Raw genomic sequence first — 57671 nt, 5'->3', positions numbered from 1 at the left:
ACTTTTTCTGTTTCCATATCCTTCTTAGCCTCAGTCCAAGACATTGGAATAAATACACTGGCTCTAATTTTCACGATATTAGTCATAAGAAACACCTCTATAATTTTATTTTAGATGCTGAATGCTTATTAAATAAAACAGACCATAATTTCAATCCTAAAACCAATAGATTTCTCTTTTACTTTTCTATTTCCTTCTAAAAAATAGCGCTATATTTATGTTTAGACTGTCGTTTTAAAGCTATATTCCATCTCTCCAGCTAGTGCTGCTGGGGTATCATCCGTTTTTCTGAAATCATGTGTGTATATCAATTCAAACGAACCAAAATCTACTTGTTTATAAAATTCATAGCAAGGGAAACCATCATGTACACCTTCAATATTCACAGTGCCACTTTCATTAGCTCGTATAGTCAAAAAATAATCAGCTGCAGGTGCTGCTGCGTTTAAAGGATTACTTGCACTTGCTCTCATTTCAAATGAAACTTCATCTTCACTCCATACAATATTTGTACATACAATGTTTTCTGTACTTGTTTCTCCCTTTTGATACTCAATTGAGCCATCTGAATTTGTAATCTTCACGGTGACGATACAAGCATCTGCATATGTGAAAATTTCTCTTTTATAAAAATCAATATTCACTTCTTGTTCTAACCTTGAACGCTTTGTGTTCACAGCTTGTGGTGTAAACTCACGTGCATCTCCAGCATATTCAAACACTCTTCCTGTTGCAGGGTCCTTAATAGGTTCCAGCGATGCATACGGTGCAAATACACTCCCTCTAATTTTCACGATATTAACCATGTGAAACCTCCATTGATTCTATATTATATAAATCATTATTTGTTCTACCGACATAATATAGTCAATTTGATTGACTATATTATGTATAGTACAATAGGCATTACATATAGTCAACTTAATTGACTACAAGCGCGGAGGTTATATACATGGATCAAACATTTAACGAGTTAGATCTTACATCGCTTTTATCATTATCATTTAGCACATTAATCACTGAGCTACATGACAAATTAAGTGAATTAGGATTTGAAGATATTAGGCCAGCACATGGTTTTATGTTCAAACGCATCCTTCCTAATGGGGCAACTGGTATAGAGCTAGCTGAGTATTTGGGGATTTCCAAACAAGCTGTAAGTAAAATGGTGGATTCTCTTGAGAGTAATGGCTACGTTACACGCAAAACACATCCTACTGATAAAAGAGGTAAAATCATCGTTTTAACCGAACGTGGTTTGTCAGTAATGAAAGTAAAAGAAGAAATAGTAGCTGAAATAGAACAGCGATGGATTGAAAACATAGGTATAGAACGAATGCAAATACTGAAAGAGGATTTAACAACATTCGTTACTAAAGAAAATACAGAGAAATTATCATCAAATATACGACCTGTCTGGTAAACAAAAAACGAATCCATTTTGATTCATCTTCTTCAAAATGGATTCGTTTTCTACAGATGTATTAAAAATCATTAATTTCTTTAAATTTTATTCTACTAAATATATTTTTTACGCGTTATATAATTCCATAACTCTCTTCACAACCAACTCCGCAGTATTCTCCTCCGGTGGTATCAATAAATTCGTAACCGGTCCATACACAACAGGGCTTAATTCCACTTCATACCCACCATATAAGAATTCTTCCTTCGTTGGTAAATAACCAATATATCCATTCGTATATCCACCAAAGAAAGCTAATTCATTTTGAAGATTCTCTTTCACTTCTAATGCCGTTTCCGAAAAAGGTTCCATCGGTAAACCTGAAAACATACCATCATTAACTTGAAATAACTGCACTTCTAAATCAATACTTAACCGCCGAATACCTTGCTCATATTTCTCTAAAACGATAGTAAGCCATTCATCCGTATTCACGCCCCACTGCTTCTCGGCTAATCGAGCCATGCTTCGTATCTCATCAAATTCAGGAATATCCTTCAACTTCATTTGCATCATACTCGAAACTGTCCTTAAATTTACAATTGAGCTATATGTAACTGTTGGCAACATCATTAATACATGTCCACTAAGTAAATAGGCCATTTGTTTTAACGCTTCACTTGAACCGCGGTACTTCGCATTCACATTTCCAGCGGCACCTTGAACGATAATAACAGGGCAGTTCACTATCTGCTCTAAAATCTCTCTCGTCATTCCAGGATAATCCGCTGATAATTCATCACTATCACCTTTTAAAATATTAGGATGCGCAGTACAAAATACTAAAATCCCAGATAACTCCTTCGTTTCAGCATCTCTTATTGCTAACATACCAATTCGCTTATCTACAACACCATCTATATTTGTTCACATCTTCGCTCTTCCATCACATGTTCTCTCTCTTCGATTTACCCCAATATCACCTGTCGTAACACCCCAGCCAACTTCACATAGCTTCAAGTTGTTATTCGCAGTAATAGCACCATGCACTACATTATTTACTAAAATCGTTTTATACGACTGCACTAGCGGATTATCACCGACTGTCTCTGGACCGGAATGCGTATGAGTATAAACAACCGTTATTCGCTCAAATGGCACATGAAGCCTACTTGCTACTCGCTCACGAATCATATTCGTATCTTCTACTAGCATCCCAATATTATCAATACTTATAAACACAGTCTTCATTTCATCTTTTTCAAATACAAAAACTGTCCCGTAAATACGTTCTTCAACATTATTTATGCCTGTCTCTCTATGATATCCGACAAAATCAATACCTACAGGCGGCGTAATATCAACCTTACATATCCCTACTTTGCTCATTTAAATCACTCCATTTCTCTATGTAACTCCCTTTTTTCAAGAATAGCATATTTTTCCTATTTTAAATAAAAAAGAACGGACACAGTATCCTATGTCCGTTCTTCCCCTCACACATACTTCCGATGCACCATCTTCCCATCATAAGAAAACACAACGCCCTTACTCTCCACAATCGACTCCATATGCACCGTTCTTCCCCATAGCTGATGAAGATATGGTAATACTTTTTCTAAGTATTTTAAATCGAGCTCGATTCCTTCGTAACTATGTTTAATGTATAATTCTCCGTTCTTTAAGTAGTCTCCATCTTCTACTACTAAGTACGGGAACCCACCATTTGTCCGCATATTTACGAGTTGATCACGCACATTCTCCCATTCTTTATCTATTACTTTATATTCTTTTCCTTGGCGCTGGAATAAGTACATATCTTCTCGCATAACAAGATCTTTATTTAAGTAGTTTCTTAGGAACGATACGTCCCATTCAATTTCGCGTACTTCAAACATTTTGTCACGGCCAGATCCTGGTTTTACGCCTCGTCGTTTCATTTCTTCAGTCGGATTATTGTACCGTTCTTCAATATCTTCAAAGATTTTAATACCGAGGTAGTATGGATTAATACTTGTTTTTGATGGCTGTACAACACCTGCATTTAATTTCGCAAATTCAATTGCTTCATCAGAGGTTAAGTCCATTTCACGAAGTATGCGTTGATGCCAGTAGGATGCCCAGCCTTCGTTCATGATTTTCGTTTCAAGCTGTGGCCAAAAATATAACATTTCTTCGCGCATCATCGTTAATATATCACGCTGCCAATCTTCTAACTCACGGCTATATTCTTCAATAAAGAGCAGTAAATCTTTCTCTGGTTGTGGTGGAATTTTCTTCTTTTTACGCACATTAGAACGTTCCTGCTTTTTATTGCGATTATCTAAATTCCATAAATCATCGTATTGCGACACCTTTTTCTTTTCTACTTCTTCATCTTCTAAATCATCAATACTCCATGCGAGCTTCGGACGCATAAGCGACGGATCAATATGCTCTTGAATGGCAAGTACGGCATCTAAAAATGTTTCTACCTCTGCCTTTCCGTACTTATGCTCATACGCTTTCACACGGTCCGCTGTTGCCGCCATACTCTCCACCATGTCTCGCTTCGTATTTGAAAAACGAATATTATTTTTGAAGAAATCACAGTGTGCTAAAACGTGCGCTACAATTAATTTGTTTTGAATTAAAGAGTTCGTATCTAATAAAAAGGCGTAACATGGATCAGAGTTAATAACGAGTTCGTATATTTTACTAAGTCCTAAATCGTATTGTAATTTCATTCTGAAAAATTGTTTTCCAAAACTCCAATGTGAAAACCTTGTCGGCATCCCATATGCACCAAATGTATAAATAATTTCCGCTGGACATATTTCATAACGCATCGGATAAAAATCAAGCCCAAATCCAGTCGCAATTTCCGTAATTTCCGCAATCGCATATTGCAGTGCTTTATCATCACTTGCTCTCATTATTTTCCCTCCTTACACTTTCCCTTAAGAAAGTGTATGATGAAAAACAAGCTTTCATGAGGATTGATTGCATAATAAAAAGACACCCCCGCAAAAACGAGAATGTCTCATCTATTAACCTTCGATAATCTCCATCTTCTCCGTAATCGGAGTACGAGCTTTTCCTTCTGGTGCTTTATCGAAATAGCCGATATGAAGAATTCCAACGATACGTTGGCCTCTTGTTAAACCGATTCCTTCTATAAATAATGGATTGTAGTTTAATCCGCCTGATTTCCAAACGCAACCTAATCCACGTTCCCAAGCAAGAAGTTGGAAGTTTTGCATAAATGCACATGTTGCAGCGTAATCTTCATCACGTTGAATTTGACGTGGATCTTCATTTATATATACAACGATTTGTGCAGGCGTGCTTAAGAAACGATCTGATAAAATTTTACCGCGTTTCGCTCTTTCTTCTTCCGTGAAAGAGTTTAATACCGCATCTACTAATTTCTTGCGGCCTTCTCCGATGTATAGTTTACAATTCCATGGTTCACGGTGCTTATGATTTGGTGCCCATGTTGCGTCGTTTAATAGTTCAATTAATAAATCTTTTTCTACTGCTTTGTCTGTAAATGTACGAACAGAGCGTCTTTCTTTAATCACATTAGCGATGGAAGTATATGTAGTCATATTTATCTCTCCCTTATTTTTATCTATATGTATAAGTTTATCATTAGTATTGATATTGATTTTCAATTTCGATTATACCTTAGTTTTTTACTATTAATCAATGTTTTATGTTGGAAAACTTCTAAAAACGTCATTCCATGCTGTGAATAAAAAAACTTAACTTGTTCACAAGTATTTCACATTTTATGGAAATGATATGTGTACAGTTTTCTACATTATCCATCTAGGAGGAGTTTACATGTACAAAAAAATCGCTGTTTGTATGACTATGGCAGCATTATTATGCGGGATATCCACCTTCCCTATATCCGCTGCCACGCCAAAAGAAGTAACACTGCATCACCATAACCCAATTTCAGAAGAAGAAATGCAATCGCTAGAAAAACTCGGCTATAACAAACATGAAATTTGGAAAGCTGCTCATATTGCAAGAATTAGTAATAAAGAAATAAAAGATGTTTTAGCTTACTATAAGCAAAATAAATCTTGGGAGAAAACAGCCGAGCATTTCGGTATAGATCCAAGTAAGCTGAAAAAGCATCATATGAATAAAGAAACAAAGCAAGAACTGCTACAACAGTTAGCAACTATGCAAAAATCCACACCGGATCAGCTAAAGCAAAAAATGAAAGAATATAACATCAAATTGCGTCATCTTACTGTGTTAACAATCATCTCTCAAAAAAGCAATACTCCTCTTGATGATGTATTAAAGATGAAAAAAGATGGAATGGACATTAAACAAATTGCCGAAAAATTAAATGTAAAAAGAGAAGATATACGAGCGGAAATGATGAAATTAGTGAAGTCTATTAAAGAACAAAAAACAAATTAAAATGCTAAAAAGGAAGAGGCATTCACCACTCTTCCTTTTCTTTATGAACTTTCAATTTTTAAGTATAAATTCCCGTCTTTCCCAAAAACTAACACAAGTAAATGATGTAAGTTAGGGGTGAGAAAATGTTCGGTTTATCATCTAAAAAATCAAAAAAGACTAATACAAAAACACTTTGTTCTATTCCAGAATTTATACAAACCATGAAAGAATCAAGCGACTTTGTTTCTCATAACGTACTTGAAAATGAAACATTGTGCTTGTTTTATTATAAATCTGTCGTGGAAGCACTTATTATTAAACAATTCATTTTAACTCCTCTAAAAAAGGAATCGGAACAAATCCAAAACATCTCTGATTTATGTAATATCGTCTCTATTGAAGACATTATTACCTCCCCTTCTATTGATGATATTCGTGAGAAATTATTAGGTGGATATATTTTAATACGCTTAAAAAACAATTCGAATCCTGATCAATATGCTTTAATTCGTGCCGAAAGTACTGTTTTAGGAACACGATTATATAACGATACAGAAAATGAGTATAGCGTAATCGGGCCTAAAATCGGTTTCGTTGAAAACCTTGATACAAATATCCACTTATTACGCCGAAATATCGTAACGGAGCAACTCATTTTTAAAGAAGTTACCGTCGGATCTATGTCAAAAACGAAAGTAGCAGTTGCTTATATAGAAGGAATTACAAATGAACAATTTATCAACACCGCAATACAACGGCTAGAAGACATTGACTTTGATGTCCCGTTTGATTCAACTATGATTGAGCAATTTATTAGTGATAATAGCAATTCACCTTTTCCAGTTCTATTACCTACAGAACGATTAGATCGAGCTGTATTTGCATTAATTAACGGGGAAGTTTTAATTTTAACAGATGGCTCTCCATATGCTTTATCAGGACCAACAACGTTACTGGATTTTTTCATTTCACCAGAAGATTATTATTTACCGTGGATGATTGGATCGTTCTTTCGTATTATTCGTTTTTTCGGAGCTATATTTTCTCTTTTTTCCTCCGCTATTTATACAGCGGCTTTAACATATCATTATCAAATGATTCCAGCTGATTTACTAGGTCCTATTATTTTCTCGAGAGCTAACGTACCTTTCCCTCCCATTCTAGAAGCACTCTTTTTAGAAATTACAATTGAATTGCTTCGTGAAGCTGGAGCGCGTTTACCGACAAAAGTCGGACAAACGATTGGTATTGTTGGGGGGATTGTAATTGGCCAAGCATCCGTGGAGGCAGCTTTGACTAGTACAATTTTATTAATTGCAGTTGCTTTATCCGCTCTTGCATCTTTCACAACACCGACCGTAAAGATGTCTTCTACTATCCGGTTATTACGCTTTCCACTTATTCTTTTAGCCGGTGCATTCGGAGGATTAGGTCTTATTGTCGGATTTGTATTTATTTTAGCTCATTTAATTAAATTAAAATCACTTGGATCACCTTATTTATTACCTTTATATCCATTTCGTGGTTTAGGTACAGCAGAAGGTTTTCTTCGATTACCATTTAGTCAAACAGCTCAAAGACCTTCTTTTCTTAGACCAAAATCAAAATGGCGCTATAATCCAAACAAAGCGAAGCAAAAACGTGATGGTGAGAATGAATGAAAAAATGTTTATTGCACCTTATTATCATTATCTTCTTCATTTTACAAACTGGCTGTACACAAACCTATATAGTGGATACGCAGCGTATTATTCATATCGCTGGATTTGACATCACAAAAAAGAAAAGATTCCAAGGAACTATTCTATTCCCAGAGTACACACATGGTGTAAAGTCTAAACCAGAAACGCAATCAACATCTGCCCGTTCACTTGAGACAATCGCTTCACGATTAAATGCAAAATCTCCTCACAATGTCGTTGTAGGTCAAATGCGTGTCGTCCTATTTGGAAAAGCTCTAGGAGAACACGGAATGGGAGAGATTATTACTAACTTACAACGTGACCCAAATATCGGGCGTGATGTACAACTAGCAATTGTAGATGGATCAGCTGAAGAGCTTTTAAATTACGGAAAAAAAAATGGGTCTTTATATATTGCTGACTTACTCGAACAAAATATAAGAAATGAAAACATTCCACAAACCGAATTAAACACTTTTTTATATAATTATTACTCTTCCGTATGTGATGCCTATGTTCCTTATATTAAAATGGACGATAATCATTCTGTCGCTGTCAAAGGGCTTGCCTTTTTAAAAGGCGATAAAGTCGTCATGTATACGGATAAAAGACATTCTGTTTTAGCAAAATTACTTATTAATCCTACGAAAAATGGACGTTACGAAGCAGCGATAAAAAAGGATAAACATAAAGGTATGGTTGTTATACAAAACTTAGCTGGGGAAAATAAGTATAATATAGATCAAACTGGCGACATACCAAAAGTAAAAATCCATTTAAAATTAAATGGATTAATTAAAAACTCTCCTAATTGGATTGATTTAAGAAAAGAAACAAATATCAACTATATAAAAAAACAAATTGAACGAAATGTTGAAAAAGACTGTGAAGATCTAATAAAACAATTTCAAGAAAAGGAAATTGATCCTTTAGGAATACGAGATGAAATTAGAAGCCATACGAGAAAATGGAATATAACACAAATTCGAAATATGTATAAAAATGTAGCGGTGGATGTAAATTTAGATCTTAATATTGTACAATCTGGAATCGGAGAATAGTGAGATAATATGAAGCGACCTCCTAGATTATCAAGTCAGGGATTTTAACCCATAATAATGAATGAAAACATTATGAATGGGGTTATACCCTATGATAATAGGAGGCCACTATGGAAAATATAATCTATATTGGGATGGATGTCCACAAGGAAAGTTTTAGCTTATGTGCACTACACGGAACAACTGGGGAAATTGTAAGAGAAGCACGATGTGCTTCAAATGTATCTCTCGTAAAAAAATTCGTTGAGAAACTGAAAACAAAATATGGTGAAGATATAAAAATTAAAGCTGGATATGAGGCTGGTTGTTTAGGGTATTCACTTCATAATCTTCTTGAACAAAATGGAATTGATTGTGATATTTTAGCTCCCACAACAATGTACAGTTCATCAAAAAATAAAATGGTTAAAAATGATAAATTCGATGCCAAAATGATTGCTCTTAATTTAGCAAATGGCACCTATAAAGAAGTATATGTTCCAGAAGAAGAGGATGTTGCCGTGAAAGAGTATATCCGCATGTTAGGTGATTTTAAAACATCTTTGAAAAAAATAAAACAACAGATAAAAGCATTCCTTTTAAGGCATGGCTATGTGTATGAAGGGAAATCAAGCTGGACAATCGCTTATATGAAATGGTTAAAGAATCTTGATCTACAAGGATTATTCAAAGAAACGTTAGGCGAATACCTATTACAGTATGATGTTCTAGTCGATAAAATTGAGCGGTTCAGTCTGAGATTAGAAGAATTATCTCATCGTGAAAGGTACGAAGAACCAATCGCAAATTTAAGATGCTTAAAAGGTATAGATACAACATCGGCAATGACTGTTCATGTGGAAATTGCAGACTTCACTCGTTTTCCCACGGCTAAAGCATTTATGGCTTATGTAGGATTGACACCAAGCGAAAGCTCAAGTGGAGAAAAAATCAGTCGACGTTCGATTACAAAACAAGGAAATTCGACCGTTAGGTCTACTCTTGTAGAATGTGCAAATGCGTTGGTAAAAGGAACAATCGGATTAAAATCGAAGCGAGTGAAAGCAAGACAAAAAGGGCAACGAAGCGAAGTGATTGCTTATGCGGATCAGGCTGTAGAAAGGTTACAAAGAAAATATTATCGCATGATATATCAAGGGAAACCTAGAAATGTTGCCGTTACAGCTATCGCAAGAGAACTGGGGTGTTTTATATGGGGATTAGAAACAGGTAAAATTCACCGAAAATAAAGAGGGAAGGATATGAAGTTGATTGATTCATTCATAGTTAGAAACCAAAGGTATCAATTGATGGCATAGATGAGCTTCAGAGATAGTGAATTACAGGTCTGGCTATCTATGACTCACCTCTTCTGGCATGGCTGAAATTCTGATAAACAAGCTATTTATTAGAATTTGAAAAGGTGTGATCCACGCAGTGAGATTATAAGAGCCTAACGACGAACCATTAACCTGAGGTAACCAATCCACGAATAACAGAGTGGTTAACTGTCGATAGATCTTATTTCTGAAGCTTTTGTATGCCATCAAGAAAAATATTATGGGTGAAAAACTATTGACAAAGGTCACTTCATAACAGGTGAAATAAGCAATGAATACAATGAATAAAACAAAGACAGTCTCTCCATATTTTGCATTTATTTTATTGCATTCTCTCCAGATTGGTATAGGAATTCTCGGATATCAACGTGTAATTTTAAAAAACGCTGGTTATGATGCCTGGATTTCTCTTATTATTGCGGGAATTGCAACTCATATTGTGCTGTTTTGTATGTTAAAAATGCTTGAAAAAGACGGAGATTTAATTAGCATTCATACAACAACCTTTGGAAAATGGGTTGGCTCTATATTTTCTGTAATTTTCACTCTTTATTGCTTATTATTTTGCCTTACGGTTCTTCGTACGTATATGGAAGTGATACAAGTTTGGATTTTCCCTACCATTAAGTTATGGAAACTTACGCTTATGTTTTTATTAGTCACTTACTACATTATAAAAGGTGGCTTCCGTTCTGTGACAGGGATATGTTTTTGGGGTATTGTTCTTCCTATTTTCGTTGTATTCTTTTTAATCTATCCAATGAAATATGCTCATTTTCGTAATATTTTACCTATTTTTACACATTCACCTTTTGACATGCTTATATCTGCAAAACAATCCGCATTGGAATTTCTGGGGTTTGAAACAATTCTTATCTTTTATCCCTTTATTGAAAAAGGAAAATCTTTAAAGCGATGGGCCCATGCTGGAATTGCTTTTAGCACCTTAATTTATGTAGTTTTAGCTATCGTATCTTTTATGTATTACAGCGAGGGACAATTAAACCGTACTATTTGGCCTACTTTAACGATGTTAAAAATAATTAAAGTTCCTTTTATCCAGCGCTTTGAATATATTATTATTTTCGTTTGGTTTTTAATTATTTTACCAAACCTCTGCTTAACCATTTGGTCATCATGTCAAACGATGAAGCGTTCCTTTCATATTTCATTTAAATTTACATTACCGTTTTTTATTTTCATCATATTTTCAGCTTCTCTACTTTTCACAAACCGTGAAAGTATCAACACATTAAATACCGTACTATCTCAAGCGGGTTTATATATTGTATACGCTTATATCCCAATTTTATTTTTGTTTCATTCACTAAGATGGTACTTCAAAAATCGTTCAAAAAAAACTTCTCCCTAGGTGTCCCTTAGTCTGATACAATTTGATTAATACATTTGTAAAGGGGACAAGCGAATGAAAAAGTATGTATTTTCTTTACTTGCAGTACTAAGCTTAATTCTTGCTGGATGCGAAAGTACTAGTACAAATGACCAAAAATCTTCTGAATCAAAAAAAGAAGAACATGACCACGCATCGCACACTCAGCAAGCTGACATTCAAGAGAAAACAAAAGGAGTCGACACACTTCCTACCTTCCTAGACAAGCTTGATCCACAAATGAAAGATATCTACACTGTCGCTGGACAAAATGCAGAACTATTAGATTGGATTCCATGCTATTGTGGTTGCGGTGAAAGTGTAGGACATAAAAATAATAAAAACTGCTTTATTCGTGAAATTAAAAAGAATGGTGAAGTTGTTTGGGACTCCCATGCAACGACTTGCGTCAATTGCCTAGAAATCGCAGTTGAATCTGCTTCCATGAAACAAAAAGGAAAATCAACGCTTGAAATTCGTAACTATATCGATAATAAATACAAAGAAGGCTATGGCAAACCAACACCTACGCCAATGCCAAAAGCTTAAAAAACGAGGAAACTCCTCGTTTTTTCTTTTCATTCACTTTTTTTCTTAACAAATTCTTTCAAGTGTATTTCCCCTTACTTATCACACACTATATATAACTCTCGGTAAGGAGGGTACACAGTGCAAACATATAACGACTATGATAAAGCTCTCTATTACACGTATTGCTGTAATTGGGATAAATTACTCGTTCTCATGGTTCAAACGAACGATCAATTATTTTCTAAACGTATTGAGCATTTTTTACACGCTTATCAATACAGTAAAGAACTTCCAGAAGTTGATAAACAATTGCAGCTCCTATTTCAATATATTGACCACGCATCCCAAAAGTCGCATGTAGAAGAAGTAGAACAAATTCAAATGTAAAATATAGCGCTATTCTCTTCCGGAGAATGGCGCTTTTTTAAAATGTTTATATCAATAAAAGTTTCTCCTTATAAAACTTTTATTGATAAACATATTTTTTCTTTCTTTTCCATACTACTTCATACTATAATTTAGTATGTAACTATTATAAGAGAGGTATAAAATATGGGACGAGAAAAAAAGCAAGAATATGCTTTACTTACCGCATGGGGAGCTTCTTTTATCGCTACACTAGGAAGTCTGTACTTTTCCGAAATCATGAAATTTGAGCCTTGTGTTCTTTGTTGGTATCAACGTATTTTTATGTATCCATTCGTTTTATGGCTTGGTATCGCTGTAGCAAAGAAAGATTATCGCATTGCAAGTTATTCTTTACCAATCGCAACTATTGGTGCTTGTATTTCTTTATATCACTATGCAATTCAAAAAGTCGCAGCATTTTCAGCTGCTGGGGCAGCTTGTGGACGTGTACCATGTACGGGAGAATACATAAACTGGTTCGGTTTTGTGACAATCCCGTTTTTAGCACTTATCGGCTTTATTACAATCGCTGTTTGTAGCTTTATTGTCATCAAAAACAAATAAGGAGATGAAAGAATGAAAAAAATGCTTATATTTGGTGGTATTATTATCGCCTTGTTTGCGGCAATTTTCGCTGTAACACAAATGGAAGAAAAAAACGCTTCAACTAGCCAAAAAATTGATAATGCTACTGGTAGTCAAACAGATGGTCCTGACTACTACACAAATAAAATTTCTCTTTCAGATCTTCAAAAGAACTTAAAAGAGAAAAAAGAAGAAACAGTATACTTTTATCAAACATCTTGCGTTCATTGCCAAAAATTATCTCCTGTCGTAGTGCCAATGGCTAAAGACTTGAACGTTGATATGAAAGTTATGGATATTGAAAAATTAGATGCTCCTTGGGATGAATATAAAATTCAAGGTACACCAACAATCATTCATTTTAAAGATGGCAAAGAAGTGAGCCGTATTAGCGGTGAACAGCCGAAAGACAAATTAAAAGAATGGCTTGAACAAACGAAAAAGTAATTAGAAAAGGAAACTCCTTCTACACATGAAATGGGCGTAAAATCCCACACTAATGTATAAGGAGGGGGTTTTATGCCAGAAGTAAGATGTTCTGTTTCCAACTGTTCTTTTTGGGGACAAGGTAACTTTTGTCAAGCAAGTGCGATCATCGTTCAGCCTGATGCAGATGAAACTGGTCAAACTGAAAATGATTCATATACAGCTGCTGTTTTAACAAACGAGACGCTAGAAAGTTCTGTAGCAACGAGTGTAGAGACTTGTTGTCATACATTTAAGCCTAGATATTAACAATTATTCCACCTCATATACGTGAGGTGGTTTTTTCTTTCCCTCTTCTTGTTTACGTCATCTCTAATTCTCCCTATAATAAAGTTAACATTTTTATGAATACGAAGGTGAAATACTATGGCTAAAACAATTGCAGATATCGCCAAATTGGCTGGAGTTGCAAAAAGCACAGTCTCTCGTTACTTAAACGGCGGATATGTAAGTGATAAAACAAAACTTAAAATCGAAGGTATTATTCAAGAAACAAATTTCTCTCCCAATACATTTGCTCAAAGTTTAAAAGCAAAAACAACAAATTTAATTGGTGTCATCATCCCCCGATTAGACTCCTTCGCTACAATGAAAACACTTATCGGGATCGATAAAACATTACAGGAAAATAACTATCAAATGCTTGTAGCAAATGCAAATCAAACAACCGGAACTGAAATACAAGCAATTGAAAACTTTATAAAACAAAAGGTAGCTGGCATTATTTTATTAACAAAAACATTGACGAATGAACATCAAAAAATTATGGCTAATTCAAACATCCCTATTTTATTCGTCGGGCAAGAATATAAAGATCAATATTGCCTCGTTCACGATGATTATGATGCAGCTTATGAGTTAGGGGCATACGTTTTATCGCAAGGCCATCGACATATTGCCTATTTAGGGATAGAAAAAGATGATATTTCTGTTGGAATAAATCGAAAAAATGGTTTTCAAAAAGCAATTGAAAATTTAGAACCGACTTGCAACGTTTCATATTACGAAACAACTTTCCGCATAGAAGATGCCATGAAACAAGTACAACATATTTTAGATAATAATCGCCCAACTCTTATCGTATGTGCTACAGATAACATCGCTCTTGGCGCAATGAAAGTCATTCACTCCCACTCTCTTTCTGTACCAGGTGATATTTCTGTAACAGGATTCGGTGGATATGATATTTCAGAAATGGTACACCCTAGTTTAACGACAATTGCGTTTGACTATGAGTATGCTGGAAAGCTTGCTGCCACTTCTCTTTCACAGCTTGTTGAAAACAAAACTATACCAAAAATATTACACTCCCGTTATACATTAAAAATCCAAGAAAGCGTTGACAAAATATAAAGGCACTCTATAATAAAATTAAAACCGGTTCCACATTTTAAAAACAGGATTTTCAACATCATTTCCCTGTTTTTTATTTTAACTTATTACGGAACCGGTTCCATAAAAGAGAATTTATAGTAAGGGGGAATTTTTATGGATATGAAACAAATTGCAACTCAAGTAATACAGAATATTGGTGGAAAGGAAAACATTGTTCGTGCCACACATTGCGCGACTCGCCTTCGTCTTATATTAAAGGATGATACGAAAATAAACGCTGCAGAAATCGAAAACATCGATGGAGTAAAAGGTGCTTTTGCAACGACCGAGCAATATCAAATTATTTTTGGAACTGGCATAGTAAACAAAGTATATGATGAATTCTCAAAACTAATTGGAATAGCCGAACTAGATTCTACAACATCAAACGATATACCTAAGAAAAAAATGAATCCTATCGCCCGCCTAGCAAAGACACTATCTAATATTTTTGTTCCAATTATTCCAGCTATCGTTGCAAGCGGTTTACTTATGGGTCTACTCGGAATGTTGAAAGCGTTTAAATTAGTTCCTGGAGATCACTCACTTATCCAATTACTTGATATGTTCTCAAGTGCAGCTTTCATCATTTTACCCATTTTAATTGGAGTTAGTGCCGCTAAAGAATTTGGTGGAAACATTTTCTTAGGTGCAGTTGTTGGTGGTATATTAACTCACCCAAGCTTAACAAATCCTTGGACTCTTTCAAATGCAAAACCCACAGTTTTACATTTCCTTGGTATGGATATTGATATGATTGGCTATCAAGGTACTGTTTTACCTATTTTATTATGTGTATATGTTATGAGTACAATTGAAAAAGAACTTCGAAAACGTGTTCCGAACTCTTTAGATTTATTAGTTACACCATTCTTAACAATTATTATAACTGGCTTTTTATCACTTATTATTATCGGACCAATTGGATATAAAATCGGTGACGGCATTACGTACCTTTTAAATACAATTTATCAATTTGCAGGACCAGTAGCTGGACTTATATTCGGTGGGTTGTATTCAACAATTGTTCTTACTGGCTTACATCATAGCTTCCACGCTATTGAAGCGGGCTTACTCGCAAATAAAGATATCGGTGTCAATTTCTTACTCCCTATTTGGTCAATGGCGAACGTTGCACAGGGCGGTGCTACTTTAGCTGTCTATTTCAAAACAAAAAACAAAAAAACGAAAGAAATTGCAATTCCAGCAGCAGCTTCAGCATTTTTAGGAATTACAGAACCAGCTATTTTTGGTGTCAATTTAAAACTTGGTAAACCATTTATTGCAGCAGCTATTGGCGGCGCAATTGGAGGCGCTTACGTTGTTTGGATGCAAGTAGCGGCTAATGCATACGGTTTAACAGGTATTCCGATGCTTACAATTGTTGCACCTCTTGGCATGATGAACATGATTCACTATATAATTGGTTTCGCTATTGCAGTTATCACTGCTTTTGTTGCCACATTCATTTTATATAAAGAAAGTAAATAATAACGGGGTGAAAACCTATGTCAAAATATAAAACAATACTGCAATCTAATAAAGACGAATTACATTCTTTATATGAAATTGCAAACCAAGATTCATGGAAACCAATTTATCATATCCACCCACCATTTGGATTAATGAATGATCCTAACGGTGTATCATACTACAATGATGAATATCACGTTTTTTATCAGTGGTATCCATTTGGTCCCATTCATGGAATGAAGCATTGGGGGCATGTGAGGTCAAAAGACCTTATTAACTGGGAGCGTATGCCTGTAGCCATCATCCCTACTGAAAGCTATGAATCACACGGTGCATATTCTGGTAGTGCTATCGTAAAAGATGGCCTTCTTCATCTACTTTATACAGGGAATATAAAAAAGCCTGATGATTCCCGTGATGCAAAACAATGTATGGCAACAATGGATTCACAATATACGATGACGAAATATAGTAATAATCCTGTTATTGATATAATTCCTGACGGATATACAAAACATGTACGTGATCCAAAAGTCTGGAAACATAATGATATGTACTATATGTTACTCGGTGCCCAACGTGAAAATAAAACAGGAACTCTATTACTATACAAATCACAAGACCTATACAATTGGCATTTCCAAGGCGAAATTACAACAAACTTAAAAGAATTCGGATTTATGTGGGAATGCCCCGATTACTTCCAATTATCAGGGAAAGATGTACTTCTCTTTTCACCGCAAGGAATTGAAAAAGACGGAGAAAACTTTCACAATGTATACAATGTCGTTTATGCTATAGGCCATTTCGATATTAAAAATTTATATTTCCATGTTGATTCCTATTACGAAGCTGATAAAGGGTTCGATTTTTATGCCCCTCAAACTTTAGAAGACTCTACTAGTCGTCGCCTATTGTTTGCTTGGGCAGGATCAAGTGAAATCACATATCCTTCTGATGATTATATGTGGGCTCATTGCCTAACACTTCCACGTGAATTAACATTAGAAGATAACATCTTAAAACAAAAACCAGTTTCAGAATTAACAAAACTACGAACAACAAAAAAAGACATTTCAGGAGATATAACAGCTGGATTAAATGTATTATCAACGCTTGATGATGAAGACTCCTATGAATTAATTGTTACACTTAAAACAGAAGATGCAAAACGTTTTGGTCTTTCTCTCTTCCACAATGAGGAGGAATGTTTCCCCATTACATTTAATCGGGAACAAGGTACTATTTCTATAGACAGGGGCAACTTCTACCATCAATTTGGCGGAGAATATGGATTTGAACGCTGTAAAAAAATCGATATTCAAGATACGATAGAACTACAAATATTTGTAGATAAAAGCATCGTGGAAATTTTCTTATACGATGGTTCAACAGTCTTTACGTCCCGAGTTTTTCCTCGAAAAGACATGAAACATCATATCGCAATCTTTTCAGATGCAAAACTAAACTTTACCATCACACAATATAAGCTGAAAAGAGGGATTGTATGAGAAATGTCTTTTGTATAGGTGAACTATTAATTGATTTTGTGTGCCGAAATACTAATGTTTCTTTAGTAAACGGTTCAGATTTCGAAAAAAAAGCTGGTGGAGCACCCGCTAACGTTGCTGCTGCGATTACAAAATTAGGTGGACACGCTACATTTATGGGGCAAGTAGGAAACGACCCATTTGGTGAGTTTCTTGAACAAACTTTACAGCGTGCGCAAGTCGATACATCCATGCTCATAAAAGATAAACAAACAACACTTGCATTCGTATCCATCGATCAAGATGGCGAACGTGATTTTACTTTTATGCGTGGTGCAGATGGTGAATATCAATTCAATAGCATTGATTTATCAAAAATACAAACGAATGATTTAATACATTTCGGTTCAGCGACAGCTTTACTATCAAGCCCATTAAAAGAAACGTATTTTCAGTTGTTACAATATGCGAAAGATAAAGGCCATTTCATTTCTTTTGATCCAAATTATCGAAGTGCACTCATTACAAATACAGAACAATTCTCTCAAGATTGTCTAACCTTTATAAAACATGCACACTTCGTAAAAGTAAGTCAAGAGGAAGCTACTATGCTCTCTAAAGAGAGTGATTTACAACAAGCTGCACTCAAATTATTAAATTATGGCGCAAAAGTAGTAGCTATTACACTTGGAAAAGACGGTACCCTTCTTGCGACAAATGAAGGTCAAACTATTGTCTCTTCTATTTCCATTCAACAAGTCGATACAACTGGTGCTGGTGACGCTTTCGTTGGAGCAATGTTATATCAGATTACCCAAAGTGAACATACACTTTCGTATCATTTCAAAGACTTAACAGCATTTATCTCCTTTGCAAATAAAGTAGGCGCTATCACATGTACAAATTACGGTGCAATTGCCTCTCTTCCATCATTAACAGATATAAAAGCATACGATTAATCGTATGCTTTTTTTACATTCCTCTCCAAAAATCATGCATAATAAAAAAGTACAAAATAACGAGAACGGCCGTCCCGCATAGGGTAATGCGCCGATATATACTCTTCTCTCCTTCCCTCGCTTTCACAAACGCCCAAATAAATCCGAAGAATAATATTAAATCAACATATGGAACATAAAAAGAAAAGACGAGAAACGCATATAAATACACGATAAATAAACAGGTCGTTACTAAGAAAACTTTAAACGCAAATTCACTTTTCATAATATAACCGCCCCCTATCTGTACTGTATTATATTCAGCAAAATACAATAGTTGCAGTTAAACTCCAAGTATAAATAAGCTACCGTCTATAATACGGTAGCCATTACGGAACATTGTATTTCCGTTTATATATATTACTTAAAATCGAAGAAGGAATTTGCTCGTAACGAACTTTCTCTCCTGTTTCATCTATAATATACGAATTGTTTCCTATATAATATATTCCATCTTTTCGTTTTGAGTACACTGGATATCTTTCATTTGGCAATACCGTTTTCACTTTCGTTAACTGTCCATTTGGTTCTTGCCAATATATATCCGCGCGGTCTACTAACGTAAGTACTCCAATTTGTTCTTTTTCTATTTTTCGACCATTCCAGCTCACAACGCGATAACCAAGTTTATTCGCTTCATATTCGGGGCTCGTATGAAAACGAGAAATGATTACTTTTGTTTGTAATTGTACTCGGTCATATAACCATTGTATATCCCTGTCATGCATACGAATACAGCCATTTGATTCCCTACTTCCAATCGTCCATTCCCGGTTCGTCCCGTGAATTGCATATTCATTCTTATCTAGTCCAAGCCACCTCGTACCAAGAGGGTTATTCGGTGCACCCCCAGGTATTTTTTTTCGATGGTATTCTTTATTTTTAAATTTAGTTATAATACAAAAATTACCTTCAGGCGTAGGTGTACGATCTCTTCCAGTCGTTACTGGAAATGTTTTTGTGTAATTTCCATTTTCAAAAAAAGACAACTGGTTCGTCGTAAGATTTACTAATATTAAATGATCTGTATTAGCAAAAGCACTAACCGGTAGGATGAAAAATAATAGTATGATGAAACATAACTTTTTCAGCTATATCCCCCCTAGCGCTCCCTATAATAAGTGGAATTAACATTACTTTGCTCTTATAAATGAAAACTATCCATTTACAATAACGCCCCCATTTACATGTATCATTTGCCCAGTAACATAGGATGAATCACCAGATGCCAAGTATACGTATGCCGGCGCTAATTCATATGGTTGACCAGGCCGTTGCATCGGGACATTGCTCCCAAACTGAGAGACTTTCTTCTCATCAAAGCTCGATGGAATAAGCGGTGTCCAAATCGGGCCTGGTGCAACACCATTTACCCGAATCCCTTTTTGCACTAACGATTGAGAAAGTGATCTTGTAAAAGCTACGATTGCTCCTTTCGTTGCGGAATAATCAATTAACGTTTCATTTCCTTCATATGCAACGATAGATGCCGTATTTATAATGACATCCCCTTTCTTCAAATGAGAAAGGGCTGCTTTCGTAACGTGAAAATAAGAAAAAATATTAATACGAAATGTTTTTTCTAGCTGTTCTGCTGTAATATACTCTAGCCCTTGCTGCGGATATTGCTGTGCAACGTTATTCACTAAAATATTTAAACTACCTAACTGCCGGGCGGTTTCTTCCACAATATCTTTACAATGCTGTTCATTACTCAAATCCCCCGGCAACAATACACACTTTACACCTTCTTTTTCAACACGTTGTTTCGTCTCATTTGCATCTTCTTCCTCATCTAAATAAGCAATCGCAACATTTGCTCCCTCTTTTGCAAAAGCGATGGAAACTGCTCGTCCAATTCCGCTATCTCCTCCCGTAATTAACACATTCTTCCCTTTTAACTTTTCACTTCCTTTATAGTTTGCATCTTCAAACTGCGGAAGGGGGCTCATTAATGATTCAATACCTGGCTGCTTATTTTGATGTTGCGCAGGCATTGTTATAAAGTTTTTTTGCTGTGGCATAGCTGCTTTCAACTCCTTTTCCTTAGCATGTGCACAATAAAAAGCTGAAATTCACACATCGTTTTACGATTAATATTCGAATTTAAGACACAAAATATGAATTGTTATAAACTTTTTATGCAAAACTATTGCAAAATAGATAAAAAACGAATATTATATATAACTGTTGTGAAAATTATTCGTAAACAGAAAGGATGTTTATATGTTTAACCTTTCAAAACATAAAACTTCTATTAAAACTGAAATTATGGCAGGTATTATTACCTTCTTAACAATGGCATATATCATTGTCGTAAACCCTGTTATCCTTGGAGATGCAGGTGTTCCATTTGAACAAGCATTTACAGCAACAATTATCGCTGCTGTTGTCGGAACATTATTTATGGCAATCTTTACAAACTTACCAATCGCAATCGCGCCAGGTATGGGATTAAATGCTTACTTCTCTTACTCTGTTGTAAAAGCGCATGAAGGCATGACTTTCGCAATTGCATTCTCTGCTGTATTCGTAGCAGGTATGATTTTAATTTTGCTATCATTTACATCTTTCCGTACAAAATTAATGGAAGCAATTCCTGAAAACTTAAAACATGCAATTACTGCTGGTATCGGGCTATTTATCGCCTTTATCGGTTTACGTTTAACAGGTATCGTTACAAAAAATGATGCAAACTTAGTTGGACTTGGTGATCTTCACTCTGCTCCAGTACTACTAGCATTAGCTGGACTTGGAATTACAATTGTCCTTATGTCTTTAAATGTAAATGGCGCACTATTTATCGGGATGCTATTAACTGGTATTATCGCTTTCTTCACGGGACAATTATCATTCTCAAACGGTGTTACATCAATGCCTGGTTTACCAGAAGGAATTATCGTTTCAAATCCAATTACTGCTGTATCTGACGTAATTAACTACGGATTATACGGCGTTGTATTCTCATTCTTCCTTGTTACACTATTCGATACAACAGGTACATTACTTGGCGTTGCACAACAAGGTGGATTTATGAAAGACGGAAAGCTTCCAAAAGCAGGACGAGCTCTTCTATCTGACTCATTCTCAGCAACTATTGGTTCTATGTTCGGAACGACACCATCAACAGCTTACATTGAATCATCTGCTGGTGTTGCAGCTGGTGGTCGTACTGGTTTAACAACTGTTACAGTAGCGGTTCTATTCGCACTAGCAGCATTCTTCGGCCCATTAGTAAGTGCTGTTTCTGGTGTATCAGCTATTACTGCACCATCATTAATTATCGTTGGTAGTCTTATGATGGGTTCAGTTCGCCACATCGATTGGGACGCATTTGATGAAGCATTCCCAGCATTCTTAGTAATCTTAAGCATGCCACTTACATCAAGTATCGCAACAGGTATCGCACTTGGATTTATTTCATACCCACTTATGAAAGTGGCAAAAGGTAAATTCCGTGCTGTTCACCCACTTGTATATGTATTTGGAATTTTGTTTGCTTATCAATTGATATTCTTACCACATTAAAATCCCTCTTCCTGAGGGATTTTTTTATAAATACTGTTTGACAATACCATTCGTTTGTGGAATAATTCAAAATAGTTAAATATCGGATGTCTTATCAAGAGCAGGTGGAGGGATGAGCCCTACGAAGCCCGGCAACCGACCCATTTATGGGCACGGTGCTAATTCTTACAACACATTGTGTTGAAAGATAAGAGTAATATGATAAGGCGTCTTTTCTATATGAAAAGGCGTTTTTTATTTTCACTCCCTCCTCTCTCTTTTTAGTTTAGGAGGGATTTTTTTATGAAAAAATTATGTTCCATCGTACTTATTTTTCTCTTATTTACATTAGCAGCTTGTACAAATGAACAAGATACTATCTCTTCACAAAAGCAACAAACTGTGAGAAAGGCGACTACAACGGTAGAAAATCAATTACAAACAGAAATTCCAAGCCAAATGAAGAAGCCATTAAAAATCGCATTAATTATGCAAATGTCCATCGGAACTTTTTCCTCTCAATATATTGAGGGTGTCAAAAAACAAGTTGAGCTATTTGGCGGCAGTGTACAAGTCTACAATTCTGATAACGATTTAGCAAAAATGGCTGCAAATTTAGATACTGCTATTAATTCAAAAGTGGATGGTATTTTAATTGATCATGGCCGTTCTGAAGCACTAAAACCTGGAGTAGAAAAAGCGTTACAAGCGAACATTCCCGTAGTTGCGTTCGATAACGATCTACGCTTGCCAGGTGTGACAATTATTGATCAAGATGACTATAGTCTTGCATGGAAATCATTAAAAACGTTAGCGGAAGATTTGAATGGACAAGGAAATATCGCAGTTGTATGGGTCGGCGGATTTGCTCCAATGGAACGTCGCAATGTTATCATTGATGCTTTTTATAAACGGTATCCAAATATAAAAGAAGTCGCAAGATTCGGTACTGCTAGTAATAACACGCCACTCGATACACAAACACAAGTAGAAGCTTTACTAAAGAAATATCCGAAAAAAGGCGATTTACAAGCTATTTTCGCTTCGTGGGATGAGTTTGCTAAAGGGACTGTTAAAGCACTTGAACAAGCTGGTCGTACAGATATAAAAGTATATGGCATTGACTTAAGTAATGAGGATTTACAACTCATGCAAAAAGAAAACTCACCTTGGACTGCTACAGCTGCAACTGATCCAGCTGAAGTAGGTAAGGTTCAAGTACGATTTTTATACAAAAAAATTGCTGGTGAACAAACGCCAGATATTTATTCACTAGAACCTTATTTAGTAAAGAAAAATAGTTTACCAAAAGAAAATATAACAATGGATCAGTTATCAAAATATATAAACGGTTGGGGAGACTCAAAAGATGCATATTCCCCTTGGATGAAAAAATTAGAGAAGGAGAAAAAATGATGACGTTCTCTCTTCAAAACATTACACATTCTTATCATGTCGCTACACCTGTTCTAGAAGATGTTTCTATTCATATTCAAAAAGGAAAAGTACACGCTTTACTAGGCATGAACGGTGCAGGAAAAAGTACTTTACTAAAAATAGCAACTGGTGAAATTCAACCAGTTGTTGGCGATATAAAAATTGATACTCAGTCTGTTTCCTTTACTTCACCGCGCGATGCAAAAAAGCATGGCATTTCTTTCGTAACACAAGAAGTAGATCACGGACTTATTCCCGGATTATCTGTATTAGAAAATGTACTAATCGATCATTTAGCAATGCAAAATAAAGTACTATTTTCAAAGTCCAAATTAGTCGCACTTGCTAAACAACATTTGCAAACTGTACAGGTAAATTTAAATGTTTCGGAAGATGTTTCAAACTGTTCATTACATGAAAAACAATTACTTCTTATCGCAAGAGCTTTATCTAACAATACAAATTACCTTTTATTAGATGAACCTACTTCTTCTCTTGGACCAAAAGAAGTTGAAACCTTTGGGAAACTATTAAAAGATTTAACATCAAAAGGAATTGGCATCCTTTTAGTTTCTCATCGTTTATCAGAGATTCGAAATTTCGCGGATGATGTAACTGTATTACATAACGGTCAAGTTGCCCTTTCTGAAACCATTACAACGATTACAGATCAACAAATTGTGGAAGCGATGACTGGAAAACAACTTACACTTCCTATTAATACAGCACCAAAAACCGGGAGCGAGGAACTATTTAAAGTACAAGAGCTTCTATTACACGAAGGTCATTCTCCCCTTTCTCTTACAATACGAAAAGGAGAAACTGTTGTGATATACGGATTAATTGGAAGTGGAAAAACAACACTTGCTGAAACGTTATTTGGTGCTCTTCATACTTATCACGCAGAAATAGCCGGTCAAAAACTAACGATTAAAACACCACGAGATGCGATTAAAGCGAAAATCGCACTTGTACCAGAAGAAAGAAGAAAACAAGGCGTATTTCTTTCGGAAGATATTATAAGTCACACAAATTTACATCAATCAGGTTGGAAACGAAAACAAACCGAATTAAATGATGCTACTACAGCAATTTCTTCTTTCGGTATTTCACCAAATGACCCAAAGGCACTTATTCATTCACTTAGCGGTGGAAACCAACAAAAAGTCTCAATTGCAAAGTGGAGTGGATTCAAACCTAATCTATTTCTTTTAGACGAGCCAACTAAAGGTGTAGACATCGCTGCGAAACAAGACATTTTTCAATTCATTCGCAACATTACAGAAAACGGAAGTTCCGTAATTTATTTCACAGGAGAACAAGATGAAGCGTTGCATATCGCTGATCGCATTCTTATACTGGCAAACGGAGAATTTGTAGGTGAATACTTACCAAGCGAACTATCTCCTGAACAGCTTTTACATTTATCTGAAGGGAGCTATTCCATTGAATCTCGTTCATAAAACGAAAACTAAGAAACTATATTTACCTACTCATCTTTTTTATCAATTTAGTACAATTGCTATTATTATAGGTGTTACAATTTTTTTCTCTATCGTCAATGATTCTTTTTTAACATATAACAATATTAGTGATATTTTACGTTCTATTTCCATCGTAACGTTACTTGCAATCGGCGTTACCTTTACATTGATTGTAGATGGGTTTGATTTATCAGTCGGCTCCACCGCTAGTTTAGCAACAATTGCAGCTGCTTCTTGTCTCGTTTTATATCGACAAGAACTATTAGTTACACTCCTTGTTCCTATTCTTTGCGGATTATTAGTTGGATTATTAAATGCACTACTCGTTATCCGAATTAAACTACCTGATTTACTAGCTACATTAAGTATCATGTATATCGTCAATGGACTACACTTAACATTTTCAAAAGGATCTTCAATTTATGAAGGAATGTCCGGTGCAACAGGACATTTTATTCCATCTTTTTTATTTATCGGTCAAGGTTCCGTCTTAGGAATTCCAGTCCCTGTCATTATCATGCTTACTGTCGTTTTAATTGCACATCTATTTTTAGAAAAAACAACGTACGGTCGTTTCTTTTATATGACTGGTGGGAATCGAGAAGCTGCTAGATTAGCCGGTATTCCTACTGATCGTTACCGTGTATATGCTTATATGATTAGTGGTTTACTAGCTTCTATTGGCGGCATTATTCTATGCAGCCGCGTTGGAACAGGACAAGTTTCAGCTGGTGCTCCATTATTAATGGATGCAGTCGCAGCTGCCTATATCGGTTACGCAATGTTCGGTGCCAAGAAACCAAATATAGTCGGAACATTCCTCGGCTCGGTATTAATTGGAATTATATTGAATGGACTCACAATGATGAACGTCCCTTATTATGCACAAGATATTATTAAAGGCAGCATTTTAATTACAGCTTTAGCCTTTTCATTTATTAAAAAGAAGCGTAAATAAAAAGTAGAGCATCGAATTCGATGCTCTACTTTCCCTTTGCAACAATCACACGAACTACTTTCAAAACAAGAAGTAAAAGACCGTTCACTATCGCTGCAACCCCTAAAGAGACCGATATCATCAGCTCTCCCATTCCATTATTCAATACAAACATAGCAGAAGAAATGAAAGCCAAAATAAACAATACTAACGTTGGTATATATTTAATAACAGGCTTCTTATATGACTTTTGTGAAAGAAGAAACGTAATTACCAACGTCATAATGAAAACAAAATATACTACAAATAAGAAAATCACACGAAAGCCTCCACTATTCCTAAACTATGAAAAAGATAACAGCAATTAATAATTATTAATATTTCTCATTCATCTGTAATTCTTTACTATACTTTTGAATGGAAACTGACGAAACAACCATTACCATTCCTACACTAAATCCAATAAGCTGATCCAGTAGCATCTCATCATGTATGAGCCAGCGAAGTAGAAATACCCCTCCAAAAATAAGCATTGCAGTAAATCCGGTATGCCTAAGTCCTTTATATACATTTTCCATATGTATCACCTCTTCACATAACATTATCCATATTATACCATACAACCATCAAGTAACCGTATCGTCCTCTGACAATATGCAGCTACCTTTTGATCATGTGTAACAACTAGCACTGTTTTTCCTTCTTTATTAATCTCTTGTAAAATACTCATAATTTTTTCCCCATTTTCTTGATCAAGAGCACCAGTCGGTTCATCAGCAAGTATAATTTTTGTATCTTGTGCTAAAGCCCTTGCTATTGCTGTTCTTTGCTGTTCTCCTCCTGATAACTCGTAAGGATATTTGTTAATATGCCTCTCAAGCCCTACCATTTTCAGCATTTCTTTTGATATTTGCATACGTTTCTTATGAGAAATTCTTCTATATACAAGTGGAAGCATTACATTTTCAATAATCGTATAATCATCGAGTAGCGAAAAGTTTTGAAACACAAATCCAACTTCCGTGTTTCTATACTTATGATAGTTTTGCTTTAATGTACTCGTATCCATTCCATCTAAAAAATACTTTCCAGCAGAGGGGCTATCGATTAAGCCAATAATGTTAAGGAGAGTAGACTTCCCCGAACCAGAGGGGCCCATAATGGCTATCATTTCGCCTTTTTCTATTGTAAGATTAATATCTTTTAAAGCACTAAAATTATTCTTTCCAAATCCCTTAGCCACATTTGCGAGCTGAATCATCTATAACACCTCTTCATATATGTATTTTTTATTTTTAGTACATTGAAATAAATGATTGCATATATAACGAGGATCATTACAAGTGATAAAGCACCTATAACAACCAATGATTCTATAGAGACTTTTAACGTTCCAAAGAAAGATACTATACTATTTTCTAGCCCTTTCTGAATTTCAATTACTCCGCTATTCTCCCATTGAAAATACATTATTCCTATACATATCGCTAAAACGAATAGCAACATATACTCAATAATAAATGGAAGACATATTTGAAAAGTGCTTGCACCTAACGCTGATTTAATAGAAATATTTTTACGTTCCATATAAAGTGCTGCCATTGATGTCAATACAATAGATAGAAATGAAAAAAATAAGACTGTACCGCTTAATAATAAGGGGTATGACATATTATCAATACCTTGTTTTTCATTTTCTAACAATTTATTCGGATTTGTAACATAATACGAATAACCCTTACCTTCCGTTACCTTTAATACTTTCTTTTGAAATTCATTTATATTTATCTGCTCCTTTGTTTCTATAATTAACCCATTGTATAAAAGTTCTACACTATAGAACTCTATTTCTTCTGTTCCAATTGGTAAAATCGCCATGTCATCTAATAATGTAATACGATTATCCGATATTTCACCACTTCGAGGATATGTAAATGGTGAATTTTTTTCTAAAAAGCCAATTACTTTTAGCTTCATTTTTCCAGATGGTATAACATCACTAATAGATACCTTTTCTATATAATTAGCTCCTAATATAACAGGTCTAATATCAAATACTGATTTATGAAATTCCGATTCCTCAAAATATCTTCCTTGTGAAATTCGTATATGAAAGTACTTATTAATATCTTTATCAACAATAAGAGTCTTTATCGTTCCATTTTCTTTTTTTAAACTAAGTGAATAGTTATGGAACAAATAATTTGTTTTATTTGTTATTGGTATCGTATTAGATAACCCTTGCATGAAATGTTGATAATCACTTTTTGCTTTTTCTTCGCTAAACAATGTTATATCTTGCGTCGCATAAAGTTCATAAAAATTTTTATGAGTCGATAAATTATTTGCTACCGTCATCATTTTTTGATATCCCGAAAGATTACTAACAAATTCTATTGCTGAAGAAAATGCAATAATTAAAGAAATTACTATAATCAAACTTGGTAACAACCGTTTTTTCACAGACCGTATAGAATCAAATATAAAAAACATGAAGACCTCCTACGTTCTTAAATGTTTTCCGGGATATATATTTATAATGTGCTTGATTGGAATTACAGTAACAAACATTGTAAGAAAAATTATAAAAACAATATTACATACCAATACATATGGTGTTAACGGTTTTAATAAGTATGTCTGAAAATACGTATGAATTGTTCCAGAAAAACCAACAGCATCGCCACTAGAGAAATAAACAAAATTTGAATATATAGTTCGCAGTAAATAGATATATTAGAAGCACCTACTGCTTTTTTTAATGAAATCTCTCTTTCTTTTTTATAAATCCAAAATAAAACCGCAGAAATGCCAGAAACAATTGCAACAAGAATGAATTTATAATAATACTTATTTGCTGGATCTATATGTGTCACATGTAGTTCCTGAAGATCTCGTTCATTCAGTATTTGAACATCTCCCGAAAGCACTTCTTTACTCCTATCCATAAACTTTTTTATTTCGTTATGAATAGATGATGTAGGATTAACAACTGTTAATTGTAATTGTTTACTCGCGATAATACCTTTTTTAGATATAGTAGGTAAGTTTTGAAGTGGAACGTATATACCTGCTACACCGACGTCACTGTCTTTTCTTGATATAGTTCCTATTTTTTTATATGTATCATCAAATTCATATAACTCCTCTACATTCGTTTGATCGCCAACAACCATATTGTTTACATTTTCACGATGAAAATATTGTCCTTCAGAAATATATGGCTTCCAATAATAATCATCTTTTAAGTTCACAGCTATAATCTTTGTTGCCCCTGAACTATTTAATGCTTTTAAATGCTCTACATAAATATCACTTTTAACAAAAATATCTTGTATGAAAGGAATTATCTCTTCCAATTCAGTTGCATTCGCTATCGGAACAGTTAAAATTTGATTCTTCTCTGGAAAACCGATTTGAAAAGCAGATATAAAGTTTCGTTTAGATTCTGTTAAAAGTGCGGCTATTGATATAGAAAGAAAAGAAATAAAAAATGACATAAGGAGAATTAAGAAAAACAGTTTATTGCTTTTTATATTTTTAAAAGCTAGGTACATGTCTGTGCTCCTTTTAAATAAGAAGGAGATGATGAACATCCCCTTCTCCTTATCCAAATATTTATAAAGACAACTGTTTAATGCTTTTTACCACTGTAATCGTAAGTTACCGTTACTATCAAAAGTACCTTTGTGTGTATCTTCTTGATAGTCATTATTCTCATTTGCATAATGCTCCGAGTATAGTCCTTTTGCACCAAAGGCGTTATATGCACCATTACTCACAGTTGCGTTTAATGCTCTTCCAGATTCATGGGACCCTAATTTGTCTGAAGCGCTTTCAATATATGAATTATTTCCATTTGATTTAATAAAAGAAATTGCTACTGAACAACGAGATGCATTTTGATTCGTAGTAGTTTGAGCTCTATAAGATAGTAGGTTACCGCTTTTGTGACCGCTTAGAGTTGGATAGAATGCACTTGTTGAGATTGATGTTGCTAATAATACTAAAGTCGTAATTGAAAAAACTTTTCCTTTCATTAACAATCACCTGTTATGAAGTGACCTTTGTCAATAGTTTTTCACCCATAATATTTTTCTTGATGGCATACAAAAGCTTCAGAAATAAGATCTATCGACAGTTAACCACTCTGTTATTCGTGGATTGGTTACCTCAGGTTAATGGTTCGTCGTTAGGCTCTTATAATCTCACTGCGTGGATCACACCTTTTCAAATTCTAATAAATAGCTTGTTTATCAGAATTTCAGCCATGCCAGAAGAGGTGAGTCATAGATAGCCAGACCTGTAATTCACTATCTCTGAAGCTCATCTATGCCATCAATTGATACCTTTGGTTTCTAACTATGAATGAATCAATCAACTTCATATCCTTCCCTCTTTATTTTCGGTGAATTTTACCTGTTTCTAATCCCCATATAAAACACCCCAGTTCTCTTGCGATAGCTGTAACGGCAACATTTCTAGGTTTCCCTTGATATATCATGCGATAATATTTTCTTTGTAACCTTTCTACAGCCTGATCCGCATAAGCAATCACTTCGCTTCGTTGCCCTTTTTGTCTTGCTTTCACTCGCTTCGATTTTAATCCGATTGTTCCTTTTACCAACGCATTTGCACATTCTACAAGAGTAGACCTAACGGTCGAATTTCCTTGTTTTGTAATCGAACGTCGACTGATTTTTTCTCCACTTGAGCTTTCGCTTGGTGTCAATCCTACATAAGCCATAAATGCTTTAGCCGTGGGAAAACGAGTGAAGTCTGCAATTTCCACATGAACAGTCATTGCCGATGTTGTATCTATACCTTTTAAGCATCTTAAATTTGCGATTGGTTCTTCGTACCTTTCACGATGAGATAATTCTTCTAATCTCAGACTGAACCGCTCAATTTTATCGACTAGAACATCATACTGTAATAGGTATTCGCCTAACGTTTCTTTGAATAATCCTTGTAGATCAAGATTCTTTAACCATTTCATATAAGCGATTGTCCAGCTTGATTTCCCTTCATACACATAGCCATGCCTTAAAAGGAATGCTTTTATCTGTTGTTTTATTTTTTTCAAAGATGTTTTAAAATCACCTAACATGCGGATATACTCTTTCACGGCAACATCCTCTTCTTCTGGAACATATACTTCTTTATAGGTGCCATTTGCTAAATTAAGAGCAATCATTTTGGCATCGAATTTATCATTTTTAACCATTTTATTTTTTGATGAACTGTACATTGTTGTGGGAGCTAAAATATCACAATCAATTCCATTTTGTTCAAGAAGATTATGAAGTGAATACCCTAAACAACCAGCCTCATATCCAGCTTTAATTTTTATATCTTCACCATATTTTGTTTTCAGTTTCTCAACGAATTTTTTTACGAGAGATACATTTGAAGCACATCGTGCTTCTCTTACAATTTCCCCAGTTGTTCCGTGTAGTGCACATAAGCTAAAACTTTCCTTGTGGACATCCATCCCAATATAGATTATATTTTCCATAGTGGCCTCCTATTATCATAGGGTATAACCCCATTCATAATGTTTTCATTCATTATTATGGGTTAAAATCCCTGACTTGATAATCTAGGAGGTCGCTTCATATTATCTCATAAATTTAATATTTTAGTAGCGCTACATCATCATAATATCCTTCAAATAAATTCTCCTCAACAAGAAACCCCGATGTTTTACAAACTCTTTAAACACTTAAACATTCATACATTTTTAAAAAGGAACGTATAAGTAGCAATATAAAAAGGCTGCAGAGAAATTCTTCTCCACAGCCTAATATTTATTTTTGCAAGAACGCCTGCAAATCTGCAAATTGCCTCTTTGCATCTTCATAGCCTTGCTCGTATAAATTTTGTAGTTTTGCTGTATCTTTTTCCATACGATCTACTTGAAGCGGCACTTCTGGGCGAATAACAAATAAATTGCCAGCTTGTTCTTCTTTTTCAATATAGTGAAGTGTTTCATTATACACTTCATAACGATTTAGCATCGTGTTAACAAGGTTCGGATATTTTTTATAAGCTTTCGCTGCAACCCATCCAAACTTTGATTTTTTCTTCGCGTAGCCATGATTTCTCGTTAAAATAACGACTGATTTTTTAAATCCATCCTCTTGCGCTTTACGAACTGGAATTGGATCAGAAATCCCGCCATCTAACAGTTGTTTACCGCGGTAATTTACTACTGGTGCAATGAAAGGCAATGAACTAGACGCTTGTAATAAATTTAGCGCATCATCATTCGTGCCTTCTTTTTCAAAATAAACTGATTGCCCTGTTTCACAATCCGTCGTTCCTACAAGGAAACGTTCCGGGCTATTAAAGTATGTTTCAAAATCAAACGGCACATGCTTTTCTGGGATTTCGTGAAAAATGAAATCCATATCAAATAGCTGACGTTTTCTCCATAAGTTTTTATACGATAAATATTTCGGATGTGATGCATAATCAATATTGACCGTTTTATTTCTATTTCTTTGTCTGGAAAGATACGACGCTGCATGACAAGCACCAGCTGATACACCGATTACATATGGAAAATATAAATCTTGTTCCATAAAGTATTCTAATATCCCGCCCGTGTATACACCACGCATACCGCCGCCTTCTAATACTAACCCCGTATTTTCAAGCATGTTACTCTCTCCTCTATATATATTGACTCTTTAATTATTCACCATGTTAAGTATCTTTTTCTATTATATATGAGTTCTTTCAGAAATTATATTTAAAAGACTTGAGAAAAAGGAGTTTTTTCTTCCAATTATATTTCCAAATGACCGGAGACATCCTTTATAAACCTTTGAATAAAGTCTTGCTCTTCTTTCGTATATCCATCTAAAAGTAACAACCACTTTTCTTCAGCTTGCTTATGCAATTTTTCATGAGCTTTATATATTTCATTCCCACTCTCCGTTAAGCTGAAGAAGATTTCTTTTTGATTATCTAACATTTGCAGCTTCTCAACGAATTGCTTTTGAAACAACTTTGTACAAATTTTAGAGATTGCTCCCTTCGTCATGCCCATTTCTGTCGTAATTGCCGTTACATTCATCAAACCATTTTTTCCGATACATTCGATTACATGTAACTCAGATAAAGACATACTACTTACACCTGTCTCACGAAGAAACTTCTCGTTTTGTCGTTTTAAATGTTCTTCTTTTTTATGCAAAAGTGTACGAATGTCCGACAGTATTTCCATTTGCTTCGTTGTATGCTTCAATCCGTTCGCCTCCTAAGTTTCCAAAGAAACAATTTAACTATATACCATTTTAAAATTATTTTTTCATCTTTACAAGTGAGAAAATCATGTTAAAATAAATTTAGTTTCCAAGGAAACTAAAATACAAGGAGGTTAACAAGATGAAAAAATCTAAACTAACTTTCATTTTATATGTTGTCTGTATTAGTGCCTTACTCGGTTCCTTCGCTCAAAATATTTACACACCTATCTTACCGATGATTCAAAATTCTTTTCACACTTCTCTTTATCTTGTAAATGTAACAGTTTCACTTTTCACATTCGTTCTTGCAATTATGCAGCTCGTATATGGACCTTTAATTGATACAAAAGGGAGAAAATCTGTCCTTATCCCTAGTTTAGTCATTAGTACAATTGGTTCAATCGGATGTGCCTTTTCGGCAAACATTTATTTATTTCTCTTTTTTAGAGCTGTTCAAGCTATAGGAATAGCGGCTATACCTGTAGTTTCAGCAACGATTATCGGCGATTTATTTGAAGGAAAAGAACGCGGAGAAGCGATGAGCCTATACCAAATGTTACTTGCCCTCGCACCTGCAATGGCTCCTCTCATAGGTGGTTATCTTGGCAGTATAAATGGTCACTTATCTGTATTTCTCTTTTTATCTACACTTGGCATTATCTTATTAATTATAAACATTTCACTACTCCCAGAAACAAAGCCAAATATAATTAAACAATCTAAAGCACAAAAGAATTACTCTCTTATCTTAAAAAATAAAACTGGATTTTCTATTACTCTTATTGGCTTCATTCAATTTTGTATTTACTTTTGCTTTCTCGTTTTTTTACCGAGTATTTTAACAAATTCATTTCATTTAACTGTAAATAAAATTGGTCTTATGTTTGTACCAATGTCTCTTTCTATCATGCTAGGAAGTTTTTGCTACAAGTTTTTGCAAAAACGACTCACAACAAAGCAAGCTTTATTTATTACGAGTTTCTTCAATATTATATGTGTCGTTTTATTCTCTTTCACATATAACATCAATATCCCATTCATCATTATCGTTACATCTTTGTACGGTTTTAGTATGGGACTTTCTATGCCAACTCACACTACTTTATTAACAGAAGAATTCGTACAAGAACGCGCAACAGCTATCGGTATGTACAACTTCATCCGCTATCTTGGTATGGGCACAGGGCCACTTATAGGTGGATTTCTTTTATTTAACCAAAATTACTTTTGGATTTTCTTCCTAGGCGCAATTATGTTTTTACTTGTAATCTTATATACAATGAAAATGCTAAGTTTTCATTCTGTACAAAAAGCAAAATAGAGCCCCCAAAAAGGTCGGCTCTATTTATCCTCTTTGATCCGCAACAATATGAATATCAATATACTTTGTTTGTCTCATAATTTCATTTACAATAGAGCCTTTTCGTATTTCTTCCCACCTTGTTCTAGCCGATTGTCCAAGTAAAATTTGCGTCACCTGTAATCTTTTTGCCACTTCAATAATAACATCTGCTGGCTTTCTTCCCTTTGCTTCTTCTAATACAAAACTTGCATCAAATTGATTCGTTAGCAACTTCCACTCTTCAATCGTCTGCTTTTTTCCAGCTGAAATAGAATCTATATTTTCCCTCTCAACGTTTAATACGTACAATTCAGCGTTTAACCGATCAGCCATGCGCCATCCCCGTCTTATTAATTTCTCCGCTGTTGAACTGTATTGTACACAAACGAGAATTTTTTCTTTCACTCCGATTGGTTCTATCACTGTTTGACTAATCTTTTCGTCCATATCGTCAGCGACTTCACGAAGCGATAATTCCCTAAGTGCTCCTAAATTATTAAGCGTAAAGAAATTTTGTAAGCTTTGCTGAATTTTTTCTTCTTTATATATCTTTCCGTCTATTAACCTCTTCCGAAGTACTTCCGGTGTTGCATCAACGAGCTGAATTTCATTTGCTTTTTGTAAAATAAAATCTGGAATTCGTTCTCTTACTTTTACATTCGTAATTTGAGCTACAATATCATGAACACTTTCTAAATGTTGAATATTAAAAGCTGATAATACCGATATACCAGCCTCTAACAATTCCTGCACATCCATATAACGTTTCTTATGTTTAGAACCAGGAACATTACTATGCGCAAGTTCATCCACTACGACTACTTGAGGCGCGCGTTTTTTTATTCCTTCCACATCAAGCTCATAAAATACCTTTCCTTTATACTGTATTTCTTTCAAAGGAACTTTTTCTAAATCAGCAATTGCTTCTTCCGTCTCTTTTCTTCCATGCGTTTCAATTAAACCAATTACAATATCAATTCCATCTTTTTTCATTTCCCTTGCATCAAAGAGCATTTTATAACTTTTTCCTACGCCTGGAGCTGCTCCTACATATAACTTTAACTTTCCGCGATTTTGCTGACGAATATATTCTAAATATTCCTCTGGCGTTCGCCTTTGAAACTTCGGTTCATAATCATCTGCATACAAAATAAACACTACCTTTCATTCGAAACAACGCTACCTCAATCCGTTAGATTGAGGTAGCACTGTTACTATTTCATTAATTCCTGTAATGCCAAATTTAGCTTTAAGACGTTTACGCGGGTCTCTCCAAATAAACCAAGCGCAGCACCTTCTGTTTGATCTTTAATCAATTGATTAAGTTTTTCTTCCGGAATATTCGTTAATTTCGATATGCGATCCACCTGCACAGAAGCTGCCTTCGGACTAATATCAGGATCAAGCCCTGAACCTGAATTTGTCACTAAATCAATCGGTACTTCTGTAACTGGAACGCTCGGATTTTGTTTCTTCCACTCTTCAATACTTTTCTCTACTCGTTTCTCTAAATCTGGATTAGATGGTGCATAGTTATTTGAACCAGATGCTTCAGCCTTATATTCAATACTAGAAACACGCCCTTGAAAATAACGTGGATCCGTGAAGTTTTGCCCGATTAATTTAGAACCAATCACTTCATTTTTATCATTATATATTAGACTTCCATCCGCATTATCCTTCATCACGGCTTGTGCAATACCAGTAACAATAAGCGGGTATACAAGTCCGCACAACACTAGAAATGTAAAAGTAATACGGATAATTGGTGATAGTATACTTTGTTTCTTCTCCATCTTTTTCCCCTCTTCCTTATATGAACAAGCCGACAATTATATCAATTACTTTAATTCCAATGAACGGAACGATAACTCCGCCAAGCCCATAAATAAGTAAGTTTCGGCTAAGCAATGCATTAGAACTCATCGGTTTATATGCAATACCTTTCATCGCTAACGGAATGAGTAATGGAATAATAACAGCGTTAAATATTAATGCTGATAAAATCGCTGACAGTGGTGATGTTAATTTCATAATGTTCAATGCCTCCATTTGCGGAATCGCAAGTGTAAACATTGCTGGAATGATTGCAAAATATTTTGCTATATCATTCGCAATACTAAACGTCGTTAAAGCACCTCGCGTCATTAACAATTGCTTACCGATTCCTACAACCTCAATAATTTTCGTTGGATTCGAGTCTAGATCAATCATGTTTGCCGCTTCTTTCGCTGCTGTCGTACCACTGTTCATCGCTAATCCAACGTCCGCCTGTGCTAATGCTGGAGCATCATTTGTACCATCACCTGTCATCGCTACAAGTTTCCCTTTATCTTGCTCTGCTTTAATGACAGCAATTTTATCTTCCGGTTTACACTCGGCAACGAATTCATCTACTCCAGCTTCTTTTGCAATGGTTGCTGCTGTTAACGGATTATCACCTGTACACATAACCGTTTTAATCCCCATTTGGCGTAACTGTTCAAAACGCTCACGCATACCCGGTTTTACTGTATCCTTTAAATAAATTAAACCGTAAATACGATTATCTACTGCAACTACAAGTGGTGTTCCGCCCTCTTTTGAAATTAAGTCTGCTTTTTGATTTACATCTTTCGGAATTGTTCCGCCTTGTGACTCAACCCATTCAATAACGGCACCTACAGCACCTTTTCTCACTTTTGTTCCGTCTTGTAAATCAACACCACTCATTCTCGTTTCTGCTTTAAACGGAACAAACTCACCTTGTTCTGCAAGTTCTCTATTATATGATATAGATTTTCCCTGCACATACTCGATAACAGATCGACCTTCTGGTGTTTCATCTAAAACAGAACTAATAGCGGCCCACTTTCCAACTTGCTCAATCGTTTCATTTCCTACAGGCAATAATGTATGAGCCATTCGGTTCCCAAAAGTAATTGTACCTGTTTTATCTAAAATAATTGTATTAATATCGCCCGCAGCTTCTACTGCTTTCCCTGACATCGCTAGCACGTTAAATTTTGTCACCCGATCCATCCCCGCAATACCAATCGCTGATAGCAAACCACCAATTGTCGTTGGAATTAAACATACTAACAACGCTACAAGTACAGCAGTATCAATTTGAAAACCTAAATAATTTGTAAAAATCGGCAACGTCACAACGACGATTAAGAAAATAAGAGTTAAGCTCGTTAATACTGTATTTAAAGCAATCTCATTCGGCGTTTTTTGACGAGCAGCTCCTTCTACTAAAGAAATCATTTTATCGATAAATGATTCACCAGGATTACTCGTAATGACAATTGTAATTTCATCACTTACGACCATCGTTCCACCTGTTACGGAACAAAAATCACCGCCTGCTTCTTTTATAACAGGAGCTGATTCACCTGTAATTGCAGATTCATCTACAGATGCTAATCCTTTGATTACTTCGCCATCACTTGGAATCATTTCTCCTTGTTTTACGATAACAACGTCACCTTTTCTAAGATCAGTTGCTGAAACTTGGACAATGTCTCCATTTTCTTTTACTACATTTGCAAACACATCTTTCTTCGACTGCTTTAAAGAATCGGCTTGCGCTTTACCACGACCTTCTGCTAATGCTTCTGCAAAATTCGCAAATAAAACTGTAAATAATAGAATGAGAGAAACTGTTATATTAAACCATCCTGGTATACTACTAAAACTGCTTGGAAGAAAAGATAAAATGAACGTAATGATAAATCCAATTTCCACAACGAACATAATCGGATTCTTTATCATGACTTTCGGATTCAATTTCGCAACGGATTGCTTCATCGCATGTGTTACGATATCACGATCCATCGTTTTCGCTTGTCTAACTTCATCTTCTACAGCATGTATTTGTGACTCATTTAATTGTTTTTCTTTTACTACTACCGGTCTCATCATTTACCCTCCATTACTTCAATGTAAGAAATTCTGCAATTGGACCGAGTACTAACATCGGGAAGAATGTTAATGCACCGACAATTACAATTGTTCCGATGAAGATGCCACCAAATAAACTATTATCTGTACGGAACGTTCCGACTGTTTCTGGCACTACCGTTTTTTCTTTCAATGAAGCTGCCACAGCTAGCATCGTAATTAAACTGAAGTAACGTCCTAAAAACATAACTAAACCAGTCGTAATATTCCAAAACGGTGTATTATCTCCTAATCCTTCAAATCCAGATCCGTTATTCGCAGCTGACGATGTATATTCATATACCACTTGCGTCAAACCGTGGAAACCGGAATGAGAAATAGCATCCGTCCCTAAATTTGTTGAAAGAGCTAATGCCGAAAATCCTAAAATGAGCAATGGATGAAATAAAATCGTGACCGCGATTAATTTCATTTCCTTACCTTCAATCTTTTTACCTAAAAACTCTGGTGTCCGTCCAACCATTAACCCAGATATAAACACCGCGATAATTGCATACATAATAATGTTTACAAAACCTGCTCCAACGCCGCCATACACAGTATTTAACATCATATTTACAAGCGGAACTAAACCGCCAATTGGTGTTAACGTATCATGCATCGTATTAACAGCGCCTGTTTCAGCAGCTGTCGTTACCGTTGCGTATAGTGAAGAAAATACTGTTCCAAATCGTACTTCTTTCCCTTCTGTACTTCCTTGTACATGTTCGATACCCATTCCATTTAATGCCGGGTTCCCGTTTAGTTCAGATGTCGTAATCGTTATAAACCCTAGTAAAAATACCATAAATAGTGACACGAAAAGGATGCGGCCTTGTTTTTTATTTCCGACCATTCGTCCGTACGTAAATGGAAGTGCTGTTGGTAATAACATCATAAGCATCATTTGCAAAATATTACTCATTTGTCCTGGATTTTCGAAAGGATGCGTAGAGTTTGCTCCGAAAAATCCACCGCCGTTATTTCCAAGTTCCTTAATGGAAACGAATGATGCAACAGGTCCACGTAAAATACTTTGCTTTGCACCTTCAATCGTTTGTGCTGTAACCGCCCCATCTAACGTTTGTGGTACGCCAAGTGCGACAAAAACTAGTGCCGCAATAAATGCAATAGGAAGAAACACTCTCGTTAACGCTCTCGTAAAATCAACGAAAAAGTTACCAAGTTCTTTTCCAGCAAGTCCTCTTATAAAAGCCATAACGAGCGCTAATGTCGTTGCTGGTGCCGCAAACATTAAAAATGTAATTCCGATTAATTGTGATAAATAAGATAAACCATTTTCACCGCTATAATGCTGTAAGTTTGTATCAGCCATAAAACTAATTGCTGTATTAAAAGCGAGCGTAGGCTCCATCCCTTCAATATGCGCTGGATTTAGTGGCAGCACACCCTGTAATCTGAAAATGAAGTATACGACAACGATCATAAATCCATTTAATAAAACTAATGATAATGCGTACTGTTTCCACGTTTGATTGTATGCTTTTACACCCGTAATTTTAAAAATAAGTTTTTCAAAAGGCCCGAATACTTTATCTAACGTTTTGCTACCTTGAAAAGCTTTTTCTAAATAAATCCCCGTTGGCTTTGCTACTAAAATAAACAAGAGCATTGTAATAATGACTGCAACCCAAATCATAATGAATGATTCCCCCTAATTAAAACTTCTCTGGATTTAATAATGCATACACTAAATACACTGTAATTGCTGCGACAATAACCGATAAGACAATCATCATGATTGTTTTCCTTCTTTCACAACTTTATCTGACCAACTTGCAAGACTTGCCATCGATGCAACTAATAAAATAAAAATCCCGACCATTACAACATCTAACATAACTATCCCCTCTCTTTTTGTTAAAATTTACCATTTAAATATTAAAAAAGAACACTGAGCTCTACTCAGTGTTCAAAAAATGAACAACAAAAAGTAAACCTCCTCTCTAAACGCTTACGAGGTTAGCTGTCGGATTCGGGCCTAAAGAGTAGCCCTACTTTCAAAACTGAAAGATTCACCCCAAGTGACGATGCACAAAATTGGTTCCCCCGCTCCATTTCTGGAACTCAGCGATTTTAGGTTTTTTTGGAAATTTTATGAATGATTTATGAGAGTAAATATACTCCTCTATATTTCACTTGTAAAGGGGTAAATTACTGAAAATAATAATATTTACATTCATTTAAACGCTTACATTGAAGATTATTACTGTTATTTCATCTATTTTCTTTATTTCTCTTTTCTTTTCTTAAAAATGACCTTTTAAATATGAAATAAAAAGAGCGAATGACATGAAGTGCATAGCTTGTTGCACTCAGCATTCGCTCTTTTTTATTCAACCTTTATTCTCCTCGTAAAAATGCACGTAAATTTCTCCCACGAATATAAACTTGTGTCAATTCTGCATGTAGCTGCTCATACTCGGTAATATCCATCTCTAAATACAAAGCATCTTTTGATGGTAATATAATATATGGCCCTGGAAAAAGGGGATCAATCTGGACCAATTCTTGAACTCGCTCTACCGATACTGCCCAACGATTTGCTATATCTCCAAGTAATAGTACCTTCATCATTTCTTCCCCCGCCCTATTCAAAAAATAAAAAAGAAATATTATCACAATTTGTAAACACGACAAACTTAGCTCCAATGGTTTCATAGAGCCTCGCTGGATATCGTTTATTCCTTGTAACAACAGTAATAGGTGCTTGAAAAGAAAAACGAATGTGTTCTGTGAAGAAACTAACGATTGGAAGCTCATCCCCTAGTAAAATGACCTTCTTAATACACTCACAAATACTAGTAAAATCCTGCTCCTTACTACAACTATAAGTCCAATCAAACCCACAATTCCTAACTTCAGCCGCTACCTCTTCATTTGCTGTAAAAATAACTAACTCATGTTGAAATGCAACTAGATCTCTTAAACTATTTACCTTACTTTCTTCTCCAACACAAATAAGTGTTAGTTCCATGTACCTCATCCTCCTTAGTATAAAAGAAATCAAACATAGATTGATATTCCCCTATACTAATCAGATCGATGAAGTGATGTATCCATCATGGCACCGTCCTCTCTCAAGACGCTTACGAAGTTAGCTGTCGGATTCGGGCTTTGAGAGTAGCCCTACTTTCAAATTTGAAAGATTCACCCCTAGTGACACTGCACAAATTGGTTCCTCCGCTCCATATAATTGGACTCAGCGTTTACAAAAAAATATATTCTGGCTGATATATTACTCCTGTATTTTGAAAAAGTAAACAGAAAAAAAGCCAGTTATAAAACTGGCTTTTCACTTATCTATACACGCGTTCTATTCACTTTATACGCAAAATGATTCGTTGGTCCATGACCACTACCAATATTCAATGGCTCTTCAATTGCTATACTAATAAATCGTTTTGCTTCTTGAACAGCATCTTCAATTGAGTATCCTTTCGCAAGTTCTGCTGTAACCGCTGAAGCAAATGTGCACCCACTTCCGTGCGTTTGCTTTGAAGGAATTCGCTCGCTTCTAAACTCAATAAATTCTTCTCCATCAAAGAGGAAATCAATTACTTCATTACCTTGATATTCTGCATGTCCGCCCTTCATAAGCACATATTTAGCACCTAATTCGTGCAATACTTTTGCAGCTTCCTTACTATCTTCAACATTATGAATCTCCACCCCAGTTAACACTTCTGCTTCTGGAACATTCGGTGTTATAACGGTTGCTACTGGTAATAAATATTCTTTTAATGCATGAACTGCTTCTTGCTGTAATAATGATGCACCGCCTTTTGCGATCATAACGGGATCTAGCACAATATTATTCCAGCCAAATTTTTTAATTTGTTCTGCAACAATTTGAATTATTTCACTACTAAATAACATTCCTAGTTTCACTGCATCTGGTGTTAAATCCGTACCAATTGAATTCAGCTGTTCTGTAATACCTTCTAACGGAACAGGATATACCCCTTGAACGCCAAGCGTGTTTTGAGCAGTAATTGCCGTAATAGCCGTCATTCCGTATACACCAAGCTCTTGGAATGTTTTTAAATCTGCCTGAATTCCAGCACCGCCGCCGCTATCAGACCCTGCAATTGTTAAAGCTTTATTCACTTTCATCCCACTCATCCTTTTCTATCCAAAATAGCGATGATAAATTGTTTTTGCTTCGCTTATATCTTTCGTTCCATGTACGAGCACACGGCCATCTTTAAAGGCTACTAACCTCTTGTCTTCAACAGAAAATGATAGTAAATATGGATTTATATTTAAATCATTTACACGACCTTCCAACAACTCTTTATATTGTTCAAAATTCATTTCATCTTTATGAGGTGGTCTAATTTGAACTGTATTTCGCCCGCATAAAACTGCTGTTTTTGATGTGTTTTCTTTATTTAAATACGGATATAATGCATTCTCTCCGCATGAAGGACAATTATGCTGGCGAAGTTTTTGCACATTCATACATGAATACTCATTCTTCCACATATCAAACGATACAAGCCCATCTCGAAGTGATTCGTAATCTTCTACTAACAGTTTAAGAGCTTCTGTTACTTGATGAGAAACGACAAGAGATACAGCAGGTGATATAATACCCGCTGTATCACATGTTGCCCCGCCAAGCGGAATCGACTGTAATAAACATGATAAACATGGTGTTTTACTAGGAAGGATTGTGTAAGAAAGACCGTAACTACCTACACATGCACCGTAAATCCATGGAATAGAATATTTTTGTGATATATCATTTACAATAAAGCGCGTTTCGAAATTATCAGTCGCATCAATAATTACATCAACATTTATAACAAGTTCTTCTAGCTCTTCAGCTGTTACATCTTGAACGAGAGCTTCTATTGTTACATCACTATTAATCTCTTCTAAACGTTTTTTAGCCGCTATAGCTTTTGGAAGATTATTCTTTACGTCGCTCTCTGCATACAATTGTTGTCTTTGTAAATTACTCCAATCTACATAATCACGGTCAACAATTGTTATCTTGCCAACACCTGCTCTTACAAACATCTCTGCATTTGCACTACCTAATGCACCTGCACCGATAATAAGCACATGCTTTTCTCTTATCTTTTGCTGTCCTTCTTCTCCAATTGGAGAAAATAGTTCTTGGCGTGAATATCGATTATTCAACTACGCTCATTCCTTCTAAAGGACTACTTGCAGTTGCACAACGCTTACGTGCAATGCGACCTGCTTCAAATCCTAAACGGCCTGCTTCAATACTTAATTTCATTGCTTGTGCCATTTTAATAGGATCTTTTGCTCCTGATACAGCTGTATTTAATAACACGCCATCTGCTCCTAATCCCATTGCAAATGCCGCATCAGCTGGGCTACCAATACCGGCATCAACGATAACTGGTACTGTCGCTTGTTCAATAATGAAGCTCAAATTTAATGGATTTACAATACCAAGTCCTGATCCGATTGGAGATGCTCCTGGCATAATCGCATGCACGCCAAGCTCTTGTAATTTACGTGCTAATACAACATCATCAGATGTATACGGAAGTACGATAAATCCTTCTTCCAGTAACATTTGAGATGCCTTTAACGTTTCTACCGGATCAGGTAATAACGTTCTATCATCACCAATAACTTCTACCTTTATCATGTCACAAAGCCCAGAAGCTTTTGCTAATTTTGCAATACGAACAGCCTCTTCAGCGTTTTTTGCTCCTGCTGTATTTGGTAATAACGTATATTTTTTCACATCAAGTTTCTCTAATAAATTAGGTTGCTTTGCATCAAAGATATCCATACGACGTACTGCAAACGTTAAAATTTCAGCTTCAGAAACGTCAATTGCCTTTTGCTGTACGTCAAAATCAGGGAATTTACCTGTTCCTAATAAAAGTCTAGAATGAAATGAAAATGGTCCAATGTTTAACATAATCAACCGCCTCCTACGAAAGTTACAATCTCAATTTGGTCTCCATCAAAAACAGATGTATCTGTATGATCATCTTTTTGTAAAATATCTTTATTACGCTCTACTACAACAATTCTGTTATCTAGCTCTAAATGTGTAAGTAGCTCAGCTACTGTTTTTACACTCGCTGGCACTTCAATTTGGTTACCATTAATTTTTAAATTCAAACTCCCATCCCCTTTCTAAACTCTTCTAGAAAGCAATGAATCTAGCAAATGATTCTCTTGCTTTCCTTCTATTAAATCAGCCATATATTGGCCAGAAATAGGACTTAATAAAATACCGTTTCGATAATGGCCCGTGCAAGCATATAAACCTTTTATTTCTTCATGCTCTCCCATATAAGGAGCTTCATGATTCGATTGTGGTCTTAATCCTGCCCACGTGCTTTCCCATTCTGCTTCTTTTAAAGCTGGCAATATTGTATAAGCACGCTCTAATATAGAAGTTATACTTTCTGGCTGCACAGTTTTATTGAACGTATGTGGCTTCATTGTTGCCCCAATTACGTAACGTCCACCGCGCTTTGGAGTAATGTAAAATCTTTCTTGAAAAATAGGTGCTTTTAAAAGTTGTTTTCTACTTCTTACCGCAACCACTTCTCCTTTAACTGGATATGTACCCCAATCGCGGTGAAAATAACTGAGTAACTTCGTGCTCCATGAACCTCCTGCAATAACGACTTTCTCACATGTGACAATACCTTCACTTGTAATAACTCCAGTCACTTTATTATTTTCAATACGGATATCAAATACTTCTGTCTGTTCATATATATCAGCACCGGAAATCGCTGCAGAATGTGCGAATGCTTTCGTAAGCTCTGGTGCAATAACATGACCGTCTTTCGGATAATATACTGCTCCTATAATAGATTCGGATAGATATGGCTCTTTTTCCCGCACATGGTCTCCCGTTAGAAAATAAGAATCTTCACCTGTTTTCTGCTGCCAATCCATAATGTGAAGAATTCTTTCCTTCTCATCTTCATTTTGAGCAATACGATAAATTCCTTTTTCTTCATATCCAATATCAACACCCGTCTTTTCACGTAAAACTGCTGCAAGTTGTGGAAATATAGCTCGGCTTTCTCTAGCAAGTTCAAATAGCGGATCATACGCATCCCATTCTGCCTGAACACCAAGTAAACCAGCAGCTGCTTTTGAAGCTTCCGATGCAATACTTTGCTTCTCCACAATCGCTACTTTATGTCCTCTTTCTGCTAGAAAATGTGCAACTGAACTACCAATTACACCACCACCAATAATCGCTACATCATACTTCTCACACATGTTTTTCCGCCCACTTTCTTATTGATTCCTTATAAGATTTCGCTTTACTATACGGGTTACTACTACTTACAATTCCAGACATAACTGCTATACCGCTTACACCGTTAGTAAGAACATCCACTGTGTTTTCTGGGGTAATTCCTCCAATTGCTGTAATCGGTATAGATAAACACCTTGCAATGTCTGAAATTTCTTCAAGCCCTCTCGCTGGCACACCTTTTTTACAATCTGTCGGAAATACATGGCCATAAACGAGTGAATCCGCTCCATTTTTAAAAGCTACTATTGCTTCATCTAGCGAATGCACAGAATAACCGACATGCAAATACGAAAACTTTTCTTTCACTGACTTTACATCTGTACTTCGATATCCTAGTTGAACACGAGGAATATTTAATAAAATTGCAATATCAATTCGATCGTTTATGACAATTTTAGAAGCTGGAAAGCCCTCCATTAATAGACTTTCCACACCTTCATATAATTCCTTCGTACTCTTCTCACGCTCACGAATATGCAAATAATCAATCTCACTCTCAATTTGCATCGCTACATTCACTAACTCTTCGAATGGCATATGGCCATTTGAGATTACGTGGAGCTCATTTTTCATATTCATTCGCCTACTTTAAAATATTTTCGAATAATTCATCGGCTGGGACGGTTTCATTCGTCATTCCTTTGTCCTTCAGCCACTTATTTTGTTTCTCCCAAGATTCTTTTGAATCTGATAAGAATGGCTCATCTTTCGTTTCCATCTTCTCTAATAAAATTTTCATACTTTCCTTTTCAACTTCTGGCACAAGTGGGAAGTTTTCTTTTTCTTGATGATTTAATAAAATATTCAATGCTTCATCTGGGTTTTTCTTCATGAAATCATAGCCTTTTTTCGTACCACGTAAGAAAGCTTGCAACGCCTCTTTATCTTTTTTCAACGTTTTATCACCTGTTACAAACACAAGCTCATGATAGTTTGGTACTCCGTAATCAGCTGGATTAAAGTACGCTGGTTCATGGCCTTCATGACGCATAACAGGTACTTCATGGTTAATGTATGCCCCTGTTACCGCATCTACTTTCTTCGTAATTAATGCTGGTACTAAATCAAAGCCAACATCTACTACTTTCACTGTATCAGGATTACCACCAGCTTCTTTTACCATCGTTTTTAAATACATCTCACTTAATGGTGTTCCAGAGTATCCTACTGTTTTTCCTTCTAAATCTTTCGGTGATTGAATGCCCGCTGATTTCAGTGATACAACATGATTTAATGGTGAACGTACGACAGCCCCAATTGATTTCACTGGAATTTGCTCATTCGCTTTCGCCATAACAACATCTGGCTGATAATACAAGCCAACTGTCACCTTCCCTGCTGCTGCCAGCGTTAATGGATCAGTCGGATTAGAAGGGAATTTAATATTTACCTTTACACCTTCTTCTTTAAAGTATCCTTTTTCAATTGCTGCATAGATAAAGCTATGTACCGCATTTGGATACCAATCTAACATGACTGTTATTTCTTTCTCTTTTTTACTTTTGTCTGATGCTGAATTACTCGAACATCCTGCAATTATTGCAATTAATAATGTAAACACAAAGATGCGCTTTAAAAATTTCATGAATGCTTCCTCCAACTAATGAATTTCTTTTCTAATATGGAAATAATTACGACGAAGAAAATAGCTAATAATGATAACAATACAATAGGTGCAAATACGCCAGCTCCATCTAACTGCGTCATCATTCTCTTACTGAAATATCCAAGCCCAGCTTGTGCACCGAGCCATTCTCCAATTGCTGCTCCGATAACACTAAGCGGAACTGCAATTTTTAAAGCTGAGAAAAAATAAGGAAGAGCAGACGGCAACTTTAATTTAAGAAAAATATCTCTTTTTGTTGCTCCATATGTAACTAAGAGCTCCTCCCATTCTTTTTTCGTACTACGCAGTCCATCATACGTATTGACCGCAATTGGGAAAAACGTAATTAAAACTGTGACAACAACCTTACTCCAAATTGTATATCCAAACCATAAAACAAATAGCGGAGCAAGCGCAGTAATCGGAATCGTTTGTGAAGCAACTAATAATGGATAAAATGCTCTCTCCATCCATGTACTCGCATTCATTAACATCGCTAGCCCTACACCTAATACGATAGAGATAACAACACCTATTAAAACGACGTATAACGTTGCAGGTAAATGAACTGTAAATAATATGTCTTTTAGTTTCCATATCTTCATTAAAATCGCAGAAGGTGACGGTAAAATGTACATCTCATCTACAATTCTTGCTCCTATTTCCCACACAGCTAGTAAAATACTAGAAAGTGTAATAGCAGGAACTAATTCTTTCAATCGGTTCATCACACAAGTACCTGCTTTTGTAACATACTAAGAAGCTCATCTTTCAGCGCTAATACTTCCGGTTTATATAAATCTTTTCGTGTTCTGTTATGATCAAGCGGTACAGTCCGCTCAGTCAAAGTCGTTATCGGCTGCTGTTCCACTACTAAAACTCGGTTTGAAAGAAATAACGCTTCTTCAACATCATGAGTAATGAATAAAATTGTTTTTTCCCACTCTTGCCATTGTTCAAACAACCATTCTTGCAAAGAGGTCTTCGTTAAAGCATCCAACGCACTAAATGGTTCATCTAACAGCAATATCTCCCCGCCTGTTAATAAAGTTCGAATAAAAGATACACGTTGTCTCATACCACCAGATAAATCTTTCGGATATTTTTTCTCATACCCTTGCAAACCAAATTTATGTAACAGTTCCTTTGCCTTTACTTCTGCTTCTTTCTTCTGTACACCTTGGCACTCTAGCGGCAGGGCAGCATTCTCAATAATTGTTCTCCACGGCAAAAGCATATCTTTTTGCGGCATATATCCTACAGGATGGTTCTTTGTTTCTGTCAGTTCTATCTGTCCAGTACTTACCTTTTCTAGACCTGTAATAAGGCGAAATAAAGTACTTTTTCCACATCCACTCGGTCCGATAATACTGACAAACTCTTTCTCATGTATAGAAGCATTTAATTCATGGATGATTGGTTTCTCATCGTAATGAAAAGAAACATTATGAAACTGTAGTATGTTCTTGCTCCTCAAATCCCCACATCTCCTTACGATAGGACATATCCCAGAATAAATATTCAAATCGACTGGAATATAAGAAGATCTCCTCTAATCTTTCTAGTTCTTTCTCAGACTTTCCAACTGCCATTTCATTTAATAAATCTATTAACCAAATACAAAGATTACCGTATTCTTCCGAACTATATCCTTGAATCCACTCACCAAAAAACTCATGATCTCTTGCTCCAGGAATATCATTTAAACGCTTTCCAATTTCCCAATAGCTCCACATACATGGAAGAAGCGCTGCTATTAATTCCGCAAGTGTGCCATTTTGAGATACAGACATCATGTAATTTGTATAAGCTAAATTTTTAGCAGATGGTTTCGCAGACTCTATCTCCTCTATAGAAATTCCAAGTCTTTTTGCATATTGTTTATGGATTGTCATTTCGCCATTTAATATTCCATCAATTTGTTCAGCGAACTTTCCCATTACTTGTGGATTCGTTGCTTTTACAACACCAATCGCATATAACTTTGCATAATCTAGCAGATATAAATAATCTTGAATAATATAATACTGGAATTTATCTTTTTCTAACGTGCCATCTCCCATACCCACTACAAACGGATGATTATGACTCATCTCCCAAACCGGTTGCACAGTTTCTAATAATCTATCGCAAAATTTCATTTCTCTATCTCCTTTCAATATATGTATCTAAATAAAAAACCACTTCTATATATAAGAAGTGGTTACAGCAAATAAAGTTATACATTTATTCGATGTTCCACTTCCCTTCGCTAGTATTACCTAGATCAGGTGTTGTAAGGGTTAAGGATTATTCCTCTCTCAGCAAGTCAAGCACCCCTAGTGGTTTCAATATGAAATTTTCAAATAAAAAAGCCCCGTTTCTATACGCAAAGAAACGGGGACTCATTGTTAGTGTCCGAATTGCTTCCCTACGCTAGCATAATCTAGATCAGGTAATAAAAAGGATCAAAGGCTTACGGCCTACTCTCAGCTGGCAACACCAGCTCTCCTAGCAAACTATAAAATTATCACTGTCAGTATAACACCCTAATAAGACATCATCAACTTTTTTAATTTTCTTAATTATCAACATAATATCAAAATTATACAATACATACATTCTATTTTAGAAAATAAAACCCCAATTAATTGTATAAAAAGGAATCATTATCCTCAAAAAATTTATTTTTATATTGATTTCATATTACATTTATGTGAATACCCCCACTATATTATATCTTTATACTATAATAAAATTACAACTATACAACTAGAGGAGGTCTCTATTCCATGAATATGAAAGCTACTGCTTTAACAGCAACTACTGTAGCGATTGCTTCTTTACTTCCTTCTATGGGTGAAACAAATGTACAAAAAGCAAACGCTGAACAATTATCTAATATTAAAACTGGGTATGTCAAAGTCGATCAAGTAGCATTACATACAGAAGATAACGTAAAAAGCACATCAATTGATACAATTCGCTTTAATACAAAAGTGAACATCCTTGAAACAACTAATGGTTGGTATAAAGTATCTGTTCATAATAAAGTAGGTTATGTACAAAAAGATGCTATTTTACTAAAAAACAAACTTCAAACTAATGATCAATACATCGTTAATGCTAATGCATTAAACGTTCGCTCTGAACCTAATTTAGAATCTTCCATTTTAGATGTATTACCAAATGGTAAGTTTATTACCGTTCAAGAAGATCAAGGCGAATGGTATAAAATATCACATAATGGCCAAACAGGTTACGTACAAAAAGCATTCATCTCTAATGGTTCACAACCCTTAGTAAAAGGAATCACCGTTCAAAATAATACAAAATATACTGTTGCAACACCTAATCTAAATGTACGTAGCACCGCTAGTACAAGTAGCGCTCTACTCGGTTCATTACAAAACGGTACACAAGTACAAGTAGTAGAAACTGTAGGTACTTGGTATAAAATTCGTTTTGGCACAGGATACGGATATGTAGCAAAACACTATGTAGTACAAAATCAACCACAAGCTAAAACAGATCAGCCTTCATCAATTCCAGCTGCTTTCAAATTCCCCGCTCAAGGAAGAATTAGCTCAACCTTTGATATACGCTGGGAACAAATGCATTATGGTATAGATATTGCCGCTCCAGGAAACGTCTCTATCCAAGCTGCTGCTGCAGGTAAAGTTGTGAAATCTTATTATTCAGCTAGCTATGGCAATGTTGTTTTCATTGCGCATCAAATCAATGGGAAATTATATACAACTGTTTATGCTCATATGAAGGATCGCACTGTACAAGCTGGTGATCAAGTACAAACTGGACAATTAATAGGTCATATGGGAAACACAGGTCATTCATACGGGCAACATCTTCATTTTGAATTACATAATGGAGAATGGAATTTTGAAAAAACAAATGCAGTAAATCCACTGCCATATTTAGTTAGGTAAATTGTATGCCACGCAATATACCTCTTATAATTGAATACGCAGCCTTTTTAGGTTTAATCTGTTGTTTAATCATTTACAATACAAACATTGTATTTTTATCTATTATTATTGCTTTTGTTGCATTAGAAATTATGATGGAATCATTTCAAGTGCAACTAAAACAAAAAATTGCCCATATTTATAACGCTATATTTCTTTTGAGTGCTCTCATAACAAATATAATTAGTAATGGCTTTTATTTATCTACTGTATTTCCAGTATTCTTTATGGCTGTTTTATTATTTGTAGCTAGATATATTAATGTCCCTTATAACCAAAAACAAAAACAAGAACAAGAAGCTTAGAAAGAGGAGACACTGTGTACCAATCTTTCAAAGATGCTCCAATAAAATACATATTGCATTTGTATAAGAAAGCCAATACTTTTTTTGGTATACAAGGAAGTTATACTGCACAACTTCTCCTATATGGAATGTTGTTTCTTGTCTTAATCACTTTCTCCTTGTTTTACTAACAAAAAAGGATCTCACATAAACTGGAGATCCTTTTTAATTTATATTAATTTTTCATATCGAAAATATTGTTTATCCACAAGCATATTTTTCATAAATAAAGCTCAGATTATATTTTTTCTCTAAGCTCATTCGTTGTTCGTCATCGCACCAATAGAAAAGAATATCATGAATCGTTGCGTAACGCTTATTTTTAAGAAATAGCCTAAAGAATGATGGTAAACAATCATGTAATTGTATAAATATATAATTGCGTAGTGTTTCTTCTTTATATTCAATCCCCTTACAAATATACAGTAATTCTTCACAATAATATGCATGCTGTGGAACTTGTATCATTTCGAAAAATGGCACATAAGATAGTAGCTTTCCAATAAAATGACCATATCGATCCATTACTCCTATCGTCATATGCTCCATCATTTCTTTCATCACATATAAATAATCATCTACATGCGTTGTCTTTAATGGGTCTAAGCGATCGGAAATTTGAGATAATACAGCTCTTTGACATGCTAAAACTGCCTGACTAGGTCCATAATATGATAGAAAATCTGTACACTTACGATATTTCCGTAATAAATCATGTGTATACAAATCATATACAAAAGTATTACAATACATTGCTAAACTCATCATATCACTATTTAATTGCTCTTTTGATAATGATTTCGCTCTCTTGCACATATAAAAGAATGTAAATTCCAATACTTCTTTATGAGATAATAAATGTTTACAATCGGTTATACACTTCTCATTAAATTTAACTCTATCCCAAATTTCAATATCCCTATCTATCAATTCACCTATACGATATTTAATAATTAAATAATTTAAAGCAACTGATTGCGTCAAAAGATCCCATGTTTCATATTCCAATGAAGTATGAACAAACTCAGCTAATCCTTGCGCTATCATAAAATCATTTGCCTCTTCATACCAACCAATCTCTTGGCATAAGCGAAGAATACGCACTAAAGTTGGAATTTCATCTTTATGAAACTGCGGTAATTTCTTTGCTTTATTCATGCCATATACGATAAATGCCGCTAAATTTTCTTCTTTATAAAATTCTTTCTCTTTCCATACTAATATAGTTCGTTCTTTCCCCTCACCTTTTGGGTGACAAGGTACAAGCAAAGAAAATAATTCAGCGAAATTATTTGGTTCTATATATGTATCTGTAACCAAATTCCAATTTGGATCGCCCTGTACAGCCTTCATATAATTCCCCTTCCCTTTTCATCTATGTAGGAAATATTAATTTATTATCGCACCACTAAAAATTAATATTGTTATATTCAAAATCTCTCATAAGACTTATATCTATCAGTATATCATCTTTTCTCTTATTAAAAATTAAGAATAACAAATTTTAAAAAAATGTCGAAATTATTAACCACATACTTATTATATAATGTCTCAGATACATCACGCTAACATATTAGTTTAATCCATATATACTAGAATAATGTATCTGAAATTTATATATAATTTAGCTCTTTATGAGTGACCATTAAACTCTCGGTTAATGAAAGTTTCAATTTACTCTGTACGCTCTGAGATTTCGCTCAAGGCAAATCCAGCTTGATCATCTGCTGATTCCCTTATAGCTAAATCTCCTAGTGCTAACATGCCAATAAGTTGACCACTATCAACTACTGGTAATCGTCTAATTTGATGCTGTGCCATTAGCTCTGTAGCTTTTTCAATAGAATCATTTGGAGAAACTGAGATAATATTTGTTGTCATTACATTTGTAATCTTATTAGATCCAGGATGTTTTTCAGCAATCCCTCGAACGACTAAATCACGATCAGTAACAAGCCCAACAACTTGCTCATTTTCAACAACAGGAATTAATCCAACCGATTCTTCCTTCATTTTTACAGCTGCCTCATATACATTGTCTAGCGGTGTACAATGTACAATATGGGTACTCATTAAGTCTCTCACTCGTGTCATTATGATTTCCTCCTTTTTATACATACCATAGCTTTTCCAAAATTCCTTTATTTATTTCTGGAAAGTAACGTAATAAAAAGGATTAACAAAATAAAAAAGAGCCAGCATAATGCTGACTCTTTTTTGTATGACCCGTACGGGATTCGAACCCGTGTTACCGCCGTGAAAGGGCGGTGTCTTAACCACTTGACCAACGGGCCATGGCTCCGCAGGTAGGACTCGAACCTACGACCGATCGGTTAACAGCCGATAGCTCTACCACTGAGCTACTGCGGAATAATATATGGTGGGCCTAAATGGACTCGAACCATCGACCTCACGCTTATCAGGCGTGCGCTCTAACCAGCTGAGCTATAGGCCCATATACTTTACAGGGGCAGTAGGAATCGAACCCACACTGGAGGTTTTGGAGACCTCAGTTCTACCTTTAAACTATGCCCCTAAATGATGCCGGCTAGAGGACTTGAACCCCCAACCTACTGATTACAAGTCAGTTGCTCTACCAATTGAGCTAAGCCGGCATAAAAATATGGTGGCTCGGGACGGAATCGAACCGCCGACACGAGGATTTTCAGTCCTCTGCTCTACCGACTGAGCTACCGAGCCAACATAAATGGCGGTCCCGACCGGGGTCGAACCGGCGATCTCCTGCGTGACAGGCAGGCATGTTAACCACTACACCACGGGACCATTTGGTTGCGGGGACAGGATTTGAACCTGCGACCCCCTGGTCCCAAACCAGGTGCTCTACCAAGCTGAGCCACTTCCCGTTAATAAAAGCGCGCCCGAGAGGAGTCGAACCCCTAACCTCTTGATCCGTAGTCAAACGCTCTATCCAATTGAGCTACGGGCGCATATGGTGCCGAGGGCGGGGGTCGAACCCGCACGGTGGTCACCCACCGCAGGATTTTAAGTCCTGTGCGTCTGCCTGTTCCGCCACCCCGGCATGTCATATTGAAAATTGGAGCGGAAGACGGGATTCGAACCCGCGACCCCAACCTTGGCAAGGTTGTATTCTACCACTGAACTACTTCCGCAAGACATGTATGAGTTATTTTATTAAAAGTGCGGGTGAAGGGAGTCGAACCCCCACGCCAAAGGCGCTAGATCCTAAGTCTAGTGCGTCTGCCAATTCCGCCACACCCGCATATTTCATTAAAATGGTGAGCCATGAAGGACTCGAACCTTCGACCCTCTGATTAAAAGTCAGATGCTCTACCAACTGAGCTAATGGCTCTTAATGGCTGGGCTAGCTGGATTCGAACCAGCGCATGACGGAGTCAAAGTCCGTTGCCTTACCGCTTGGCTATAGCCCATTAATTAAGAATGGTGGAGGGGGGCAGATTCGAACTGCCGAACCCGAAGGAGCGGATTTACAGTCCGCCGCGTTTAGCCACTTCGCTACCCCTCCGACATATATGGTGGAGGATGACGGGATCGAACCGCCGACCCCCTGCTTGTAAGGCAGGTGCTCTCCCAGCTGAGCTAATCCTCCATTTTGCCTGGCAACGTCCTACTCTCACAGGGACAAGGTCCCAACTACCATCGGCGCTAGAGAGCTTAACTTCCGTGTTCGGTATGGGAACGGGTGTGACCTCTCTGCCATCATTACCAGACTGTATTCATTTAAGACAAGAATCATTTTAACTCATTTGACCTCGAAAGTCAACAAGTTTTTTATATTCTTTCAAAACTAGATAACATTTGCTACATATTATATGGTTAAGTCCTCGATCTATTAGTATTCGTCAGCTCCACATGTCACCATGCTTCCACCTCGAACCTATCAACCTGATCATCTTTCAGGGATCTTACTAGCTTACGCTATGGGAAATCTCATCTTGAGGGGGGCTTCATGCTTAGATGCTTTCAGCACTTATCCCTTCCGCACATAGCTACCCAGCTATGCCCTTGGCAGAACAACTGGTACACCAGCGGTGCGTCCATCCCGGTCCTCTCGTACTAAGGACAGCTCCTCTCAAATTTCCTACGCCCACGACGGATAGGGACCGAACTGTCTCACGACGTTCTGAACCCAGCTCGCGTACCGCTTTAATGGGCGAACAGCCCAACCCTTGGGACCGACTACAGCCCCAGGATGCGATGAGCCGACATCGAGGTGCCAAACCTCCCCGTCGATGTGGACTCTTGGGGGAGATAAGCCTGTTATCCCCGGGGTAGCTTTTATCCGTTGAGCGATGGCCCTTCCATGCGGAACCACCGGATCACTAAGCCCGACTTTCGTCCCTGCTCGACTTGTAGGTCTCGCAGTCAAGCTCCCTTATGCCTTTGCACTCTACGAATGATTTCCAACCATTCTGAGGGAACCTTTGGGCGCCTCCGTTACACTTTAGGAGGCGACCGCCCCAGTCAAACTGCCCACCTGACACTGTCTCCCGGGTCGATAAGACCCGTAGGTTAGAATTTCAATACAGTCAGGGCGGTATCCCACCAGCGCCTCCACCGAAGCTAGCGCTCCGGTTTCAATGGCTCCCGCCTATCCTGTACAAACTGTACCAAAATTCAATATCAGGCTACAGTAAAGCTCCACGGGGTCTTTCCGTCCTGTCGCGGGTAACCTGCATCTTCACAGGTACTATAATTTCACCGAGTCTCTGGTTGAGACAGTGCCCAAATCGTTACACCTTTCGTGCGGGTCGGAACTTACCCGACAAGGAATTTCGCTACCTTAGGACCGTTATAGTTACGGCCGCCGTTTACTGGGGCTTCAGTTCAGAGCTTCGCTTACGCTAACCCCTCTCCTTAACCTTCCAGCACCGGGCAGGTGTCACCCCCTATACTTCGCCTTACGGCTTCGCAGAGAGCTGTGTTTTTGCTAAACAGTCGCTTGGGCCTATTCACTGCGGCTTTCCGTTAAGAAAGCACCCCTTCTCCCGAAGTTACGGGGTCATTTTGCCGAGTTCCTTAACCAGAGTTCTCTCGCACACCTTAGGATTCTCTCCTCGCCTACCTGTGTCGGTTTGCGGTACAGGCACCTTTTATCTCGCTAGAAGCTTTTCTTGGCAGCGGGGAATCAAAGACTTCGCTCCATAAGGAGCTTCCCCATCACAGCTCAGCCTTTACGATAAGCGGATTTGCCTACTTATCAGCCTAACTGCTTGGACGTGCACAACCAATCGCACGCTTCTTCTATCCTTCTGCGTCCCTCCATTGCTCAAACGATAAAGAGGTGGTACAGGAATATCAACCTGTTGTCCATCGCCTACGCCTGTCGGCCTCGGCTTAGGTCCTGACTAACCCTGAGCGGACGAGCCTTCCTCAGGAAACCTTAGGCATTCGGTGGACGGGATTCTCACCCGTCTTTCGCTACTCATACCGGCATTCTCACTTCTAAGCACTCCACCAGTCCTTCCGGTCTGACTTCACTGTCCTTAGAACGCTCCCCTACCACTGATACCATTGGTATCAATCCGCAGCTTCGGTGGTGTATTTAGCCCCGGTACATTTTCGGCGCAGAGTCACTCGACTAGTGAGCTATTACGCACTCTTTAAATGGTGGCTGCTTCTAAGCCAACATCCTAGTTGTCTAAGCAACTCCACATCCTTTTCCACTTAATACACACTTTGGGACCTTAGCTGGCGGTCTGGGCTGTTTCCCTTTTGACTACGGATCTTATCACTCGCAGTCTGACTCCTAAGGATAAGTCATTGGCATTCGGAGTTTGACTGAATTCGGTAATCCGATGAGGACCCCTAGTCCAATCAGTGCTCTACCTCCAAGACTCTTACACTTAAGGCTAGCCCTAAAGCTATTTCGGGGAGAACCAGCTATCTCCAGGTTCGATTGGAATTTCTCCGCTACCCACACCTCATCCCCGCACTTTTCAACGTGCGTGGGT

Annotated in this window: 58 protein-coding genes, 16 tRNA genes, 2 rRNA genes, 2 pseudogenes and 5 riboswitches (2 of these 83 running past the window's edge); of the genes and pseudogenes, 22 read left to right on the top strand and 56 right to left on the bottom strand. The window is 36.3% G+C overall.

What is annotated here, in order from left to right; all coding sequences use genetic code 11:
- Both MHH55_RS25690 and MHH55_RS25685 read right to left on the bottom strand, forming a co-directional pair.
- Nucleotides 1-86 carry the start of a DUF3238 domain-containing protein gene (locus MHH55_RS25690; protein ID WP_000182101.1) on the bottom strand. The gene continues 499 nt to the left of window position 1, outside the view, so the window shows 86 of its 585 coding nt (coding positions 1-86); the start codon lies at nucleotides 84-86; its stop codon lies beyond the left edge, outside the window.
- 135 nt (nucleotides 87-221) lie between these two features.
- Nucleotides 222-806 (bottom strand): DUF3238 domain-containing protein, encoded by a 585-nt coding sequence (locus MHH55_RS25685; protein WP_000247265.1) that lies wholly within the window; start codon nucleotides 804-806, stop codon nucleotides 222-224.
- A gap of 146 nt (nucleotides 807-952) precedes the next feature.
- Between MHH55_RS25685 and MHH55_RS25680 the strand changes: the two genes are divergently transcribed.
- Nucleotides 953-1423 carry a MarR family winged helix-turn-helix transcriptional regulator gene (locus MHH55_RS25680; protein ID WP_000372891.1) on the top strand — a complete coding sequence of 157 codons (471 nt, stop codon included), beginning with the start codon at nucleotides 953-955 and terminating at the stop codon, nucleotides 1421-1423.
- Nucleotides 1424-1531: 108 nt separating this feature from the next.
- Here MHH55_RS25680 and MHH55_RS25675 read toward each other — a convergent pair.
- The 3 genes and pseudogenes from MHH55_RS25675 to MHH55_RS25665 all read right to left on the bottom strand — a co-directional run bounded on the left by MHH55_RS25675 (nucleotide 1532) and on the right by MHH55_RS25665 (nucleotide 4995).
- Nucleotides 1532-2794, bottom strand: a pseudogene (locus MHH55_RS25675) (neutral/alkaline non-lysosomal ceramidase N-terminal domain-containing protein).
- A gap of 107 nt (nucleotides 2795-2901) precedes the next feature.
- Nucleotides 2902-4320, bottom strand: a complete 1419-nt coding sequence (spoVR, locus tag MHH55_RS25670) for a stage V sporulation protein SpoVR (RefSeq protein ID WP_001202693.1) — start codon at nucleotides 4318-4320, stop codon at nucleotides 2902-2904.
- 114 nt (nucleotides 4321-4434) lie between these two features.
- A complete protein-coding gene (locus tag MHH55_RS25665; RefSeq protein WP_000214819.1) occupies nucleotides 4435-4995 on the bottom strand; it encodes a nitroreductase family protein in 561 nt (186 codons plus the stop codon).
- Nucleotides 4996-5233: 238 nt separating this feature from the next.
- Between MHH55_RS25665 and MHH55_RS25660 the strand changes: the two genes are divergently transcribed.
- The 14 genes from MHH55_RS25660 (at nucleotide 5234) to MHH55_RS25595 (ending at nucleotide 18570) form a co-directional block, all read left to right on the top strand.
- The gene (locus MHH55_RS25660) at nucleotides 5234-5830 is read left to right on the top strand and encodes a hypothetical protein (RefSeq protein ID WP_000276966.1); all 597 of its coding nucleotides are present in this window, start codon (nucleotides 5234-5236) and stop codon (nucleotides 5828-5830) included.
- Nucleotides 5831-5955: 125 nt separating this feature from the next.
- A complete protein-coding gene (locus MHH55_RS25655) occupies nucleotides 5956-7473 on the top strand; it encodes a spore germination protein (protein WP_000467483.1) in 1518 nt (505 codons plus the stop codon).
- A complete protein-coding gene (locus tag MHH55_RS25650; RefSeq protein WP_078187587.1) occupies nucleotides 7470-8555 on the top strand; it encodes a Ger(x)C family spore germination protein in 1086 nt (361 codons plus the stop codon). Before MHH55_RS25655 ends, MHH55_RS25650 begins: the two co-directional genes overlap by 4 nt.
- A 110-nt stretch (nucleotides 8556-8665) precedes the next feature.
- Nucleotides 8666-9784, top strand: a complete 1119-nt coding sequence (locus MHH55_RS25645; RefSeq protein ID WP_340880263.1) for an IS110 family transposase — start codon at nucleotides 8666-8668, stop codon at nucleotides 9782-9784.
- Between the two features lie 361 nt (nucleotides 9785-10145).
- Entirely contained in the window at nucleotides 10146-11246 is a 1101-nt protein-coding gene (locus tag MHH55_RS25640) for a GerAB/ArcD/ProY family transporter (RefSeq protein WP_001095038.1), read from the top strand.
- A gap of 54 nt (nucleotides 11247-11300) precedes the next feature.
- Nucleotides 11301-11813: a PCYCGC domain-containing protein gene (locus MHH55_RS25635; RefSeq protein ID WP_078187133.1), complete on the top strand. Its 513-nt coding sequence runs from the start codon at nucleotides 11301-11303 to the stop codon at nucleotides 11811-11813.
- Nucleotides 11814-11933: 120 nt separating this feature from the next.
- Nucleotides 11934-12182 (top strand): YhdB family protein, encoded by a 249-nt coding sequence (locus MHH55_RS25630; RefSeq protein WP_001195459.1) that lies wholly within the window; start codon nucleotides 11934-11936, stop codon nucleotides 12180-12182.
- A gap of 165 nt (nucleotides 12183-12347) precedes the next feature.
- On the top strand, nucleotides 12348-12767 hold the full coding sequence (locus MHH55_RS25625) for a disulfide formation protein C (RefSeq protein ID WP_000532265.1): 420 nt from the start codon (nucleotides 12348-12350) through the stop codon (nucleotides 12765-12767).
- 12 nt (nucleotides 12768-12779) lie between these two features.
- On the top strand, nucleotides 12780-13235 hold the full coding sequence (locus MHH55_RS25620) for a thioredoxin family protein (RefSeq protein WP_000738435.1): 456 nt from the start codon (nucleotides 12780-12782) through the stop codon (nucleotides 13233-13235).
- 72 nt (nucleotides 13236-13307) lie between these two features.
- Nucleotides 13308-13523 carry a DUF1540 domain-containing protein gene (locus tag MHH55_RS25615; RefSeq protein WP_001115482.1) on the top strand — a complete coding sequence of 72 codons (216 nt, stop codon included), beginning with the start codon at nucleotides 13308-13310 and terminating at the stop codon, nucleotides 13521-13523.
- A gap of 117 nt (nucleotides 13524-13640) precedes the next feature.
- The gene (locus tag MHH55_RS25610; protein ID WP_001140402.1) at nucleotides 13641-14627 is read left to right on the top strand and encodes a LacI family DNA-binding transcriptional regulator; all 987 of its coding nucleotides are present in this window, start codon (nucleotides 13641-13643) and stop codon (nucleotides 14625-14627) included.
- Nucleotides 14628-14762: 135 nt separating this feature from the next.
- On the top strand, nucleotides 14763-16139 hold the full coding sequence (locus MHH55_RS25605) for a sucrose-specific PTS transporter subunit IIBC (protein ID WP_000367320.1): 1377 nt from the start codon (nucleotides 14763-14765) through the stop codon (nucleotides 16137-16139).
- Between the two features lie 17 nt (nucleotides 16140-16156).
- A complete protein-coding gene (scrB, locus tag MHH55_RS25600; RefSeq protein WP_000049750.1) occupies nucleotides 16157-17632 on the top strand; it encodes a beta-fructofuranosidase in 1476 nt (491 codons plus the stop codon).
- Complete coding sequence (locus MHH55_RS25595) at nucleotides 17629-18570, top strand: carbohydrate kinase family protein (RefSeq protein ID WP_078187134.1); 942 nt, start codon at nucleotides 17629-17631, stop codon at nucleotides 18568-18570. The genes scrB and MHH55_RS25595 overlap by 4 nt, the downstream gene beginning before the upstream one ends.
- 13 nt (nucleotides 18571-18583) lie before the next feature.
- Here MHH55_RS25595 and MHH55_RS25590 read toward each other — a convergent pair whose 3' ends face one another.
- The 3 genes from MHH55_RS25590 to MHH55_RS25580 form a co-directional block, all read right to left on the bottom strand.
- Nucleotides 18584-18835 carry a hypothetical protein gene (locus MHH55_RS25590; protein ID WP_000834195.1) on the bottom strand — a complete coding sequence of 84 codons (252 nt, stop codon included), beginning with the start codon at nucleotides 18833-18835 and terminating at the stop codon, nucleotides 18584-18586.
- Nucleotides 18836-18938: 103 nt separating this feature from the next.
- Nucleotides 18939-19700, bottom strand: a complete 762-nt coding sequence (locus MHH55_RS25585) for a L,D-transpeptidase (protein WP_025921749.1) — start codon at nucleotides 19698-19700, stop codon at nucleotides 18939-18941.
- Nucleotides 19701-19766: 66 nt separating this feature from the next.
- Complete coding sequence (locus MHH55_RS25580; protein WP_001136261.1) at nucleotides 19767-20633, bottom strand: SDR family oxidoreductase; 867 nt, start codon at nucleotides 20631-20633, stop codon at nucleotides 19767-19769.
- 202 nt (nucleotides 20634-20835) lie between these two features.
- On the opposite strand from MHH55_RS25580, the gene MHH55_RS25575 reads away from it, so the two are divergent.
- The 4 genes from MHH55_RS25575 to MHH55_RS25560 all read left to right on the top strand — a co-directional run bounded on the left by MHH55_RS25575 (nucleotide 20836) and on the right by MHH55_RS25560 (nucleotide 25995).
- Nucleotides 20836-22137 (top strand): NCS2 family permease, encoded by a 1302-nt coding sequence (locus MHH55_RS25575; protein ID WP_000482713.1) that lies wholly within the window; start codon nucleotides 20836-20838, stop codon nucleotides 22135-22137.
- 88 nt (nucleotides 22138-22225) lie between these two features.
- Nucleotides 22226-22331: riboswitch (SAM riboswitch) on the top strand.
- Between the two features lie 88 nt (nucleotides 22332-22419).
- On the top strand, nucleotides 22420-23532 hold the full coding sequence (locus MHH55_RS25570; protein ID WP_000732065.1) for a sugar ABC transporter substrate-binding protein: 1113 nt from the start codon (nucleotides 22420-22422) through the stop codon (nucleotides 23530-23532).
- Nucleotides 23529-25016 carry a sugar ABC transporter ATP-binding protein gene (locus MHH55_RS25565; protein ID WP_002164630.1) on the top strand — a complete coding sequence of 496 codons (1488 nt, stop codon included), beginning with the start codon at nucleotides 23529-23531 and terminating at the stop codon, nucleotides 25014-25016. The genes MHH55_RS25570 and MHH55_RS25565 overlap by 4 nt, the downstream gene beginning before the upstream one ends.
- Nucleotides 25000-25995 carry an ABC transporter permease gene (locus tag MHH55_RS25560; RefSeq protein ID WP_001054980.1) on the top strand — a complete coding sequence of 332 codons (996 nt, stop codon included), beginning with the start codon at nucleotides 25000-25002 and terminating at the stop codon, nucleotides 25993-25995. Before MHH55_RS25565 ends, MHH55_RS25560 begins: the two co-directional genes overlap by 17 nt.
- A gap of 25 nt (nucleotides 25996-26020) precedes the next feature.
- Here the strand turns inward: MHH55_RS25560 and MHH55_RS25555 are convergent, their stop codons facing one another.
- The 9 genes and pseudogenes from MHH55_RS25555 to MHH55_RS25515 form a co-directional block, all read right to left on the bottom strand.
- Entirely contained in the window at nucleotides 26021-26293 is a 273-nt protein-coding gene (locus tag MHH55_RS25555; RefSeq protein ID WP_000576483.1) for a hypothetical protein, read from the bottom strand.
- A 55-nt stretch (nucleotides 26294-26348) separates the two neighbouring features.
- Entirely contained in the window at nucleotides 26349-26576 is a 228-nt protein-coding gene (locus MHH55_RS25550) for a hypothetical protein (RefSeq protein WP_002195168.1), read from the bottom strand.
- Between the two features lie 8 nt (nucleotides 26577-26584).
- Complete coding sequence (locus tag MHH55_RS25545; RefSeq protein ID WP_000615281.1) at nucleotides 26585-27235, bottom strand: ABC transporter ATP-binding protein; 651 nt, start codon at nucleotides 27233-27235, stop codon at nucleotides 26585-26587.
- Complete coding sequence (locus MHH55_RS25540) at nucleotides 27232-28467, bottom strand: FtsX-like permease family protein (RefSeq protein WP_078187135.1); 1236 nt, start codon at nucleotides 28465-28467, stop codon at nucleotides 27232-27234. Before MHH55_RS25540 ends, MHH55_RS25545 begins: the two co-directional genes overlap by 4 nt.
- Before the next feature lie 9 nt (nucleotides 28468-28476).
- Nucleotides 28477-29531, bottom strand: a pseudogene (locus MHH55_RS25535) (ABC transporter permease).
- A gap of 87 nt (nucleotides 29532-29618) precedes the next feature.
- Nucleotides 29619-30014: a hypothetical protein gene (locus tag MHH55_RS25530; protein ID WP_000676983.1), complete on the bottom strand. Its 396-nt coding sequence runs from the start codon at nucleotides 30012-30014 to the stop codon at nucleotides 29619-29621.
- A 359-nt stretch (nucleotides 30015-30373) separates the two neighbouring features.
- A complete protein-coding gene (locus tag MHH55_RS25525) occupies nucleotides 30374-31492 on the bottom strand; it encodes an IS110 family transposase (RefSeq protein WP_340880263.1) in 1119 nt (372 codons plus the stop codon).
- A gap of 292 nt (nucleotides 31493-31784) precedes the next feature.
- Nucleotides 31785-32639 (bottom strand): patatin-like phospholipase family protein, encoded by an 855-nt coding sequence (locus MHH55_RS25520; RefSeq protein ID WP_000892677.1) that lies wholly within the window; start codon nucleotides 32637-32639, stop codon nucleotides 31785-31787.
- A 128-nt stretch (nucleotides 32640-32767) separates the two neighbouring features.
- The gene (locus MHH55_RS25515) at nucleotides 32768-33229 is read right to left on the bottom strand and encodes a MarR family transcriptional regulator (RefSeq protein WP_000683326.1); all 462 of its coding nucleotides are present in this window, start codon (nucleotides 33227-33229) and stop codon (nucleotides 32768-32770) included.
- Nucleotides 33230-33369: 140 nt separating this feature from the next.
- On the opposite strand from MHH55_RS25515, the gene MHH55_RS25510 reads away from it, so the two are divergent.
- Nucleotides 33370-34551, top strand: a complete 1182-nt coding sequence (locus tag MHH55_RS25510) for an MFS transporter (RefSeq protein ID WP_000748727.1) — start codon at nucleotides 33370-33372, stop codon at nucleotides 34549-34551.
- A 24-nt stretch (nucleotides 34552-34575) separates the two neighbouring features.
- On the opposite strand, the gene kdpDN is transcribed toward MHH55_RS25510, so the two are convergent.
- The 19 genes from kdpDN to tenA all read right to left on the bottom strand — a co-directional run bounded on the left by kdpDN (nucleotide 34576) and on the right by tenA (nucleotide 49549).
- Nucleotides 34576-35730, bottom strand: coding sequence for a KdpD-like non-kinase potassium sensor (kdpDN, locus tag MHH55_RS25505; protein WP_003269552.1), 1155 nt, complete (start codon nucleotides 35728-35730; stop codon nucleotides 34576-34578).
- Between the two features lie 56 nt (nucleotides 35731-35786).
- Entirely contained in the window at nucleotides 35787-36368 is a 582-nt protein-coding gene (kdpC, locus tag MHH55_RS25500) for a K(+)-transporting ATPase subunit C (protein ID WP_078187016.1), read from the bottom strand.
- 16 nt (nucleotides 36369-36384) lie between these two features.
- Nucleotides 36385-38475 carry a potassium-transporting ATPase subunit KdpB gene (gene kdpB, locus MHH55_RS25495; protein WP_139362470.1) on the bottom strand — a complete coding sequence of 697 codons (2091 nt, stop codon included), beginning with the start codon at nucleotides 38473-38475 and terminating at the stop codon, nucleotides 36385-36387.
- 13 nt (nucleotides 38476-38488) lie between these two features.
- A complete protein-coding gene (gene kdpA, locus MHH55_RS25490; protein WP_000638330.1) occupies nucleotides 38489-40156 on the bottom strand; it encodes a potassium-transporting ATPase subunit KdpA in 1668 nt (555 codons plus the stop codon).
- Between the two features lie 19 nt (nucleotides 40157-40175).
- The gene (gene kdpF, locus MHH55_RS25485; protein WP_223153441.1) at nucleotides 40176-40253 is read right to left on the bottom strand and encodes a K(+)-transporting ATPase subunit F; all 78 of its coding nucleotides are present in this window, start codon (nucleotides 40251-40253) and stop codon (nucleotides 40176-40178) included.
- The gene (locus MHH55_RS25480) at nucleotides 40253-40357 is read right to left on the bottom strand and encodes a SipW-dependent-type signal peptide-containing protein (RefSeq protein ID WP_000887894.1); all 105 of its coding nucleotides are present in this window, start codon (nucleotides 40355-40357) and stop codon (nucleotides 40253-40255) included. The genes kdpF and MHH55_RS25480 overlap by 1 nt, the downstream gene beginning before the upstream one ends.
- A 97-nt stretch (nucleotides 40358-40454) precedes the next feature.
- A riboswitch (cyclic di-AMP (ydaO/yuaA leader) is annotated at nucleotides 40455-40600 on the bottom strand.
- A 134-nt stretch (nucleotides 40601-40734) separates the two neighbouring features.
- A complete protein-coding gene (locus MHH55_RS25475; RefSeq protein WP_001034421.1) occupies nucleotides 40735-40857 on the bottom strand; it encodes a hypothetical protein in 123 nt (40 codons plus the stop codon).
- A 3-nt stretch (nucleotides 40858-40860) separates the two neighbouring features.
- The gene (locus tag MHH55_RS25470; protein WP_002025339.1) at nucleotides 40861-41094 is read right to left on the bottom strand and encodes a hypothetical protein; all 234 of its coding nucleotides are present in this window, start codon (nucleotides 41092-41094) and stop codon (nucleotides 40861-40863) included.
- 13 nt (nucleotides 41095-41107) lie between these two features.
- Entirely contained in the window at nucleotides 41108-41494 is a 387-nt protein-coding gene (locus tag MHH55_RS25465; protein ID WP_000424087.1) for a hypothetical protein, read from the bottom strand.
- Between the two features lie 93 nt (nucleotides 41495-41587).
- A riboswitch (cyclic di-AMP (ydaO/yuaA leader) is annotated at nucleotides 41588-41735 on the bottom strand.
- Nucleotides 41736-41820: 85 nt separating this feature from the next.
- Nucleotides 41821-42633 (bottom strand): bifunctional hydroxymethylpyrimidine kinase/phosphomethylpyrimidine kinase, encoded by an 813-nt coding sequence (thiD, locus tag MHH55_RS25460; RefSeq protein WP_075677808.1) that lies wholly within the window; start codon nucleotides 42631-42633, stop codon nucleotides 41821-41823.
- A gap of 15 nt (nucleotides 42634-42648) precedes the next feature.
- Entirely contained in the window at nucleotides 42649-43668 is a 1020-nt protein-coding gene (gene thiF / locus MHH55_RS25455; RefSeq protein ID WP_001065417.1) for a thiazole biosynthesis adenylyltransferase ThiF, read from the bottom strand.
- Nucleotides 43661-44431, bottom strand: coding sequence for a thiazole synthase (gene thiG, locus MHH55_RS25450; RefSeq protein WP_078187014.1), 771 nt, complete (start codon nucleotides 44429-44431; stop codon nucleotides 43661-43663). Before thiG ends, thiF begins: the two co-directional genes overlap by 8 nt.
- 2 nt (nucleotides 44432-44433) lie before the next feature.
- A complete protein-coding gene (gene thiS / locus MHH55_RS25445; protein WP_001049502.1) occupies nucleotides 44434-44637 on the bottom strand; it encodes a sulfur carrier protein ThiS in 204 nt (67 codons plus the stop codon).
- Between the two features lie 15 nt (nucleotides 44638-44652).
- Nucleotides 44653-45762, bottom strand: coding sequence for a glycine oxidase ThiO (gene thiO, locus MHH55_RS25440; RefSeq protein WP_000333313.1), 1110 nt, complete (start codon nucleotides 45760-45762; stop codon nucleotides 44653-44655).
- Nucleotides 45755-46375, bottom strand: coding sequence for a thiazole tautomerase TenI (tenI, locus tag MHH55_RS25435; protein WP_000787170.1), 621 nt, complete (start codon nucleotides 46373-46375; stop codon nucleotides 45755-45757). Before tenI ends, thiO begins: the two co-directional genes overlap by 8 nt.
- 10 nt (nucleotides 46376-46385) lie before the next feature.
- Nucleotides 46386-47387 (bottom strand): ABC transporter substrate-binding protein, encoded by a 1002-nt coding sequence (locus MHH55_RS25430; protein WP_000670415.1) that lies wholly within the window; start codon nucleotides 47385-47387, stop codon nucleotides 46386-46388.
- Complete coding sequence (locus tag MHH55_RS25425; RefSeq protein ID WP_001080853.1) at nucleotides 47384-48136, bottom strand: ABC transporter permease; 753 nt, start codon at nucleotides 48134-48136, stop codon at nucleotides 47384-47386. Before MHH55_RS25425 ends, MHH55_RS25430 begins: the two co-directional genes overlap by 4 nt.
- Nucleotides 48136-48885, bottom strand: a complete 750-nt coding sequence (locus MHH55_RS25420) for an ABC transporter ATP-binding protein (protein WP_078187013.1) — start codon at nucleotides 48883-48885, stop codon at nucleotides 48136-48138. The genes MHH55_RS25425 and MHH55_RS25420 overlap by 1 nt, the downstream gene beginning before the upstream one ends.
- On the bottom strand, nucleotides 48854-49549 hold the full coding sequence (gene tenA, locus MHH55_RS25415; protein WP_000666827.1) for a thiaminase II: 696 nt from the start codon (nucleotides 49547-49549) through the stop codon (nucleotides 48854-48856). Before tenA ends, MHH55_RS25420 begins: the two co-directional genes overlap by 32 nt.
- 85 nt (nucleotides 49550-49634) lie before the next feature.
- Nucleotides 49635-49738: riboswitch (TPP riboswitch) on the bottom strand.
- A 60-nt stretch (nucleotides 49739-49798) separates the two neighbouring features.
- A riboswitch (TPP riboswitch) is annotated at nucleotides 49799-49910 on the bottom strand.
- Nucleotides 49911-50179: 269 nt separating this feature from the next.
- Here tenA and MHH55_RS25410 point away from each other — a divergent pair.
- Nucleotides 50180-51334: an SH3 domain-containing protein gene (locus MHH55_RS25410; protein WP_074554249.1), complete on the top strand. Its 1155-nt coding sequence runs from the start codon at nucleotides 50180-50182 to the stop codon at nucleotides 51332-51334.
- A 5-nt stretch (nucleotides 51335-51339) separates the two neighbouring features.
- A complete protein-coding gene (locus tag MHH55_RS25405) occupies nucleotides 51340-51678 on the top strand; it encodes a hypothetical protein (protein WP_001137818.1) in 339 nt (112 codons plus the stop codon).
- A gap of 240 nt (nucleotides 51679-51918) precedes the next feature.
- On the opposite strand, the gene MHH55_RS25400 is transcribed toward MHH55_RS25405, so the two are convergent.
- The 20 genes from MHH55_RS25400 to MHH55_RS25305 all read right to left on the bottom strand — a co-directional run.
- On the bottom strand, nucleotides 51919-53070 hold the full coding sequence (locus MHH55_RS25400; RefSeq protein ID WP_074554253.1) for a DUF3965 domain-containing protein: 1152 nt from the start codon (nucleotides 53068-53070) through the stop codon (nucleotides 51919-51921).
- Between the two features lie 321 nt (nucleotides 53071-53391).
- On the bottom strand, nucleotides 53392-53811 hold the full coding sequence (locus MHH55_RS25395; protein WP_000199011.1) for a CBS domain-containing protein: 420 nt from the start codon (nucleotides 53809-53811) through the stop codon (nucleotides 53392-53394).
- 128 nt (nucleotides 53812-53939) lie between these two features.
- A tRNA-Glu gene (locus MHH55_RS25390) sits at nucleotides 53940-54011 on the bottom strand.
- Nucleotide 54012: 1 nt separating this feature from the next.
- Nucleotides 54013-54087: transfer RNA gene (locus tag MHH55_RS25385), tRNA-Asn, on the bottom strand.
- An 8-nt stretch (nucleotides 54088-54095) separates the two neighbouring features.
- Nucleotides 54096-54172 (bottom strand) — tRNA-Ile (locus tag MHH55_RS25380).
- A 10-nt stretch (nucleotides 54173-54182) separates the two neighbouring features.
- A tRNA-Trp gene (locus MHH55_RS25375) sits at nucleotides 54183-54253 on the bottom strand.
- A 6-nt stretch (nucleotides 54254-54259) separates the two neighbouring features.
- Nucleotides 54260-54332: transfer RNA gene (locus MHH55_RS25370), tRNA-Thr, on the bottom strand.
- A 9-nt stretch (nucleotides 54333-54341) separates the two neighbouring features.
- Nucleotides 54342-54417: transfer RNA gene (locus MHH55_RS25365), tRNA-Phe, on the bottom strand.
- An 8-nt stretch (nucleotides 54418-54425) separates the two neighbouring features.
- A tRNA-Asp gene (locus tag MHH55_RS25360) sits at nucleotides 54426-54501 on the bottom strand.
- A 3-nt stretch (nucleotides 54502-54504) separates the two neighbouring features.
- A tRNA-Pro gene (locus tag MHH55_RS25355) sits at nucleotides 54505-54583 on the bottom strand.
- Nucleotides 54584-54591: 8 nt separating this feature from the next.
- A tRNA-Arg gene (locus MHH55_RS25350) sits at nucleotides 54592-54665 on the bottom strand.
- 3 nt (nucleotides 54666-54668) lie between these two features.
- A tRNA-Leu gene (locus tag MHH55_RS25345) sits at nucleotides 54669-54757 on the bottom strand.
- Between the two features lie 16 nt (nucleotides 54758-54773).
- Nucleotides 54774-54848: transfer RNA gene (locus tag MHH55_RS25340), tRNA-Gly, on the bottom strand.
- Nucleotides 54849-54877: 29 nt separating this feature from the next.
- Nucleotides 54878-54958, bottom strand: a tRNA-Leu gene (locus tag MHH55_RS25335).
- 14 nt (nucleotides 54959-54972) lie between these two features.
- Nucleotides 54973-55048 (bottom strand) — tRNA-Lys (locus MHH55_RS25330).
- Nucleotides 55049-55052: 4 nt separating this feature from the next.
- A tRNA-Gln gene (locus MHH55_RS25325) sits at nucleotides 55053-55127 on the bottom strand.
- 11 nt (nucleotides 55128-55138) lie between these two features.
- Nucleotides 55139-55222 (bottom strand) — tRNA-Tyr (locus MHH55_RS25320).
- Between the two features lie 8 nt (nucleotides 55223-55230).
- Nucleotides 55231-55306: transfer RNA gene (locus tag MHH55_RS25315), tRNA-Val, on the bottom strand.
- A gap of 5 nt (nucleotides 55307-55311) precedes the next feature.
- Nucleotides 55312-55427: ribosomal RNA gene (gene rrf / locus MHH55_RS25310) — 5S ribosomal RNA — on the bottom strand.
- Nucleotides 55428-55529: 102 nt separating this feature from the next.
- Nucleotides 55530-57671 (bottom strand): 23S ribosomal RNA (locus MHH55_RS25305); it runs 780 nt beyond the window's last position.

It is taken from the genome of Bacillus sp. FSL K6-2944 (assembly GCF_038005385.1).
Lineage (GTDB): Bacteria > Bacillota > Bacilli > Bacillales > Bacillaceae_G > Bacillus_A > Bacillus_A cereus.
The sequence above is the reverse complement of the archived record's forward strand: the minus strand, read 5'-3'. Positions and strand labels throughout refer to the sequence as shown.

Coding starts and splice junctions, on each gene's coding strand:
- MHH55_RS25685 (WP_000247265.1), bottom strand. CDS start 806: ATGGTTAATATCGTGAAAATTAGAGGGAGTGTATTTGCACCGTATGCA.
- MHH55_RS25680 (WP_000372891.1), top strand. CDS start 953: ATGGATCAAACATTTAACGAGTTAGATCTTACATCGCTTTTATCATTA.
- spoVR (WP_001202693.1), bottom strand. CDS start 4,320: ATGAGAGCAAGTGATGATAAAGCACTGCAATATGCGATTGCGGAAATT.
- MHH55_RS25665 (WP_000214819.1), bottom strand. CDS start 4,995: ATGACTACATATACTTCCATCGCTAATGTGATTAAAGAAAGACGCTCT.
- MHH55_RS25660 (WP_000276966.1), top strand. CDS start 5,234: ATGTACAAAAAAATCGCTGTTTGTATGACTATGGCAGCATTATTATGC.
- MHH55_RS25655 (WP_000467483.1), top strand. CDS start 5,956: ATGTTCGGTTTATCATCTAAAAAATCAAAAAAGACTAATACAAAAACA.
- MHH55_RS25650 (WP_078187587.1), top strand. CDS start 7,470: ATGAAAAAATGTTTATTGCACCTTATTATCATTATCTTCTTCATTTTA.
- MHH55_RS25645 (WP_340880263.1), top strand. CDS start 8,666: ATGGAAAATATAATCTATATTGGGATGGATGTCCACAAGGAAAGTTTT.
- MHH55_RS25640 (WP_001095038.1), top strand. CDS start 10,146: ATGAATACAATGAATAAAACAAAGACAGTCTCTCCATATTTTGCATTT.
- MHH55_RS25635 (WP_078187133.1), top strand. CDS start 11,301: ATGAAAAAGTATGTATTTTCTTTACTTGCAGTACTAAGCTTAATTCTT.
- MHH55_RS25625 (WP_000532265.1), top strand. CDS start 12,348: ATGGGACGAGAAAAAAAGCAAGAATATGCTTTACTTACCGCATGGGGA.
- MHH55_RS25620 (WP_000738435.1), top strand. CDS start 12,780: ATGAAAAAAATGCTTATATTTGGTGGTATTATTATCGCCTTGTTTGCG.
- MHH55_RS25615 (WP_001115482.1), top strand. CDS start 13,308: ATGCCAGAAGTAAGATGTTCTGTTTCCAACTGTTCTTTTTGGGGACAA.
- MHH55_RS25610 (WP_001140402.1), top strand. CDS start 13,641: ATGGCTAAAACAATTGCAGATATCGCCAAATTGGCTGGAGTTGCAAAA.
- MHH55_RS25605 (WP_000367320.1), top strand. CDS start 14,763: ATGGATATGAAACAAATTGCAACTCAAGTAATACAGAATATTGGTGGA.
- scrB (WP_000049750.1), top strand. CDS start 16,157: ATGTCAAAATATAAAACAATACTGCAATCTAATAAAGACGAATTACAT.
- MHH55_RS25595 (WP_078187134.1), top strand. CDS start 17,629: ATGAGAAATGTCTTTTGTATAGGTGAACTATTAATTGATTTTGTGTGC.
- MHH55_RS25590 (WP_000834195.1), bottom strand. CDS start 18,835: ATGAAAAGTGAATTTGCGTTTAAAGTTTTCTTAGTAACGACCTGTTTA.
- MHH55_RS25580 (WP_001136261.1), bottom strand. CDS start 20,633: ATGCCACAGCAAAAAAACTTTATAACAATGCCTGCGCAACATCAAAAT.
- MHH55_RS25575 (WP_000482713.1), top strand. CDS start 20,836: ATGTTTAACCTTTCAAAACATAAAACTTCTATTAAAACTGAAATTATG.
- MHH55_RS25570 (WP_000732065.1), top strand. CDS start 22,420: ATGAAAAAATTATGTTCCATCGTACTTATTTTTCTCTTATTTACATTA.
- MHH55_RS25565 (WP_002164630.1), top strand. CDS start 23,529: ATGATGACGTTCTCTCTTCAAAACATTACACATTCTTATCATGTCGCT.
- MHH55_RS25550 (WP_002195168.1), bottom strand. CDS start 26,576: ATGTTATGTGAAGAGGTGATACATATGGAAAATGTATATAAAGGACTT.
- MHH55_RS25545 (WP_000615281.1), bottom strand. CDS start 27,235: ATGATTCAGCTCGCAAATGTGGCTAAGGGATTTGGAAAGAATAATTTT.
- MHH55_RS25540 (WP_078187135.1), bottom strand. CDS start 28,467: ATGTTTTTTATATTTGATTCTATACGGTCTGTGAAAAAACGGTTGTTA.
- MHH55_RS25530 (WP_000676983.1), bottom strand. CDS start 30,014: ATGAAAGGAAAAGTTTTTTCAATTACGACTTTAGTATTATTAGCAACA.
- MHH55_RS25525 (WP_340880263.1), bottom strand. CDS start 31,492: ATGGAAAATATAATCTATATTGGGATGGATGTCCACAAGGAAAGTTTT.
- MHH55_RS25520 (WP_000892677.1), bottom strand. CDS start 32,639: ATGCTTGAAAATACGGGGTTAGTATTAGAAGGCGGCGGTATGCGTGGT.
- MHH55_RS25510 (WP_000748727.1), top strand. CDS start 33,370: ATGAAAAAATCTAAACTAACTTTCATTTTATATGTTGTCTGTATTAGT.
- kdpC (WP_078187016.1), bottom strand. CDS start 36,368: ATGGAGAAGAAACAAAGTATACTATCACCAATTATCCGTATTACTTTT.
- kdpB (WP_139362470.1), bottom strand. CDS start 38,475: ATGAGACCGGTAGTAGTAAAAGAAAAACAATTAAATGAGTCACAAATA.
- kdpA (WP_000638330.1), bottom strand. CDS start 40,156: ATGATTTGGGTTGCAGTCATTATTACAATGCTCTTGTTTATTTTAGTA.
- kdpF (WP_223153441.1), bottom strand. CDS start 40,253: ATGATTGTCTTATCGGTTATTGTCGCAGCAATTACAGTGTATTTAGTG.
- MHH55_RS25480 (WP_000887894.1), bottom strand. CDS start 40,357: ATGTTAGATGTTGTAATGGTCGGGATTTTTATTTTATTAGTTGCATCG.
- MHH55_RS25470 (WP_002025339.1), bottom strand. CDS start 41,094: ATGATGAAGGTACTATTACTTGGAGATATAGCAAATCGTTGGGCAGTA.
- MHH55_RS25465 (WP_000424087.1), bottom strand. CDS start 41,494: ATGGAACTAACACTTATTTGTGTTGGAGAAGAAAGTAAGGTAAATAGT.
- thiD (WP_075677808.1), bottom strand. CDS start 42,633: ATGAAAGTGAATAAAGCTTTAACAATTGCAGGGTCTGATAGCGGCGGC.
- thiG (WP_078187014.1), bottom strand. CDS start 44,431: ATGTTAAACATTGGACCATTTTCATTTCATTCTAGACTTTTATTAGGA.
- thiO (WP_000333313.1), bottom strand. CDS start 45,762: ATGTGTGAGAAGTATGATGTAGCGATTATTGGTGGTGGTGTAATTGGT.
- tenI (WP_000787170.1), bottom strand. CDS start 46,375: ATGAAAAATGAGCTCCACGTAATCTCAAATGGCCATATGCCATTCGAA.
- MHH55_RS25430 (WP_000670415.1), bottom strand. CDS start 47,387: ATGAAATTTTTAAAGCGCATCTTTGTGTTTACATTATTAATTGCAATA.
- MHH55_RS25425 (WP_001080853.1), bottom strand. CDS start 48,136: ATGAACCGATTGAAAGAATTAGTTCCTGCTATTACACTTTCTAGTATT.
- tenA (WP_000666827.1), bottom strand. CDS start 49,549: ATGAAATTTTGCGATAGATTATTAGAAACTGTGCAACCGGTTTGGGAG.
- MHH55_RS25410 (WP_074554249.1), top strand. CDS start 50,180: ATGAATATGAAAGCTACTGCTTTAACAGCAACTACTGTAGCGATTGCT.
- MHH55_RS25405 (WP_001137818.1), top strand. CDS start 51,340: ATGCCACGCAATATACCTCTTATAATTGAATACGCAGCCTTTTTAGGT.
- MHH55_RS25400 (WP_074554253.1), bottom strand. CDS start 53,070: ATGAAGGCTGTACAGGGCGATCCAAATTGGAATTTGGTTACAGATACA.
- MHH55_RS25395 (WP_000199011.1), bottom strand. CDS start 53,811: ATGACACGAGTGAGAGACTTAATGAGTACCCATATTGTACATTGTACA.